This window comes from Bacillus sp. FSL R12-0074 (assembly GCF_038005725.1).
GTDB classification, from domain to species: Bacteria; Bacillota; Bacilli; order Bacillales; family Bacillaceae_G; genus Bacillus_A; species Bacillus_A mycoides.
The window spans coordinates 2,425,039-2,482,709 of the sequence record NZ_JBBOTR010000001.1; the positions used below are offsets into that span (position 1 = coordinate 2,425,039).

The following is a 57,671-nucleotide window of genomic DNA, read 5'->3' on the forward strand; positions in this document are numbered from 1 at the left end:
TTCAGCCGCTTGAAGGGCGCTCCAAAGGGCTGAGATTCGAGAGTTTTTAAACTCTTGCTTAATTATATGAGAACTCCCTAAGGAGTATCTATGGCATTGTAACACTTAATTGATTAACTTTACAATTATATATTCAGATTTAAATATTAATAAAATCTTTATTTGAATGTAAAAAGCCCTAGAGGGGCTAGGGCTTTTTACGCAATAAATCTTTCTGTTATAAAAAGGACTTACTCAAGATAACACATGAATGTTTCAAAACTGTATCAAAAAAGTGAAAAAAATCGTTATTTCATAACAAGCGAAAAAGAGCACACATATAAGCATGCTCTTTGACAAGAAAGGTAGATTTCTATGGGTGGAGAGTCTCCATACAATAACATATGCTTGTCCAGTTAAAAGGTGAAAAATTTTTAACAAAATCGTTATTCAGTAGCAAATGAAAAGAGCACACTAATAAGTATGCTCCTTGAAAGGTAGATTGCTATGCTTGGAGAGTCTCCATACAATAACATATGCTTGTCTAGTTTAAGTGTGAAAGGCTTTTTAACCAAAAAGCTATTTAAATAAAAAAACCCCGTTTGTCTGCGGGGCTTCTAAGGGTAATCGTCAAGTAATGACGTACTCGACTAATTAACCATATCATGAATTTTTTGGTAAAAACACTGGTAAATGTGTCCAATTAACAGGGGCATCATTTTAACCCAAAAAGCTATTTTAATAGAAAGGGAGCGGAATAGTGCACCTAAAGGATTACGCCGTTTACAAAGGTGAATCGCTTATATGTATCGGAACTATACAGGAATGGGCCCAGCACATGGGACCCTATAACAAAAAAAGAGAGCCTTCTGGCTCTCTTTTTTTGTTATAGGGTCCGCCACCAAAACGATAAACTGCAAGTGCATCAATACATTAGAAATTTTGTGAACATGAAGTACAAGGTCCACCAGTAGGTTGGAATACAACATTATCAACAAAAGCTGTTGCTCCTTCCCCACCTGTAGCAATATTTTGGAAAGCAACACATGCTTCTGTCACACCGGCAGGTATACACACAACAAGAGTATAATGTTGGAAACTAGATTGCGGTTGACTTGGAGCCGGTACAATATTCGGGATATTCGATGGGCCAAGAGTTGCAGGGAGAGGAGGACATCCATGTCCAAGTTCTGGAAAAGATACAGAAGCTATAAGAAATGCACCATCCCTTATATCCGCAGCAAAAGAAAACGTAAAACAACAACCTTCGCCAACATCAACCAATTGATTAATACTTCCACCCGGTTCAATTGACGCAGCTAAGATACTAAGCGTCCCATTTGAAAGAATACGACCACTATGGGCGTTTGGAAAACCTACTTCTGTAACATCCCCAATTTGATTCCAACCTGGAACTAGATCGCCTACTAATGGTGGTTCGTCAAATCCAGGGTTGTCAAGAATATTAGTACATGGACAACACGCTACTGCAGTTGGTCCAGTTGGCCCAGTAGGACCAGTTGATCCGGTTGGTCCTGACGGTCCAGTTGGTCCAGTCGGTCCAGTTGGCCCAGTCGGTCCGCTTTGAATTGGAGGTATAGGGGGGAGAAAACATTCACACGGAATATGAAATTTCTTTTTAAATTCACTCATTTTTACACCATCCTTATCATTCACCCACTTACACTCTATAACTTATGAATTGGTTAACACACAAGTATAAGAAAAAAGCCCTTGAAAATTAAAATAAATAAACAAATAAGCCCTTATGTCACAAATATAAACCCATTCCATAATATATAAGGAACATGGATTCATCCCAAAAAGTTTTCAATATGTAAAAGGGGTCCGCTTCCTGAGTCAATACCGTTGGACCTGTTGGTAAAGTGAATGGGGGAATAGGTGGGGGATATTGAACCAATTAAACTTGATTTAACAGTAGCTCCACGTAAAATAATATTTTCTTCATTCATAAATTCACCTCCTATGATTGCTCGTTATAGAAGGTGAATTTTATTTGCAAAGTTAAAAAAAGCATACGTAGTTTTATAAATTAAAGTTAAATTTTAGTCAGTTACTAAAATATGAGAAAATGATATAATAATACCAATTACACATATAGTCCTACTGGAAGAACCAGCGGATACTGAACTATGAAGAGCATTAACAATATTGCTCTGTAGTTTGGTGTCCGCTTTTTATTTTTTATTAACAAAATAGACAAGGAGTGTTTATATATGAATCAATTAACTTTCTTATCTAAAATCGACCGTGCAGCAACTCAGGGGAAATTAGAAAGACTTCTTGAAGAAGTGCGTATTTATAAACAGTTTGGGGATGGTCCGAGAAGAAATGAAAGTCACTTCTTCATATGAAGTGAGATATCATGGTCCTACAAATAAAATAGGAAATCCATTAGAAGATGTGGCCTTAGCAAATATAAAGCGTAGTGAACGTGAACAATATCTTGAAAATATATCATTCCGAATTAATCAGTTCTTAAGTCGTTTGGGGAATGGTCGTGCAGGGATGATTCAAAGGGATATTATTAATAAGCGTTATTTAGAAGAAGAGGACGTATGTGATTATATGATTTATAACGAGATTGGAATGGCTGAACGCACTTATCGACGTTGGAAATCTAGAGCATTTTATAATTTGGCTTTTGCTCTTAGATTAGAAGTGTACGAGGTGGAAAATCAGAATGGAGGCGATAGTCTATGAACTTTGTTCAACCTATTCGTGATCCAGAGCAAATACAGCAGATTAAAGAATATCTGAAAGAAAACAATGAGCGTAATTATATTTTGTTTGTAATGGGTATTAATACAGGTTTACGGATTAGTGATATTTTAAAGTTAAGAGTTGGTGATTTAAAAGGAAGTCATATTTCAATGAGAGAAAAGAAGACAGACAAACAGAAACGTATTCAATTGACTCCAGCATTAAAAAGAGAACTACGTTGGTACATTGAAGAGAGAGAGGACGATGAGTATTTAATTAAGAGTCGTGAAGGAAAGAATAAACCGATTGGACGCAGCATGGCATATAAGATACTTAGAAGTACAGCAGCAGAGTTTGGATTAGATGAGATAGGAACACATACATTACGTAAGACATTTGGGTATCACATGTATATGCAGACGAAGAATATAGCCTTACTTATGGAGATATTTAATCATTCATCTGAAAGGGTTACGTTAAGATACATAGGTGTCAATCAAGATGCGATGGATAAAGCTATGATTAAATTTAAAATATAGCGACATCCTTTTTTTTGATTTTTATAATTACCCATTTTTTATGTGTTGTGTAACTCAAAAGGGGAAGGCTTATGAAGCTATGAATATCAAGGGCTCTAGCGAAAGGGGCAGTTACACACAATATAAGATATGAGTAATTGGGAGACATCTGATACAAGCTATGAGTTTCTATTAATCTTTCAAAATTGTCTAAGCAGATACTAGATTGCTAGCATAGAATATATCGTTTTCTTCAATTTAAAGAAGATAATCCTATAAAATTTTAGGAGGTACTGATCATTCAATTGATCCAGGACCTGTATGTACTGTAACTCGAACTAGAATATTTGATGCAACAGTTTTAGGAAGAAAATCAAATTCACCTTTGGTTAATTATCAATTTTTTTCGTTTGAATCTCTTGATGAATCAGGAAATGCACTTTGTTTAGGTGAAACTGCAGCTTTTGAAAATCAGGTTGAACAACTCCTTTCTAATCTTCGTGATCGCGGTATTACCGTATCAGGTTTGCATAATCACTGGATAGATGAAAATCCCCGTTTATTTTATATTCACTGGGAATCAATAGATGATCCTATTGCATTTGCGAGAAAAACAAGAGAAGCTATTGATTTCTTAGGTCCAGTATTACCACCAGATTTACCACCACCTGTAGTATCTCCAGAATTTCAAGAATTATGTGATGCATTTACTACAATGTTAGGTGGTGAAGGTGAAATTGAATCAGGGCCCGTATGTTTTGTTATGCGACCTTTAAATTTTGAAGCGACTATCTTAGGAAGAACTACAAATTCACCTCTAGTGCATCATCAACTCTTTTCGTTTGAGTCCCTTGATTCATCGGAAGTTGCACTTTGTTTAGGTGAAACTGCAACGAATCAAGAGCAGACCAATCAATTGATTTCAAATCTTCGTAAAGTTGGTTTTATAGTTTCAGCATTTCACAATCACTGGTTAGAAGATGATCCTCATTTAATATATGTTCACTGGGAAGCGATAGATGATCCTCTTGCATTTGCGAGAAAATCGAAAAATGCGATTGCGTTTTTAGGTTAGTTTTAATAAGGGTTATTAATGAAAAGACTTTGCTATTTTATAATAATTGGCAGAGTCGTGACCGCTTTTTGGCAGTAAATGTGCCGGTTGTTTTGGAATCAACGTGATATATTTGTATTGTGAGCAGTGGCGGAAAATATGGTTCTGGTGCAAAAATAGAATAAAAGATAATAAAGTGCATAAATTCCTAACGGAATCGTATTTTATGCTGCAAGTCCAAACAATTGATGGATGAATTCTTTCTGATTTTGAATAGACTGGTCCCGTAAATCAACCTGTTCTTTTTTTATCATATGCATGGCTTCTACTCCCGAAAGAATAGATGTAGCTGTGTCAAAATATTTTAACCCTAGCATAGAACAAGATCATCGCTTCTTTATAAAGCGATGATCTTGTTCTACTATGTTATTCAAGTACTTTTGTTGTCTAAGTTGCATACCATCAGGTATGCTTTTTTCTTTTTTCAACTGTTCAATTGCTATAGGATAAGCCGGGTTCTTATCGACTGTTATAACACGTGGTTTTGAAACATGAAAAGACCGCAAAGCTTTCTTGAAAAAGCGCTTTGCAGCCTTCTGGTCTCTTGTTTTGTTTAGGGAAAAATCAATTGTGTTTCCTTTCGAATCAACAGCACGGTACAAATACATCCATTGACCTTTTACTTTGATATATGTTTCATCGACTCTCCAAGAGTCATTTGTTTGTTTAAGGTGACGACGGATTCGTTTGTCCAATTCCGGACCATACTGATGAACCCAACGCATAATCGTTGTATGAGAAATGGATAAACCCCGTTCTTCTAGCATTTCCACCAAATCACGAAAACTAAGGTTGTACCGTAGGTACCATCTTACCGTTAACAAAATAATATCAGGCTGATAATGCTTCCATTTGAATACATTTTCCTTTTCCATACCAATCACACACCCTTTCTAAAGTAATAGTAACAGTATGTCCAAGATTTATAGATTCATTGCAATTGTCCTTAAGTTTTTGCACCAGAATCAGCTAGACCATCCACAAGCAACAGCGCCTGGATATGCAATGTATTTTTGTTGGATGATTCGACATCTTGAGAATAACCCATGGAATGATCGTATCATGGAGGAAGAACACAAGTGGTTATTAGAACCAAATGCGAAAATTTGGCCAGAAAAAGAATAGATGAAAATAAAGGTTCTGGACAAAAACGATGTCACTTGCAATTGTTTTTGCTCAGAACCACTAATTTTTTGTCAATGTAGGCAGGCTCTTATAATAGAACGTATCTTGAAATTAAAGTAAATATATATGAACCTACAGTACTCATGAATAAAAGAAGGTAGATGCTCATTATCATGGTACGTTTAATAGAAAAGTATTGCTAAAGATTTTGGCAGTGCTTTTTCTTAATCAGTTTTTTGATGTTTTTCATTCTGCTCACAATTATATAGAAAAATTGAAAGAAGAATGTGTAATGAAGTATCTATCTGTGCAGAAATAATAAAGTTGTTTAATTTACAATAAAGTCATTTAAAAAATAATATAGTTTTTTTAAAATCCTTATTCCACGAACGGAGCAGGTTAGTGGAAGCAATAGTAATTAGGTTTGACTGGGAAAATTGTCGATGATATTAAAAAAGACACCGAAGTGTCTTATGTTTTTCAAATTAAGCATACCGATAAATTGAAATTTAATTACTTAACATTCTGCTTATCTTGGGAGCGAGGTATTTTATCGGTGAGTGTATACAAACCATGTAATGCTTGCTGTTAATAATGCTGACGAAATCAAAGCTGTAAGAACACTATATGTGTGCCAAATAAGTATTGTTGACCAATCGAAAGCACAGCACAGTATACCCAGGGCAATCGTAGCGATCAGGAAAATAACTGTTACGGTTATTCTCTTTTTTGTCATTGGCTGCCGCTCATTCGTTTTCCTTCTGCGTAATCCTAAGAGAAATAGCAAAACGGCCAATAGGCAAAGAATAATTGTGATAGACGACAAAATGATATCCAAAAGCTGTATGCCGCTTATTTCATATGACTGAGTTAGATTGCCTTCTAATATATCTTTAACTTTTAGTACCATGTTTATATTGGTATTTGCGCCGTTGCTCAGCAAGGAGACGGCTGTTCGTTCATTTAGCAGTATTGCTACTTCGGTTCTGAAATTTGGATTGCCCCCAGTGTGTTCTATAATCGTTTGTTCGGCGTTTACGGACCAGCCTGCCGCATAATACATACCGTTGACAGCCGAAACAGACATATCACCCCTATGTGATTTTTCGATAACCGTGTGAAATATTTCGGGTATGTCCTGCACGATACCCATCTGTATGCCCATCCAACGCGCCATATCTTTTGTATTAGAAATGATGTAGCCTGCGGGTTTATTCCCAGCATAATCCGGAGCTTTAAATGGAGTTGTCATAAAAAAGGAAGAACGGTAGCCCTGTGCCAACTGTCCAGTGGCTTGAGCATCTTCTTTATAAACATATGTCTGGTGAAGACCTAACGGCTGAAATACCTGTTCCTTCATAAAGTCTTCATAGCTTTGTCGCGACACAATCTCAATAACCAAACCCAATACGTCATAATTAACGGTTCCATAGTTATACTGTTCACCGGGAGGGAACGCCAATTCAGCATCCACGAGCATTTCCACAGTCTTTTGCAACATATCCGGTGTATTGCCTTGTGGAATATTTTGAGTATGCCTAATATTTGTTAGACCACTGGTATGGTGAAGAAAGTTATTTAGTGTAAGACTTTGCATATCAACAGGTTTCCCTTGATACTTTAACGTAAACCAAGGTAAATATTTTTGGACAGGGTCAGTCATTGAGAGCAGCCCTTGCTCTTCCAACAGCATAATACCCATACCGGTAAAAGCTTTACTGACCGAGGCTAACTCATAGAGTGTATTTTCACTTGCAGACAACCCCTTTTCACGGTCTGCATACCCTGAAGAAAAGTAGAACACTTCATCATCAGCAAGTATTGAGATTGACATTCCCGGCACACCTGATATACGACAGGCATCATCTAGCAACGCTTGTATTGCCGCAGATTGCGAATCTGACAACGCATAACTTTGTGTTGCGAATCCTGAGAATAATATAAATATCGTTAATACAAAAACAATAATCTTTTTCATAAACTCTCCTTTTTGGAAAATTATAAGAGAATAATATAAATAACCTCCTTTTACAACTACGAAACTAAATTTTAATTTATCTTTCTATTCACCTATATAATATCAAGTAATTGTGAAGAGTTACACTTAAACGAACAGATGCGTTAGTTCAATAAGAAGTAAACAACTTTATTATTCATTTTTTAGGTATTATATAAACAGATGGATGTAATTTGAAACAACTTTAAAGAGCCTTGCTACGTAGAATGTAGTAAGGCTCTTAGCTTTTAATAATCAAAATTCAATAACTTTATTATCATTATACACTATCCAATTATTATGTGTATCACAATTGGATGGGTACTTTTTTATTTATTCCATAATAGGGACAAAAGTAAATGCATCGGATAATTATCATAATGGGAGTATACATATGTATCAAATGAAACTTCTATTTAATCATTTAGGATTTAATATTTTCTTAGTTTTGGTAACAGAAATTTATATACTTAAAGTAAAGGGTTTAATTTTAATTAAGGGGGAGGAAAATTTGGAGGTGTATAACTTAGCTGCTTCTGCACAAACAAAAAGTGAAGATCTACCATTCGATATTTCCTGGATGACCGATTGGATTGTAGACTGGTTTGGTTCTTTGTTTAATGGCGGCAGTGATGTAATAAAAGATGGGGGAGATAAAATAGATGGTGCAGTCCATGCGAGTGTGCCTGCATTTTTTGATGTTATTTTCCTTATTCTTTCTGTAGTAATTTTAATATCATTATTAGTTTTTGGGGCTTCTTTATGGTTTAAACATATAAAGTGGAAAAAAAGATCTATATATTTTGGAGTAGGTTCATTTATTCTCATACTATTAATAAGAATTCTACCAGTGTTAATGTTGACAACACGTTCTTTTGATTTTCAAACCTTTATGAGTAATATGGTAGGCTTAATTACTTCTATAATTTTAGGGACAGCTGTATTAATGTTTTTAATATCTTTAGCACTAGGTATGCTTTATAAGAAATTTGAACATCCGAAATATGGGAAATGGAGTTCGAGTTTGAGATATAGTTCAATTTTTATATTTGTAATGACATTAATAGTACCGGCCTTGCTGCGTCATTTATAATCTTTGTTTATATAGGAGAAGGAGGAATAGTGCAGGTAATTTCTATAATTTTTCTGTGTAATTATACTAGCACTCGTTCTCCTCTAGATTTCTGAATTAAGTCTTATACATTAAAAGGAATTTTGTTGTACGAAGTTTTGGCAAAGGGGGAGAGGTACTAGTGACTACTTTTGTTGTCATGGTGAGTATATTCTTAATTCTGTTCGTAATTGGTCCCAAAGCGACTAAGAGAAAAGAAGAAAGAGATAGAATTGAAAAGGAACATAAAGAGAAAATTGAGGCTTTAGAGGAAGAAAAAATTGACTTAGATATTAATGGGACTAAAGTACGGTTACACAAGAAGCCTAAGCTAAAGAACAGTATATATAAAATAAAGAGTAATAGGTAACAAAAAATGAATTACATTTAAAGAGATTTTAGTGAAGGAAGCAAAAAACTAAATAGGATTATATTTAAATACTAAGGGGGATTATTAATGTTTAATAAAACTAAAGAAGTACCAAAATATCAACAAATACATTCAGGAGTATATAAGTTTGAACTACCGTACGTTACAGGGCAATTTATGTCCACGGAATCAAATGAAGATAAGGTACGTGAGGTACAACGATTTCCTGTAGATTTGTGATGTATGGGAATGATAGTCGATCAATAGGAGACCGTTATGCAATATTAAGGAGAGCTTACTTTTCAGCACTATTTATTCCAGATGTACCAGAAAAAATAAAATGGATTGAACATTGTAGTACTAAAAATACAGTGCTGAATAAAGAAGAAATATTAGAAATCGAATTAAAATGGGATAACAACTCGGCTTCTTATAGCTTTGAAGGACAAAGCTTCCTCAATAGTATTTTTGACTGAGATTGTGATATTAAAACAAAGTTTAATTACTTTGAAAAAAGTTACGATGTTTTGAAAAATTATTGTAGCAAGTTTTATGGAACCTTGCGATTAAACTTTTTAAAGAAAACGTGGAAAAGAAGGAAAGAACCATTCAAATTTCAATTTTTAATCAAAAGTAAGACGTTGAATCTGTTTTCATTGAAGGAAGAAACGAGGTTTTAAAGTGGGGAAAGCATTATTTAATGTAATAGGAATAACACTGGGATTCTGTGTATTTATAACTGCGTGTTCAAAATTAGATACTATGCCTTCTAAATCTAATGAATCAAAAAGTGAAGTAGTTGAAAAGGAAATTAGCAAAAAAGAAATAAAAAAAGAGGATACCAATACATATGAATCGTTATTTGCTACAAATGCCCCATTAATGATTCAAGAAGGACCAGGTAAATACGCAAAGGAAATAGCACTCTCATCAGAAGAAAATAATGAACTTAATCAGGAATTGATGAATTTACCAAAGGATTTAAGTGCAGAACAAATATATGTACAATTACTAAATTTACAGGCGCAAAGTTATAAAGAAGCTGTAAGTAAACTGGAAGGAATTATCCCTGAATTGGTGATTAAAGAACAAAATAATGGAAACGTAAATTCTATAAAATCAAAAGATAAATCCCTGAATGTGGAGATCTTGCTTGATGCAAGCGGTAGTATGGCTGGTAAAGTTAATGGTCAAATTAAAATGGAAGCCGCTAAGAAAGCTATTTACAACTATCTTGATAAGATTCCGGATAATGCAAATGTAATATTAAGGATTTATGGACATAAAGGAAGTAATAATGAAAATGATAAAAGTTTATCCTGTGGATCTTCGGAGGTAATGTACCCATTACAGCCTTATAATAAGGAACAATTTAATGCTGCTTTATCTAAGTTTGATCCGAAGGGGTGGACGCCGTTAGCATTGGCTATAGAGTCTGTAAATGATGATTTTAAAGAGTATACCGGTGATAAAAACCTAAATGTAGTATATATTGTGAGTGATGGAGAAGAGACTTGTGGGGGAGATCCAGTTAATGCTGCCAAAAATCTCAATAAATCCAATACTCATGCAGTTGTAAATATTATTGGATTTGATGTGAAAAATAGTGAGCAACAGCAATTAAAGAATACTGCAGAAGCAGGAAAAGGGAATTATGCGACAGTAAGTAATGCCGACGAATTATATCAAACTCTTAATAAAGAGTTTGAAAAACTATATAAAGAATGGGAAAATTGGAAGATTGATCAATACTTCAGCCTGAATACGCAGTGGGCAGATTTATTTATGAATATTAAAAAGGCTCATATGGAAATTAATGATGTAATTAATAAAGAACATTATAATTTAAAGAATAATATTTCTTACTTAAGTGAGAAAGAAATCATTGATAATCATAAAAAGCTCGGTCTTGAAAAACTTATTAAGCTTCGCTTTGAAACACTAACTAGTTATTATAATGATAGAGAAAAGGAGTTAATAAATCTTATAACTGAAAATGAAAAGAAAATGAAACAACAATTGGAGCAATCTAAACCATAATGAAAAGCTGTTAAAATATTAATGGTTGATAATTTATCATTTTAGCTAAAAATGCCCCTTCCAAAAGGAACGTGAAGGGGCATTTCCCAGTGAACTGTAGAGGTTTGGGATCAGTAAAACTTATATGTATCAAGGCTCTCAAGTTATTATTCTCATTGAGAACCACCTCATAGTTATTCATCTACATACAGTCCGCTACACAGTGATAATTATGCAGTCAATACCTACCTAGGGTAAGTAACCCCCTTTGAGGCTCTAAGTCTCATGCCTCCTCAGTGTACTAACAGCTCATTTACATAATTCTCGTTACTGGAAGTGAATAGTTTCAGATTAACATGAACTAAATAATCAGGAGAGCGATCCAGTCCAAACCGAGTTCTGTATGTAACATATATTGATTAAATGTATTGATAAAGAAAGTGAGGCTAACACAAATGAACACTTCCAATCAATTTAACCCTCCTATTCTGTTTATCCCAAAAGAGAAAGAATGTTACGAAAAAAGAATATCTGTCTTGGTCTCCATCAAGATAGATCCTAAGAATTTATCTCTTTGTTCAAGTTTGAGTCATCAGTTTACTGCGACAGGTACGTATTCTGACAAATCAACTAGGGACATTACAAATCTTGTAGAATGGTACTCTAGCAATCTTTCAAGTGCAATAGTTTCAAATAAGGAAGAAACAAAAGGTTTGATTACAGCAATTAATACTGGGGAAGCTCAAATTTTTGCAAGATTAGACGGAATAATGAGTTCGGATAGTTGTCTCACAGTTACTGAACCAGTGGTTCAAATGACAAATTTACAGGGATCCAATGATTGTACGTTAGATATAAATAGAACAGTTTCTACGACTGAGACAACCAGTATGAATTGTCCAAGTAGAACTTTCGGTTTTGGTAAGGAAGTCTTACTGCTTGATAATGATGTTGCTTCCTATGATTTTGCCAAACAACTTTGGTCACTTACTCAATATACTGTTGTGCAGATATCTCCATCAATTATCAAAGGTCAATACACTACAGGTAAACAACTGGCAGCGGATTACTGGTGTGTTTGGATCGGAATTCAAGGGAATATTACTGATCTGGACGTCATGGCAATGATGCAACCAGGGGGAATCATTGATGAATTCGTCAAACTTGGCGGAATTTTCATTGTACACGATACAGATACTAATCCAATAATTGTAACATCTCCTGAAGGGTTTGAGTTCATTGGGAGTAAATCTGAGTCACTAACACAATTTTCGAAGCTTGTACAAATACCTTTGTCCTTTGAGTACCTTCGAACATATTTATATATTAACTCTATCAAGAAAGAAGGTGACTCTATGGCTCTTGAAACTAACTGTCAGACTTGTACTCCTCCTGAAGGTTCCACATCGATTCTTACTGTGGATATACCAGGTGGTCTAGCTATTAATCTATTGGGGATTCATATCGAAGCTTGTCCAATCTGCGTTACAGTATTCACTGATGGATCCGATACACTTACATCTCAACAACAAGATATCGCAAATAATCTCATCAAAGTCGTTCAGAATTTGGTTCCAACTATTCCTGGCGCTTAAAGGGAAATAGTTTGTAATTTAATACAGGGCTTGACCAAAAAAAACGGTCGAGTCTTTTTTTTTTTTCAAAACGTGGCGGTACCCCTAATAGTGTGTGCTCCTCCTCAGTTTAATCTTGTAGGAAATTGAAAAGTGTATTCTTCAGTTTTCTTTGCTCAACAGACATTATCTTTGCGAGAACGCCAAATAAATAACCTTTGAAGTCTTTTCTAATCTTGTTCATCTTCAGGACAAATACAGATTGTTTGAGCGCTGAGATTGCCACCTCAGTTGTATCAACTAAGTCAGGTGCATACTTGCTTGCAGCCAATTTAACTTTACCCCATACCGAAAAACAAAGGGTATTGGTATACTTTCCTGTTTAAAATATTGTTCGTATAGGAAGTGAATAAGCTTCCTATACGAACCACATTACATATTAATAATTTAGAGGGTTTTAAAAATAAAGAGGTGGTTTTTAAATGTATAATGAGTCAATATATTATCCTTATATAAATTATGATCAATACTTCGATCGTCAATTCTCTGGTCCTCAGATTCCAGGTATACCTGGAATGCCAGGTTTTCCGGGTGTACCAGGCTTTCCGGGTGTACCAAGTTTTCCAGGACAGCAAAGCTCACAAGCTCCAACATCTCCCCCCCCATCATTTATTCCTCAACAATCAACAGCTTCACCATTTGCTGTTGATCCAGGAGCAATTTCATTATGTTTATTTCGAAATACTTATATATGGCTTAGTAATGGTGAACAATTTTGGTATTTCCCAATTTTTGTAGGACCAAGGTCTGTTGCTGGTTTCAGATGGAACGGTAGGTTTTGGGTTATTTTTGGAATTGATACGAGAAGGATTATTTCATTTACATGTTTTTAAAAATTATAGAGTAACGATAGAGGTTTAATTATATAAACAAAAGAGGTATTTGAATGAAAAAATTTCAATCATTTGATGGTACAATAACTATGATTAACGATTTTGTAACAGGGTCAAACGAAGATATAGGATGTAATAAATTAATGTCCGTAAATAATGGTTATGGGAATCTAATAAATTTTGTAGTGAAACCAAATACGTATTTTATCGACTATGCAACGGTAGTAGTAGGAGATAAAGTAACTGGGTTTTACGATGCCAACGCTCCTGCTCCTCTTATTTTCCCACCACAATTTCAAGCGACTGTTATGGCAAAATATACACCGCATCAAAATGTAAAAGTAGACTATTTTAATGAACAGTTGGAGAGTAGTGATGGAAAATTAAAATTAAATATTTCTCCTTCTACTCAAATTTTATTAACAAATGGTCAATTCTTTACAGGTAATCTTGTAAATCGAAATTTAATAGCTATTTATAGTTTTACAACAATGAGTATACCAGCTCAAACTACACCATATAAAATCATTGTTTTGTGTCAAAAGTGATTTCTATTCTAAAGGGTCTCTCGGTTTATCAAACTACACTCCATTGTAGAATCAAAAATTTTAGCCATCTTATTGACCAGGATCATAGGCATGTCAAGAGACGTTTTGCTAAATCGGTAGGATTTCACAATCTTCGTCATGCTTCACGTACGATAAAAGGTATCGAGACCATTCATGCCCTATATAAACAACGGCGAAGTCTTCAAAGAGACTCCGCCTTTTCAACGTACAATAGACTTCAACAATTATTAGCTAATTCTTAAACCTTGATCCTTATTTACCATCGGATTGAACAAGATTGTTTCCCCTAAGTTGATGGACATGTATGGTGATCCTACATCCATGAACTTAAGAAAAGCAAATACCTCAAAACAAAAAACACACTCGTTCTGATTAGGAACGAGTGTGTTTAGGTTATCTGAAAGGTACAAACTTCCATGAGCTAGGTTTTTGTGTTTTTCCCCCTAGTACAATCCAACTTTTCTCTGCATTTATATTCTTATAATTTAATGGATAGTCATCTGTAAAAATATTATATTCTGTAGGTTTATCCGGGTTAATTTGAATTTTAAAGTCAGCTAAACTATCAGACTTTTGAGCAAGGTGAATCCAACTAGAATAATTAGACCAATTTAAATATTGAAATTGATCGTAATTTGAGTGCTTCATGCGAAGATATATACTTTCCCCGTGGTGTAGCTTTGCATCATTTTCTTTGTAGAATTCAAATTCTATAGGTGTACCAGATAAAGCATTGCCCTTATTATTTGCAAGTAAAACATAATCGTAACGATTTGCTACATACCATTCAAATGTTAGACCTTGATAAGGAGATTCACTTGGTACGATATAATAGTTTTTCACTGCTTCTATGACGTTTCCTTCTATATCATAGATTAATGCGGTCTCTATACTTGGAGCTTTCACATTTTCAGTAAAAGTTTTAAACCAAAGATTTAAGAAACCTGCTGTATTGCGCTGAGCTTCTCCTAAGCTTCGCTGCACAGCTGGGGTAACCATTTCTTGCCACAATTGTGCCTTACCACTATTATAATACTTAAATGTTTTATCATTAGTAATATTTTGGATTTCAGGTTTAGCTACTCGGGCTGCATAATCAATCCATTCTTCAGGTGTGGATAGAGAGTCGTTATAATTCCCTCCAGTATTGACTGCAAATTGATTTTGAATGGTTGTAACATAATTTTCAAAGTAGCTATGATATTTTATAGCTCTCGTATCAATTGCGGTAAAATTTGCTGCATGCATAGGTTGGGTAGCATCTGTAAAGTAGTGCGTGGCTACTCCTAAGTAATAGAAAGCTTTTTCATAGTCTTTATTTCGTAAATGTTCTCCAGATTCATAAAAGTATTTCTTACCTTGTGTAAGAGCCGTTGGATTTGTTTCTCCTCTATAATTTTCTTTAGTATCAGGATCATAAAAATGAGATTTCCATCCGCCTTTAAAAACGCCGCCTATTCCTGTTCCACCATCGTTAAACTCTGCATTATAATCTGCATCATATAATCCTTTAGAAAATATATCCTTATATTGCGGATAATTTAAAAAGTCCACAGCCTGCTTATTTGCTTCAATATTAGATTCTGTTTTCATAATTTCAATAGCTTGTTTTGCAATCCATAAATGTGTACTTTTATCAGAATGATACGGAGCTTCTGCAGACCATCGAGCGGTAATAGGATCATTGTCAGTTAAATCAATTTGATCGAGATGAGCATAACTACTTTGAGGAGCTACTCCTAAAATAGTTAAAGTCATTCCAGCTATACATAGTGTTGATGTGATTTTTTTCATTTTTTATTCCTTTCTAAATATGAAGATATAAGTATTATAAATACATCAATATCATGAAGATAGAGGAACCTAATATGTAATATTGCATATTAATAAATTTATATGAGTATATATAACATGAAAATCACTATAACGAACATGCAGGTTTCCTTTTTTATTTGTTATTTTTATCAGTAAAGTAGACCACATATCAGCTTCAGATACTTGTTTTATGATACAAGTAATCAAACAAAAGGAGGGCCATACAACATAATTACACCATTATTAACAGGGCACTCTTTTAAGTACAGGAGATTATTAGCAGGTGGAGAAAATGTTGAAGATGTACAGGCAGATAAACATATTCCATATGAAAAAAAATGAATTGCAGCAAACTCTAGAAAAGTACGATTCGAAGGAGTTTGAGTTATAAAAAGAAAATAGATAAATTGACAAGAGAAAAGCACTTTGTGTATATCACAGGTGTTTTTTATTTTCATTTTGATATAGGGCTTGAATTAAATTCCCATGTTTTTTTGCAGCCATTCAATAATGAATATGTACATATTCATTATTGAAATTAGTAATAATAAAATGTATTATTGAAAAGCACTATTTATAATTCAAGTAATCAAGGCGATGTATCCGTAATAATTTGAACATTCAGAAATTATAATATTATCATAAAAATGAGGTGAGGTTAATAGAAACAGTACATATTAAATGGTATGGAATGTATAGTTTAAATGATTTTTATAATAGAGAAGAAGCTTTTAAGAAGGGAATATTTGCAATCTCTAGAGTATATGCTAAGAATGAAACATTGATCTATATAGGAAAAACCAAAAGAAGCTTTATACAAAAGATAAGGGAACTTAATAAAGATTGGATTTTTGATGAAAGCGAATTAAAGATTACATTAGGAATAATAGAGTCTCCTAGTGGTGAAAGTTACTCTGAAAAAAAGGTAAAAGAGATAAAATCCCTTTTGATTTTACGACATACCCCAGTAGAAAACAACAGATCTTTATTGTACCATAGAGGGCAGTTTAATTTGAAAATTATAAATAAGGGAAGAAGGGGCTTAATTGTTAAAAAGATTTCTACAGGAGATCTAATGTGGACGTAATTGGAATCACCTTTGAATAAAATTGAAGGTTTCTTACGAACAGATGCTTATCAATTTTTAATGTATTAAAATATTTTTGAATAACATATGTCAGATGCTTGAAACAACACAAATTTTATTATGATATGAAATCTTGTATGGGAATTGTAATTCATTTCCATTACTTAATGAAAATATTAAGAATTATAAGGATAATGCATAAAGATTAGAAGAGAAAATAAACTCGGAGGTTTAAAAAATGGGACAAGGAAGCAGGTTTCAAGAAAAACAACAAAATCGTCGTAAAAAGGTGATTTTTAATATTGCATTTACTTTGGTATTAGTGACAGTTGGTATAGTGACATACCAGTTGTTTTCCCCTTCTGATACATCAAAGAAAGCAATTGCTCAAGAAAAGAAAGCAACAAAGATAGAAGAGAAGAAACATAAAGAGAAAGAAGCAGCGCAGTTAGAAGAGAAGAAACGTGAAGAGAAAGAAGCAGCGCAGTTAGAAGAGAAGGAACGTGAGGAGAGAGAAGCAGCACTGTTAGAAGAGAAGAAACGTGAAGAGAGAGAAGCAGCACTGTTAGAAGAGAAACAAAAAGCAGAAAAATCGGTAAAAACGAGCGAAAATGAAAATAAAGAGGGAGAAAAAACGGCATCTCAAGAAAAGGGTTCTCAAACTAATTCTTCTTGGAAGGCAATTGGTACAGAGCAAGGAGCAAAACCTGCAATGCAATTTAAAGAAGGAACAGTAGATTGGAATGAGATGAAAAAAGCAATTTCTTATGCTGTTGATGTTCCAGAGGGTCAATTGATTTTTGATTTTATTGGAAATAATGGTGAAAATAAAGCCTACGGTAATGTACGAGATAAGCAAAGTAATAAAAAATATAAGGTTGATATTGATTGGGTAGAGAATCAGGGCTGGAAACCAGTATCTGTTCAAGTAGTAAAATAAACTTGGTTCTATATGATGTTTGAATTATTTGACACTCCCACCCCTAAAGGGGCAAGCTGACTAACATCAGTGGTGTTCTTGCTACCAAAGGAGAAGTCCATTTCTGGTATCGCTGACGTGCAAGGTTGCGGTGTGTCATCACTACTCTCACGACAGACCGTATAGGTTCGGGAGCTACGGTACTATCACCATACCGTACAGGTTCGTGTTCAGATGTTTAGCGTCTTGTTCTTGACGACACATATCATTTTACCGGTAGCATGAATTCGGCGTCATCTCAAACAAATGAATAACTCATGGAGAGTGGACGAAACATACATAAAAATAAAAGGACAATGGATGTATTTATATCGTGCCGTTGATTCTGAAGGAAACACGATTGACTTTTATTTGAGTAAATCTAGAAATCATAAGGCTGCAAAGCGCTTTTTCAAGAAAGCTTTGCAGTCTTTTCATGTTTCAAAGCCTCGTGTTATAACAGTCGATAAGAATCCTGCTTATCCAATTGCTATCGAACAGTTGAAAAAAGAAAAAAGCATACCTGATGGTATGCAACTTAGACAACAAAAGTACTTGAATAACATAGTAGAACAAGATCATCGCTTTATAAAAAAGCGAATCCGTTCTATGTTGGGATTTAAATCATACAAAACATCAGCCGCTATATTGAGTGGTGTTGAAGCCATGCATATGCTCAAAAAAGAACAAATTGATTTGCAGGACCAGTCTGTCCAAAATCGGAATATTTTTATGAGCCGGCTGTTTGGATTAACTGCTTAACAGGTGATTCCGTTAGGAATCCTTGATTCTTTTTTACTTATCATTTTTCACACCAGAACCATACATTCTATCAATAAGAGAAATATGTAATTATGCATATCTTTTTTTATTATTTCGGTAGTATTAAAACTTAATATATAATTAAAAGGTTTTTTAATGAATTGATAAGGAGATGCGAGTATGAAGAAAATCATAGGACTTATAGTATCATTATTTTTATTATTTTCTACTTATGTACCAACGTTTACAGAAGCAGCCGAAGCTTAAAATAAAGTAGGCTGGGTGAGGAAAATAGAGAGCCTGCTCGTAATGAGTAGACCTTTTTTTATAAAGTTTCTTTATGGGAAATCTTTTGTATATTCATTATAGATCATATTCACAATGCCAGTCCTTGATACGTCTGTAAAAACGTATCAAAAAGTGTACTTTTTAATTAAGTAAATGTCCCTTTTTCGGGGAGATGAGCAAAAACACCTAATTTAAAAATTTTTACAACAGAAACAGATAACATGATAAAGTATTGATTACTGTGCATGTAATTATAATAAAAGAGCCTTCCAAAATGGTGCATTTAATAGTTTAGCTTATACGATTTTAGGAAATTAATAGCATATTATACCGCTATTATTTACCTAATTTCCAAGAAATAGAGGTGATTGTAGGTGACTAAACCTTTTGAAAAAAATAGTCGTTATATGGTTGGATTAGACAGTCTAAGGGGCCTAGCTATACTAGGTGTTATTTTGTATCATATTAATTTTAATTGGATGCCTGGAGGATTTTTAGGGGTTACTGTATTTTTTGTACTCTCAGGTTATTTAATTACAGATATTCTAGCGATGGAGTGGAAGAGAAATAAGAGAATTGATTTGAAGAAATTCTGGCTTAGTAGGGCAAGGAGATTGCTTCCAGCAATGTTTGTTATGCTCGTTATAACGTTGGCCTGGATTACGATTTTTCATAGCTCTTTACTTGAGAAAATGCGTGGAGATTCATTAGCGGCGTTATTTTATGTTAGTAACTGGTGGTATATTTATCATAAATTATCGTACTTTGATAATTTTAACCAGCTTTCTCCATTAAATCATTTTTGGTCGTTAGCAGTTGAGGAACAATTCTATGTTGTCTGGCCGTTTATCATTAGTTTAGGGCTTTACCACATAAAAAAACAATCCCGTATGATTTTATTGATTTGTCTGGGGGCTGTTGCTTCAGCTTTAGCGATGGCAATTTTGTATGAACCTGGAGCTGATCCGAGTAGAATTTATTATGGCACAGATACGAGGGCCTTTTCTTTACTTATTGGAGCGGCACTTGCCTTAATTTGGCCAAGCAATAGGCTTGCAAATAAAATTATTCCAAAGGCGCGTCTCATTCTTGATGTAGTGGGAGGAACTGCTCTTATTATTATTTTGCTTATGTTTTGGAAGACGAATCAATATGATCCGTTTCTATACAATGGAGGAATGGTTCTCTTATCAATTGCAACAGCGTTGTTAGTGGCAAATCTTGCTCATCCAGCGAGCCGTATCGCTCAATTTTTACGATTTAGACCTTTACGTTGGATAGGAATAAGGTCGTATGGCATATATCTTTGGCATTATCCAATTCTTACATTGACGACTCCAAAAGTAAATGCTGGAGATTTTTCACTAATAAGAGCAATTCTTCAATTTCTTCTAATTATAATGATTGCGCAAATTTCATGGAAGTATATTGAAAAACCAATCCGACAAGGTGCGCTCCGAAATATTCAGTTTAAGAATTTAAGGCTTCAAAATGTCGCTTTAAGTGTTAAGTTAGCTTTAATTTGTGCAGTATTCGTTTCGTCAATAGCCGTTTTTGGGTTATCAAAAGGTAGTAAGGCTAAGGAGAATCCTCAACTAGATAAGGTGGAAGCAGTACAAACACAACCAGCGAAACATCCAGTTGCAATTCGGGAAAATCCAGCTCAAGAGACGCCCAAAAATCAAGAAGAATCAAAAGAAGTAAATTCTGTGCAACCTAAAAGTTCTCCCAACGTTACAGCGATAGGCGATTCCGTTATGATTGATATTGCTCCATATTTAAAAAATGCTTTTCCTGATATTAGGATTGATGCACAAATTGGTCGCCAGCTGTCAAAAGCGATTCCTGTAGTTGAACAGTTAAAGAATGAAGGGAATTTAGGAAACTATGTCATTATTGGGTTAGGTACAAATGGAGCCTTTACTACGGAGCAACTTGTATCATTAATAGAATTAATTGGAAATGAACGTAAAATGATATTTATTAATACGAGGGTACCACGTCCGTGGGAATCAATCGTGAATGAGAGATTGAAAGTGACAGCATCTAAATATCCGAATGTAACTCTAGTCGATTGGTATGCAGCAAGTGCTGGAAAGAGAGACTACTTTGCACCTGATGGTGTGCATTTAACCAATGTAGGTGCAGAAGCATACGCAGCACTTGTAGTCAAAGCTGTGAGTCAATAATTCGATATGCTTTATAAACTTCTGTTGCAAAGTTAATTGAAATATAAAAGATTTATGTTTGAGAAAGACAAATTTTTTGCAGTCATCAATAATGAATGGTTTCGATGCCTGTTACTATACGTGAGTCATGACGTAAGCTTTGAAATCATGTGGATTTGGAAAAGTGTCTGTCGCTATATATGTCGATGGTCATGTTCTATGAAATTATTAATAGGAAGAAAGAATGTAGCTTCCTAACTTTAAAAATAAGCCCAAGGAATTAATTAATTCTTTGGGCTTATTTTTGAACCAGAATTGGGTATTGTTAGAGAGTAAGAGAGAAGGCGAAAGGAGGTTAGTAGATTAATTTCTTACACCTTTTTATCATTTTAGCCAAGAAGACTCCTTCCTCAAGGAACGCGAAGTGAGTAGGTGGGGGATGAATTGGCTTCGAATAAGGGATGGCAGGAAGCCATCTTAATTGTTCGACATATATAAACTGTTACTTCACTACCTATCGAATGTACGTTTGTTGTATAATAGATACATATCGAAATGGGGGTGAAACGAATGATGATCAATAAAGCATATAAATTTCGTATCTATCCAAATAAAGCACAAACGACCCTAATCAATAAAACGATTGGCTGTTCTCGTTTTGTATTCAATCATTTCCTATCTCTATGGGATAATGCATACAAAGAAACAGGAAAAGGTTTGACATATGGTACATGCTCTGCCAAACTTCCTGCCATGAAGAAAGAGTTTGTTTGGCTAAAAGAAGTGGATAGTATTGCGATTCAGTCGTCTGTTCGCAACCTTGCGGATGCTTATACACGCCTTTTCAAAAAACAAAACAATGCCCCGCGTTTCAAATCTAAGAAGAACAACATACAATCTTATACCACAAAACAAACAAATGAAAACATTGCCGTTGTAGGAAACAAAATAAAATTGCCAAAACTAGGTCTTGTTCGATTTGCCAAAAGTCGTGAAGTAAAAGGACGTATTTTAAATGCTACAGTTAGACGGAACCCTTCTGGCAGATACTTTTTGTCATTGTTAGTTGAAACAGAAGTGCAAGAACTTCCGAAAACAAATTCTTACATTGGAATGGATGTGGGACTAAAAGATTTCGCCATTTTGTCAGATGGAACAATCTATAAAAATCCGAAGTTTTTTCGATCATTAGAAGAGAAGTTGGCAAAAGCACAGCGTGTTCTTTCTAGAAGAATGAAAGGATCTTCTCGCTGGAATAAACAACGAGTAAAAATAGCTAGAATTCATGAATACATGACGAATGCTAGAAAAGATTACTTGGACAAAATCTCGACTGAAATCATCAAAAACCACGATGTTATTGGTATAGAAGATTTGCAAGTATCAAATATGTTAAAGAATCATAAGTTAGCAAAAGCGATTAGTGAGGTATCATGGTCACAGTTTCGAACCATGTTGGAATATAAAGCAAAATGGTACGGTAAACAAATCATTGTCGTATCGAAAACATTTGCTTCAAGCCAATTATGTTCTTGTTGTGGATATCAAAACAAAGACGTTAAAAATCTAAACCTACGTAAATGGGACTGCCCTTCTTGCCTTACACACCATGATAGGGATATTAACGCAAGTATCAATCTAAAGAATGAAGCGATAAGGCTTCTAACCGCAAGGACTGTGGAGATAGCCTAATAAATTAGAGTTCGATAGAACTTTTTACTTAGGAATCCCCCCTCTTCTAAACAAAGTGAAAGTGGGGGTAGTTCAAATCTATAGCATGAACATGTATATTTCATGTTCTTACCTCACTCTTTATTGCTTTGTATTCGCTGTTTAAACTTTTTCGGTAAACAATTATTTTCTTTTTTAAACAACTTATAAAACTGTGACATGTTTGCAATTCCAACTTCGCATCCGACATCTGTAATACTAAGGTCACTTGTTATTAATAAACTTTCAGCTTGTTTGATACGCTTATAATTCACATAATCTAAAAAGGAAATACCCATAATTCTTTTAAAGTATTTTATGAAATAATGATAGCTTAAATTTATTAATGCACATGCTTTGGTTACGGTTATCTTTTCTCCTAAATGATCTTCTACATAATCAAGTACTGGTTTTAAACGAGCGAAGTCGTCTTGTTCACTATAAGTTAATATGTTATGTGTGTCGTTTCTTACTAGTAAGAAAAGTAATTTCTTAATGGCAGCACTAATTGCGATTTCATATCCGTTCATTTTCATTTTTGATTCTGTAAAGATTTCTATAATAAGAGCATAAGCCTCATGTTTCACAACTTCATTTTGTTCAAAAATATAGTTTAACTCATTTAAGGATTTTGTTTGTTCTGAAAAGCAATGTAAATATTGTATAATGCTTCGGTCAAAGTGTTGTTTTAAATTTACTTGAAACACAACGTAGTGTAACGAACCTGCAGAAGGTTTATGTGACCGATGCAACTCAGATTTCCCTAAAATAAAAACATCTCCAGGGCCAAGAACAATATATTTATCCTTATTTTGTATACCTAAATATCCTTCTATAATTGCTAGAAACTCAATCTCTTCATGATAATGCCAAGGGGCACTCTTAATTTGATCACAATAAGAAGTTTCCATAACAATGTCCCATACCTTTAAAAATAGTAATGGATTTTGATAAATAACCTTTTCTTCAATTGCTTTAGCAAGCTTATTACAAACTCCTTCCGTCATAGACGTTTACACCTCCTTATTAGCAATATAACACCTTTATTAAAATGCGATAAGTAAGTTTCCTTATTTCTTATAGAAAAAGGCAACTTTTGATAAAAACATAACGATATATAGCATATTTTTTCAGTGAAAAAATTTCTATAATAATTTCAAATCGAGCAAAAGGAGGATATGATAGTGAATATTTTAAAAGTAGGTGTTATTGGCTGTGGAAGCATCGCGCAGTATCGTCATTTACCAGAATATGAAGCAAACCCATATGTACAGGTTGTAGCTGTTTGTGACAGTAATAAAAAACGCGTAAAGGAAATTGCCAATAAGTATGGTGTAAATATGTACACTGACTATAATGAGCTTATCAATTGTGAAGAGTTAGATGCAGTTAGTGTCTGTACACCAAATAATTTACATGCATCAATTTCTATCGCTGTTTTACAATCAGGTATCCATGTACTATGTGAAAAGCCAATGGCGACGTCAAAAAAAGATGCAGAAATGATGATTGAAGCTGCTGAAAAAAGTGGTAAAAAGTTAATGATTGGTCATAACCAGCGTTTTGTTGCTTCTCACCAAAAGGCAAAACAATTGATTGAAAATGGAGAAATCGGAAAAATATATAGCTTCCGTACAGCATTTGGTCATAGTGGTCCTGAAAATTGGAGTGTAGATGGAAAAGAGAGCTGGTTCTTTAAAAAAGATGAAGCGTTTCTTGGTGCAATGGGTGATTTGGGTGTACATAAGGCGGATTTAATTCGGTATATTCTTAATGAAGAAATGACAGAAGTTGGTGCCTTTGTTGAGACGAGTGCAAAAACATTTTCGAATGTAGATGATTGTGCAGTATGTATGTTGAAAACCGAAAGTGGCATTATCGGATCACTTGCAGCAAGTTGGTCTTACGTTAGCAAAGAAGATAATTCAACAATTATTTACGGTGAAAAGGCCACTCTTCGCTTAGAAGATGATCCAACTTACTCACTCATTCTTCAATATAAAAATGGTGAAGTTGTAAAATATGAGCTTGATAAAATTCAATCGAATGCTGCAGTTGGTCAAAGTAATTCACATGTGATTGAGCAGTTTGTAGAGTCTATCCTTTCTGATAAAGAGCCGTTAATTAATGGTGTAGAAGGAATGAAATCGCTAGAAGTCATTTTAGCAGCCATACAATCTAGTGAAACAAAACAAATTGTTACAATTCCATTTTGAGAAAAGGTGAAGACATGAAGAAACTAAGCATTGGAATAATAGGGGCCGGAGGAATTGCACAAGGTCGCCATATCCCTGCATTTGTAAAGTTACATGAATATTGTACGATTACGGCTATACATGATAGAAACATAGAACGCGCAAAACAAATCGCTGAAGCATATAACATTCCTTATGTATTTGAAACGTATGAAGAAGTCTTTAAAGAAGTTGATGCTGTTTGTATTTGTACACCAAATAAGTTTCATGCTGAGATTTCTATCGTAGCATTACAAGCAGGGAAACATGTATTATGCGAAAAACCGATGGCTTTAACAGCGGCAGAATGCGAAAAAATGATAGAATCTGCAAAAAACAACGGTAAAAAACTTACTATCGCTTATCATTATCGTTATATGAAAGAGTCGCAAGTTGCAAAACAAATGATGATAGGTGAGATTGGCACACCTCTAGTTGTTCGTGTAAAAGCACTCCGTCGCCGAAAAGTACCAGGCTGGGGCGTTTTCACAAATAAAGAATTACAAGGCGGAGGAAGTTTAATAGATTACGGTTGTCATCTTCTTGATTTAGCACTTTGGTTAATTGGAAATCCAAAACAAACGGAAGTCATTGGCAGTGTCTATAATGCCGTTAGTAAGCTACCAAATCAAGTAAACATGTGGGGGAAATATGATTATAAAACATTTCAAGTTGATGATCATGTTACCGCATACATAAAGTTTGAAAATGGGGCATCATTGTTATTTGAAACTTCTTGGGCAGCAAATATTAAAAATGATGAAGAATATTTGAGTATCTCCGGAGTAAACGGTGGAATAAATGTTTTTCCAATTGAATTATATACAACAAAACATAATATGATATTAAATAGTGAACCTGTTTGGATAGCAAATAACGGCGACCCTGGAATTTTGCAAGCAGAAAACTTTGTAAAAGCTTGCTTATACGATGAAGAATTAATTGTAAAGTCTGAGGAATCGCTGCAAGTATCGCAAATTATTGATGCAATTTACGAAAGTAGTAACACACACGAAGAAGGGACGGGAAGATAAATGAAATTAGGAGTATTTACAACACTTTTCTCTCACATGGAATTTGAAGAAATGCTAGATTATGTACAAGCAGCCGGTTTGCATGCAATAGAAATTGGTACAGGCTGTTATCCTGGAGGTTCGCACTGTAACCTAGATGTATTATTAGAAAGTGAACAGGCCAGAAGCGCATATATAGAACATGTACAAAAAGGAGACTTAATCATTAGCGCTTTTAGTTGTCACGGAAATCCGTTATCCCCAGATGCTGCTTTTGCAACAGAATCTCATGAAACATTGTTAAAAACCATTCAACTAGCTTCACTACTAGGCGTACTTGTTGTGAATTGTTTTTCAGGTGTAGCAGGTGACCATGAAAGCGCAAAATACCCGAATTGGCCTGTTGCACCATGGCCAAATGAATACAATGATATTTTAAAATGGCAATGGGAAGAAAAGCTCATTCCTTATTGGAAACAAGTTGGTGAATTTGCAAAAGAACATGGTGTGAAAATTGGTTTAGAACTTCACGGTGGTTTCTTAGTACATACCCCATATACATTACTAAAACTACGTGAAGAGACATGCAATGCGATAGGTGCTAACTTAGACCCTAGTCATTTATGGTGGCAAGGAATTGACCCTGTCGCTGCTATTAAGTTATTAATGAAAGAAAATGCAATTTATCACTTTCATGCAAAAGACACTTACATCGATCAAGAGAATGTAAATATGTATGGTTTAACAGACATGCAGCCCTACGATAAAGTGGAAACAAGAGCCTGGACGTTCCGTTCTGTTGGTTGTGGCCATAGCTTAGAAGAATGGTCGCAAATGATGAGTGCACTTCGTACATATGGATATGATTATGTTGTAAGTATTGAACACGAAGATCCACTCATGTCTGTTCAAGAAGGATTTAAACGTGCTACAAAAAATCTTCAATCTATTTTAATTGAAGAAAATCCTACACAGATGTGGTGGGTGTAACTTCGTTTGAAAAAGAAATGAGTAACATTTTTTTTCAGAGAAGCCATTCGTAAAAGAATATTAGCTTCTCTTTTTTTAGAAACTCGGAATGTTATGTTGAAATAAACTGATAGATGGTGAAAGTAAACTAAAGTTTCCCTACAGTTAGAAGATCCACATTTACATCGAGAACATGAAGAAGATAAATTATCGATTTTAGATATTTCGGCTACATTAGATATAGGAACAAAGGTAAATGTAGAAATACAGCTGAATAACAATCATGATATGATTAAACGCAGTTTGTATTATTGGGGAAGGTTGTACACTTCTCAATTGCAAAAGGGCATGCCATATAGTTCACTTCATAAAACGATTACAATTAACCTGTTAAACTTTGCGATGTTTCCTGAATATGAAGCATTTCATACAACAGGCATCCTTTGGAATCAGGAACAACAAAAGCTATTAAGTGATGATATAGAAGTTCATATAGTAGAGATTCCAAAGTTGATGCAGCAATGGCGCGAAGAGAAAGTCAATCCGTGGGAAGATTCGTTTGTTCGTTGGTTATTATTATTACCTGCGAATGAAGATGAACATCTTACACAAACATTGGAGGATATTGCCATGAACCGAGATCCGATTTTACAAAAAGCAATGAATAAATGGGAACGTATGAGTCAAGATTCTTCTTTCCGTCAAGCATATGAAGCAAGAGAAAAGGCCTTAATGGATGAGGCAGCAAAATTTGCTCATGCAGAACAACAAGGAATTAAAAAGGGAATTGAACAAGGGGTTGAGCAAGGAAAGATGCAACTCATTCGAGGCATGCATAAAAATGGTGTGTCTGTAGAAGACATTGCAAAGCTTACGGGATTACCAGAAATAGAAATACAGCGATTTTTGCAGAGCTAGTTCTTAGAGAAAGCATTTTATCCAATAAAATGCTTTCTCTAACTCTGCCTGAAAAGAAGATGAGATGTCTCAATCTTCTTTTTCTATTTTTAGGGGATACGGAAACCTCACTATCAAGTTAATGAAAACGAAATACTCCAAAACCGAAAAAAATGGGAGTATCTCATTTTTTTCGGTTTCTGACAGAAGACTCCTTCCTCAAAAATATAAAGGTGTGAAACACCAATTTTAGGTGGGAGATGAATATCAGTAGGCGTAAGCCTACGTTTTTTTTTATACTGTAGATATCCTATAAAAAGGTGAGGTGCACCCTATGTTAGTAAGTAAAGCATATAAATTTCATATCTACCTAAATAAGAAACAAGAAATATTAATTGCTAAAACCATTGGTTGCAATCGCTTTGTATTCAAAACATGAAATTAATTAGCTAAATTCTTCTCTAAATAAAAGACCACTGATTTATTAAACCGGTGGTCTTATGTTTATATATTATTCATTTGTATAAGTGTCATATTTTTCTAGCTTCAATTGGAAGTAAATAAGATAAAAGATGCAAATCAAACAATAAATAAATTGAAAAGCCTGAATCCTACAATTACGATTTTAAATAATGAAATAAAAAAAGAGTATCAAATGGATGAATTCAACCCATACTTATAAATATAATCTTCCTTCGATTACTACAAACGAGTTAACAGTAAAAAGCCGATTACCCCTTAGCGTACGAAATTCGCGTTTTGTTTGTGATACCCCATTAGTAATAATGATTTATTTTTTATTTGTATTATTATATATATAAGATCACTTGTCTTGGAAACAAGTGATCTTTTTATTAGATAAATAACTACTTGCCAACAGCAGATAGTTGTTATCCTATTCATATGTTCAGTAAATACTATAACATAATTTTTTTGTTATAATGACAACATAGTTCTATGTTGTTTTATTTGGATCTATTTTTATCATTTGAATTTGAAAGATATGACTGTAATATTTCATATCAGAAAATTCAAAGTAAAAACAAAAAATGAAATGCGCAAACTTTTAATATCCTAAAACATCTACTTCAGCTGCTGAAGCATACCCATTTATGCCGTTTGTTACTTCTAGTTTTACATATTTCGCAGAAATAGGTTCGAATGTTGCAAATTTTTTCCCTCTATTATTGTCCCATGTTCCAGACGTTACTTTTTTATAGTTAGAACCATCCATGCTTGTATAAATATTGTAGTTTAAAATAATACCATTCTCTGACCAATCTTGTCTTGGAAGATATGCTACTTGGGTGATGGTTCGTATTTGTTGACCGAGATCTAGCGTTAAATTGTATGGATATTGATTTGGTGCGTTCCATTGACTATGCCAAATTGTATTTGGATTGTCATCGATCGCGTTACTTGCTGGATCACGCCATGATTCCTCACTATTTGCACTTACCTTCATTATTTTTTTTGACAATATAGCTAGTGGTTTAACGGGCTTAGAATCAGTTGCTTCCCAGATAGGTGCAACTAATGTTGGATTATTCAAAGCTTCGATTTTTTGTCGTGTTTCTGGTGATGCTTTCAGTCCCCACTGATCAAAGAAAGGAAGCAAATTTTGTTTTGCTACTAACGATGTATTGTAAATAAACGCTTGGATTTTCTCTTCATCTGTTTTTGGAAGCTGATCATGTGGTATCCCTCGATATAGCTGGTGAAGATACGGATAAAAATCTTCACCATACGCTAAATGCAGTTGCCAAAGCATAACAAGTTTTACAAACAGGTCGTCAATATTTTTATATTCTTTATTCGTTTGTTTTAGATATGCAAAGGCCCTATTATAATCTCCCTCTGATTCTAAACGTGTTGGTTTATTTGGATATACTTTCTTGTCTGCAACTAAAGAATATAGATTAACAGTTACTTCACCCATACTTCTTAAGTCATTCCACGTCCATGGGTATTGTTGTCTTGCATGTCCCGCTTCATGCATTTGTCCCCATCCAAACTCATTTGCATTTAAAGTGCTTTTGATTGCTTCACCAGCAGTCGTAAAAACGGCTCCATCCAAACTTGCATACATGCCCCAACTTTGTGCGTTAGGGTTTTCTACAAAAGCCCAAATACGACGAGTTGGCTGATGTAAAGGATTAAGGTCTGTTTCAGATAACCCTGATATCTTATCTTGTGCCTCAATCATTTTATCGTATTTTTCTAATAGAGGAATAGGGTCTTGATTCACAATATATTTATTGGCACTATTACGAGTTACGGTAAGTACTGCTTTCTTTGACTTTAGTTGAACAGCATGTGCATCTGGATATTTGTTCATCATGGTAATCCAGTCTTCTTTCGTGTGCTTCCCTAATTCAAAGAATGGAACAGGGCTACCACCTTGTGTTACTTTCGCCTTAACTGTTCCTGTATCTTGATAGTTATCAAATCCTAATAAGCCGCCGTTTGGAGAAGAGATGGTATTAGAACCAGGAGAAAGATCAATTTCTTTTCCCCATTCTTTATCATATTGATGGGTCCCAATAATCGCTCTAATCTTTTGTGTTCCTGATACTGTAATTGTAACCTGCTCATTTGGTTTTACATAGATTCCTGTTGGCATATAATTTTTTTGGTTACCTCTTCTTTCTCTATTCGCTTCATCCCAATAACTCCTTGTTGCTGGAAGGTCGAACTCCCTCTGTTCAAATTGAGTTGCAGTTTGTGCAGTTTCAGCATGTACATCTAAATTGTTTGCACTAATAGGTACAAATAACGTGGTTGCTAAAATAGCGGATGTCGCAAACAACTTGATTGGTTTTTGTAATTTACCATTCTTTCTTCTGTTCATATAATTCAGTCCTTTCATTCAGATCTGTTCTAATGTTTATACGAAATACCGATTTTCTCAATAATTCCACAAGTGGATTTATTAAATGAATATTTATTTTGAACAATATTGTTTATATTTTTTGATGAATAAGATAAAAAAGCATAGGAGTCTAAAACTTCCAAGTCTTTTTTGATTTTTCTAGAAGCATATTACTTTCATTTAATTCTTAAGTCATACATAAATCACTCCTCTCAGTAAGATTTTAAGATAAATGTCTTATCTCAAAATCCTACAACTAACATTAGACTTCCATATTAAGTATAATTAAAGAAAAAAATTCCACAATTGAGAAAGAAATAAAGAGTAAAAAATTTACATTCATGTAAAATAAAAGTAAATCTTTAACATTTATGTAAAATATAGTTCACAACCTGTTTTTACACGTATCTCGGCTGAACCCCGAATAGAAAAACTGTTTGAACCAATCAATCGTACAACAGCGATTGTCATTGCTAATGGTATCCTTGCAGCCATGCATTTTGATTCTTCCCTTACTTTATAAACGGATGCCTATATGAGTGGATTTATGAAAAGACTAGGGATATAAAAGTACCAATAGTAGCCCATATATCATTTAATTTTTTTGTATTTTTGGCTACAAGTTTGTAGTGGATTTTTACACATGTGTAAATGTGTAAATGTGTAAATGTGTAAATGCGAACTTATATAAATGTCCACGTGTCCACATGTGCAAATACGGTAGATATTTTTTGAAGAGGGCTATCGTATAGGGGTAAAGCCGATTCTTGAAACACCGATAATTTCATATATCTGTATATACCAAACCGCTTAAAGTGTGTCCAAAATGCATAAGGGTATAAAAATGTATAAAACTGAAATGATAGTGAGCATTCTAAATTATAAAGGAGTGTTCATTATGATAAATAACGAGTTAAACTGGCAGAAAATATTAGAAATAGGAGCTAGTTCTTTGGGTTCTTCAATAGGTACAGCAATAATAAGCGAAATGTTTCCATCAGAAGATAGTGCTCAAGAAGCGGTGAAACAAGCAGTAGAAGAAATTTGTTATAGGGTTAAAAAAATAATTGACCAAGCCTTTTTAGATCACTATGTAGCTAATTGTGACAGTATTGCGAGACGTCTTCAGGGCTATCCAGAGAGCGGTGATGTAAATATTTTACACGGCATATATGACGATGGTTCAGATTTAGTATCAGATTTAGTACGTTTTGAAACGTTTGAAGGTATAACAGCCCTTGTTTACATTTGTACTTTGCATCTAACTGACATAAAATCTCTTAGTGAAATTGACTCTGGGTATAAAGCTACTTTAAGTCGTTGTGGGGATGAGTATGCTGCTTTATGTGAACCACGTGGTGACAAATTAGTTTACTTTACAAATGTAAGTATAGGTGATGCAATGTATGCTAATAGTGGACTTTACGATATGATTACTGCTCCTACTACTTCTAATTCTTATCCTACACTCAAATACAGGTTTAATTTTGTAGATGAATGGGATGAGAATTTAGACACAAAGGTTCATATGTATGATTCTGATCCTATATCACTAACAGATCCACTATGGTACACAGAATCTCCAGGTATCCCACGTTATAGATTAACGGAAGCTGGTAGAAATGCTTCATCTATTCAAAGGGTCTATTTGGGTGCTAAAGATGAGATAATCTCACAGAGAGATGCTTTCTTAAATGACAGGTTAGAAATTACAAATAATATGCGTAAAAATATTCGCAAGGCATGTGATGAGTGGCGAAATCTTTAAATTCATAAGTGAAACCAGAAGTGAATTCCAAAGTTTCTATGCTCCTTAACACCCATTTAGGCATCTATTGAAATGAATGCCTAAATGGGTTCTGGTGCAAAAAATCTATAAAACTTGGACATACTAATACTCTAAAAAGGTGTGTGATTGGTATGGAAAAGAAAAATTGGTTCAAATGGAAGCACTATCAGCCTGATATTATTTTATTAACGGTAAGATGGTACCTACGGTACAACCTAAGTTTTCGTGATTTGGTGGAAATGATGGAGGAACGGGGTTTATCCATTTCCCATACAACGATTATGCGTTGGGTTCATCAGTATGCTCCTGAATTGGACAAATGGATCCGACGTTACCTCAAACAAATAAATGACTCTTGGAGAGTCGATGAAACATATATCAAAGTAAAAGGTCAATGGATGTACCTGTATCGTGCTGTTGATTCGAACGGAAACACAATCGATTTTCGCCTAAGCAAAACAAGAGATCATAAGGCTGCAAGGCGCTTTCTCAAGAAAGCTTTGCGGTCTTTTCATGTTTCAAGGCCACGTGTGATAACAGTCGATAAGAATCCAGCTTATCCGATAGCAATTGAACAGTTAAAAAAAGAAAAAAGCATACCTAGCGGTATGCGACTTAGACAACAAAAGTACTTGAATAACATAGTAGAACAAGATCATCGCTTTATAAAGAAGCGAATCCGTTCTATGCTAGGTCTTAAATCTTTTGACACAGCTACATCCATTCTTTCTGGAGTAGAAGCCATGCATATGATTAAAAAAGAACAGATTGCTTTACGGAACCAGTCTGTCCAAAATCAAAAAGAATTTATCCATCAATTGTTTGGACTTGTAATATAAGATACGATTCCGTTAGGAATATATGTGCTTTATTCTCTTTTGTTTTATTTTTGCACCAGAACCCTTTTCCTTGTGTACCCGTAATGTATTCAGACCAAGGACCGTAATTTGAAGGATAGAAAGCATCAGCAGTCGGTTAAATTTGTACAACGACTGCATTCATACCAGTGTTTTTTACATCGTCTAATAGTCTTATAAATTCTTGTTTCTGCTTTTCAATAGGTAAGCCAGTTTTTGAAGGCCAATCAATATTGAGAACAGATGCTATCCATACAGCGCGTAATTCATGTTTTTTGTAAGTAGTATTTACTTCAGCATAAGTAGAGTGAGGGGAAATGAAAGAGAAAGGAGTAAACAATATGACGATACAGCACATCATTACTAAACGTTTCATAATCATTTATACGCCTCCCTATTATACGATTATTTAAAATAATATATGATGTTAGGTTGGCCCTGCAATTGAGAAAAATAAATATTGAAACATTAATTTAATAGGAAAAATATTTTTAGTGAAATTTACTTTCAGTATAACTAAATCGTTTCATTTCTTCATATGCTTGTTAGTAAAGTGAAACTTTCTTTCATTTGAAAGAAACAATTTATAAGTATAGGAGGATTCAATAATGAAAGTTTTATTCGTTTGTTCTGGAGGAATGTCCAGCGCAATTGTTGTAAACACTTTAAAAAAAGAAGCAGAGAAAAAAGGTATGAACATGGAAGTGCATGCTATTGGAACAAGTGAGGTGGAGGAAGAAGTAAAGAATGGTTGGGATGTTGTAATGGTTGCACCTCAAGTTAGACATCGATTTGACGCTGTAAAAAAATTTACAGAACAAGAATCTATTCCGTGCGGTATTATTCCGCCGCAAGCATACACGCCGCTTGGTGGACCGACTTTATTAAAAACTGTAAATGAATTAATTAGTTAGGGGGAAGCGTTATGAATAAGTTTGTCACGTTTCTTGATAAAAACTTATCTGGACCGATGGCAAGGCTTTCTGAACAGAGGCATTTACAAGCAATCCGTGATGGAGTTATTTCGGCGTTACCATTTATTATCGTAGGGAGTTTCTTTTTAATAGTAGCATTTCCACCATTACCGAAAGATAGTTTCATATCAGTTTGGGCATTGAAAAATCAAACAAGTATATTAATACCATATCGTTTAACGATGTTTATTATGTCTTTATATATAGCATTTGGTATAGGATACAATTTAGCGAAAAGTTATAAGTTAGATGCTTTATCAGGGGCACAGTTAGCAGTATGCTCACTACTTTTAACATTGACGCCCGAATTAATCGATAAAAAAGGATTTATGCTTCCGATGACAAATCTCGGGGGGCATGGATTATTCGTAACGATGATCGTATCTATTTTATCAGTAGAGATTTTAAGATTTTGTAAGACGAAAAATGTAATGATTAAAATGCCAGAACAAGTACCGCCGTCTGTTTCACGTTCGTTTGAAGCACTTATACCTGCTGCATTCGTTATTATTTTAATGAGTTTAGTAACTGTCGTTTTTAGTATTGATTTACATCATGTAGTTGATAAATTAGCGGCACCGTTAGTAAAAGCTGGTGATAGTTACTTCGGTGTAATCATTCCAGTATTTTTAATTACATTTTTTTGGTCATTCGGAATCCATGGTGTGTCGGTTGTTGGAACTGTTGCCCGGCCATTATGGGAAGTATATTTAGGGAAAAATGGTGAAGCAGTTGCTAGTGGCGCAAATCAGTTACCATTCATTTCACCAGAACCATTATACCAATGGTTTATATGGATTGGTGGTTCTGGTGCGACGTTAGGACTTGTATTAGCTATGATTGTATTTGGTCGATCAAAATATTCGAAGGCATTATCAAGAACTTGTATTGTGCCTGGTATTTTTAATATTAATGAACCTGTTATTTTCGGATTACCGATTGTACTAAATCCAATTTTAATTATCCCGTTTATCATTACACCACTCGTAACAGCAACTGTTGCATATTCAGCAACTGCGATGGGATTTGTAACGCCAACACATATTATGCCGCCGTGGACATTACCAGCTCCGATTGGCGCGTATTTAGCCACAGGTGGAGATTGGCGTGCAGTAGTATTAGTTTTTATAAATATAGCAATATCATTCCTTATTTACCTACCATTCTTTAAAATGTACGACAAAAACATGCTTGAAATTGAGAAAAATGGTGATGGGGAATCTGTTAATCCGTAAGTTTTATATTTTATTTTTGAGTGATAGGCATTTTGTCTATCACTTCTTTCACATGAAGTCCAGAGAGGGTGAAATGGAATGAATATAAAATTTAGTTATAAAGGTGTATTTTTATTATTATTTGGAGTGATATGTGCGAATTTACTTTTCGTACCTTTATTAAGAATGCTACATTTATCACAAATGCATAGTATATGGCTCGTTACAAGCATTGCGGCAAGTATTTTGCTTACAGTAGTTGTTTCTTTCATTGATGGATCGTTTGCATCAAAAGCTCAGTTGTTTTTTAGATTCATATTTTTTTCAATCGGTTGTACGTTTGTAACTTACATGATTGTTTTTTAGTAAATAGGAGGTTATGCATGTTATGTATATTGCAGGGGTAATGTCCGGTACTTCGTTAGACGGAATAGATGTAGCACTCGTTCATATAGAAGGAAGCGGTGTAGATTCTAAAGTTGAACTCATCCATTTTACTACAGTTCCATTTAGTAATGATATGAAAAATGAAATCCAACAATCATTATCAATAGAAAATTCAAATGTCCAACTCATATGCAGTTTGAATTTTAAGCTCGGTTTATGTTTTGCCAACGCTGTAAAGGAGGTTTGTAAAAAGGCCAATTTTCCTTTGAACTAATTAGATTTAATAGGTTCTCATGGACAAACGATTTATCATCAACCACAGCAAGATGATAATATGATTCCCTCAACATTGCAAATTGGAGAACCAGCAGTTATAGCATATGAAACGAATACGACGGTTATTTCTAATTTTCGAACGATGGATATGGCAGTAGGGGGACAAGGTGCACCACTTGTACCATATTCAGAGATTATTTTGTATCGTCATCCAACTAAAAATAGACTATTACAAAATATTGGCGGGATTGGTAATGTTACCGTAATACCAAGTCACCTAAGTGATAAGAACGTTATAGCTTTTGATACTGGTCCAGGGAATATGGTAATTGATGAAATGTGTCAAAGGCTATTTCAGTTGCCATATGATCAAAATGGTAGGATTGCAAAACAAGGAGTAGTTGTAGATGAAATTTTGACATATTGTATGAACCATCCATTTTTGAAAATGAATCCACCGAAATCAACTGGTAGAGAACAGTTTGGAGAAGAGTTTGTAAGTGAATTATTGAAGCTGTTTGAAAAGCATGGTAAAGAAAATCTTTTGACGACTGTCACGATGTTTACAGCAAGTTCAATTGTTCATCATTATAAGGAGTTTATTCTGCCGTATCATGAAATCGATGAAGTAATTTTAGGTGGTGGGGGCAGTTATAATCGTACACTTGTTGAAATGATACGAAATGGATTGAAGGAAGAAAAGTGCGCGATATTCATTCAAGAAGATATAGGCTATTCTTCAGAGGCGAAAGAAGCAATCGCCTTTGCGATATTAGCAAACGAAACGCATCATCGTAATCCGAGTAATGTGCCAAGCGCAACAGGTGCAAAGCAATCTGTAGTTTTAGGGAATATAACATTCCCTCCAATAAGATGATGAAAATGAGGCGAACATATGAAGTATATGATTGGAGTAGATGGTGGGGGCACGAAGACAGAAGCAATTGCATTTGATCAAGACGGAAACGAAGTTGTAAGAGGTACGAGTGGGTTTGGAAATATATTAATAGATTATGAAAAAGCAGTTTCGCATATTATGGAGGCGATCGATCAATGCAAGAAAGCTTTAATAGATGGGCACTGCGTTTGTATTTGTTTAGGGTTAGCGGGTATAAGTGGAGCGAATACAAATGAATTAACATTACGATTAATAAAGAAATATGAAACGAAAATTGAAGTTTTTAATGACGCAATGATTGCACATGCAGCTGCTTTAAAAGGGAAGGATGGAATTTTAACGATTGGCGGTACAGGCGCAATTTGTATTGGAAAGAAAGGAGAAGTGTACGAGTATAGTGGTGGATGGGGACATATTTTAGGCGATGAAGGAAGCGGATATTGGATTGCGTTACAAGGTTTAAAGAGAATGGCAAATCAATTTGATCAAGGAGTTAGACTTTGTCCATTAAGCTTAAGGATTCAAGACGAGTTTCGACTTTTAACATCATCTCATATAAAAAGACTAGTATATAGCTCTTCAAAAGATAAAGTTGCAGCAATCGCACCATTAATTATTCAGGAAGCGAGAAATGGGAATGATGATGCACATGAAATTATGATGCAAGCTGGTAAGGAATTAGCGAAAATTACAGTAGATGTTTATAATAAGATGCAATTTAAGCTTTCAACTCCAATTGCAGTAAGTGGCAGCATATTGCGTTTAGTTTCTGAAATATATACTGAATTTAAGAAATGCTGTGAGAAAAGTATGGGAGAAGTTATATTCGTATCACCATCAGAAATGGCAGTGAAAGGAACATATCATTTAATGAAGGGTGTATATTTTATAAAATAGAAGTATGAGAATTTTTGTATGATTTGTAAAAATATGATGTTAAAATATACAAAGGGATGTAAAGCAAGAAAAAGTACAATATACATAGTCATTGAATATTGTATAAGTACTCCCATGTAGAAAGTGAATGATTACATGATTAATAGTATGCAATTTTTGTATTTGGTGGCTTCTTATTTATTTGGAAACATATTGACCGCTTATATAGTAACGAAATGGAAACATAATGTTGATATTCGTGAAGAAGGAAGTGGTAATCCTGGCGCAAGAAATATGGGGCGCGTATATGGAAAAGGGTATTTCATCGCTACATTTTTAGGTGATGCGATCAAAGGGGCAATCGTAGTTTCTATTGCAAAATACCTTTTCGAAGATTCTATATTTGTAATGTTAGCTTTACTGGCTGTTATACTTGGACATATTTACCCAATTTTATTTAAAGGCAAGGGCGGAAAAGGCATTTCAACATTTATTGGAGGGTTAATTGCATTTGATTATTTGATAGCGCTTACTCTTATTGCTGTTTTCATTATATTTTATTTAATCTTTAAAGGATTTACTAAGCCCGGACTAATTACAATCGCTTGTTTACCAGTTTGCATGATTTTGTATTCTTACTCTATTGTTACGACTATTTTAAGTGCACTTATCATTGTACTTATTTTATATGTAAATCGAGAATGAAATGAACTTTTAATAAGTGGAGTTAATCTCCACTTATAATTTTTATTAAATACATAAAGGAGATACAACATGGGGTTAATTTATAAAGTTGCTGATCAAGCTTGGGAATTTGAAAGTATACATAAATTGAATTATAAAACATTTGTAGAAGAAATTCCGCAACATGAAGAAACGAAAGAGCGTGTTCGTATAGATCGTTTCCATGAAGAAAATACATATTTAATTTGTTTAGATGACGATAAGTTAGTAGGTATGGTTACATTGCGAGGAAAACGACCATTCTCGTTAGATTATAAAATTCCAAATCTAGATTTTTATTTGCAAGAACATGGAGAAAATGTATATGAAATTCGTTTACTTTCAGTAGAACGTGAATATCGAAATGGAAGAGCATTGTTAGGTTTAATTCGCTTTTTACATCGTTATTTGCTTCTAAATGGATATGAATTGGCACTCATTTCTGCTACAACACGTGAACTACCTTTATATGAGCAAATGGGATTCAAATCTTTCCATACGTTAGTTGGTATTGAAGAAGCAGCCTTCCAGCCAATGTATGTTACCCCAGCTATGTTTGAAGAGTCGAGTGTTGGGGGTATTATGACGAAAGAATATACGTTTTTACCTGGTCCAGTGGATATTGAAGAAAATGTTCGAAAGGCATTTTCTACTAAGCCTATTTCGCATCGTTTTAAGTCATTTCAAGTGACAATGGAAAATGTAAAAAAACGTTTACTGCAAATGACAAAAGCAAAACGTGTGCAAATAATGTTAGGAACAGGGACGTTAGCGAATGATGCCATTGCTTTACAGTTGAATTCTTTAAAAGGGAAAGGACTAGTTTTAACAAATGGGGAATTTGGAAATAGGTTAGTGGGACATGCAACACGTGCGCAATTACATTATGATACGCATAAAAAAGAAATGGCAGAGCCGTTTCTTTATACAGAATTAGAAAAAATAATGGCAACTGGAAATTATGAATGGCTTTGGTTTGTTCACCATGAAACATCAACTGGAATGTTAAATAATTTAGAAGAACTAAACATTCTTTGTAAAAAATATCAAATGAAACTATGTGTAGATTGTATAAGCTCAATTGGAGCAATACCAATAAATTTGAAGGATGTATATTTTGCAAGTGGTGTTAGCGGAAAAGCGATTAAATCATATACAGGATTATCTTTCGTTTTTCATAATCACATGATAGAGAAAAACGAAGCAATACCTACGTATATGGATATTGGTATGTATGAAATGAATGATAGTATTCCATACTCCCATTCATGGAATTTAATTTATGCATTGCAAGAAGCATTGAAGCGACTTGAAGATGAAGATGCATTTGAAAAAATAAAAGAGGCGTATGCTTATATTGAACAAGCTATTAATACTATGGGTTTAAAGCTTGTTTCACCTAAAGATCATGCCGCTCAAATTGTTCTTACCATTCAATTAAACGAAGGGCAGTGTTCTAAGGCAGTAGGCGATGCATTAGCATTACAAGGATATATTGTTCATTATGAATCAGCATATTTACAAAAGAATAACTGGATTCAAATAGCATGTCTGAATCACTATAAAGAACGTGATATGAAGAGGATGTTAAATTGTTTGCAGATGTGTGTGTTAAAGAAAGTTCTTTTAACGTAAATGCTTGTATATTTATTATATAATTTCTACAAGGCTATGAGTCACACTTGCTAAGTGTATAGAAGTGCATTTTTTGACAAGAGTTTAAAAGAGAGCGAAAGCTCTCTTTTAAACTTACTTAAATGAATTACCCACAGATTGGAATACCGAGAACTCTCAAAGCTAGTGCTACTTGAAGAGTAATTTCCAATCTAGCAATTTCGATGCCAGCAACTGTGAGTACTAAAAAAGGTTGGCCGTTTACGAACACAATACAACTTTCCATATATACGCCTCCTTTCTAGTGATCTACTACAGTATATGAATGAAACTATAATACGCTATAGTCGGATTTATGAATTTTATAAAAATAATAGATTTACCCTATGTTTACGAAACAAATGGAGTTTCATAGTGTTAATAATTTAATTGTTAGACAAGGAAGCATCTATAATAAGATGCTTTTTTATTATATTTACGTTTCAGCGTGACAATAAATAAAGTTAATCAATGACGAATTGAGAGGGAAATATATTGATAAATATTTGTATGAGGTAAACTAAGAAGGTTTTAGAAAAACGAAAAGGAATTTTTATACTTGTAACATAAAAATTCTAGGGGGATGTTAATATGGAAAAAACTATGATGGTAGAAACAACAAACATGATGATGTCTATGGAAAAAATGATGTGTGAAATGAAGTGTATGAAAATGATGATGAATAACATGATGCAAATGGATGTAGAAATGGATAAGGCAATGATGGTGAAAATGAATGAATGTGATGAAATGATGAAGACTACTATGTCTATGATGAAAGCGATGAAAGAGAAATGTTGTTGAAGTAGCAAAGTATAGCGTAAAATGATGATGATCTTGTAAATTTAAATTAGTAAAGAGCCTGTTTTAGTTGGTAAATTAAAATAGGCTCTTTTAACTATTGTTCAAAAATAAATTGAGTTGACAAAAAAGAACTAAAAGATTATTTTAGTTCTTTTTTCTGTATTAACACTGTTCAAATCATTTGTTTAAAAGCTATAGATGATGGTTAGGCAGTGAGAAAAGACAAGTAAGAGCCTATCTTTCTTCGTTAAATGTGTGCTGAAGTAAATAATGATTCCATTTTTACTTTGCTCTTTTCTCGAATTTCACTGTCCGCATGGCGCATTACAAATTTATGCGCTATAGCGATTGCTAAAACATCATCTAATAAGCCGATCCCAATAATAGCAGCTATATCTGGAATGAAGTCGATTGCTAATACGTAATAAGATAAAGCAGCTAATATTATGAATTTTGCTTTAGTAGGTAACCCTTTTTTTCTCATTGTGTAGTATAAAATAATACTTTCATATACGCTTGATTTCCCGAGGTTTGCTGAGCTTTTTTTGAATTTTTTCCAAAGTGTCTGTTTCTCCATATAAACACTCCTTTTACAAAAACATAGATTTTTTAAAAGGATGGACAAAGAAGCGAAAGAATAATCAATTTTATTGTTTTTTCTTATTGTATATTTCGATATTTATAAGCGAATACCTGTTCAAAATAAAACAATGCTTGTAAAGCGGATACGATTATGGAGATGGATGAAGAGAAAATCTGTTTTGGAAAGCAAATAAGTTTCCGATAGAGGTTTCAATGAATTATTTGCGTTCTGCAACGAAGGCAGAAAAAACTTTTGATTTCTTAATACCAGCTATCTTGACAATAATTATTAGATTGTTTATAGCGTATATGCATCCGAATACAACAATAATATTGAAAGGAATTAAGGATATAAATAATCAATCACTTACATTCATTCCAATTTTAGCTGGTTTTAATATAGCTAATTACCTCGTTCCTTATGATTCTAGTACTTACTGGTTCATTTGCTACAAGTATTTTTGCTGATAGAACGTTTTTTATCCCTAATTTACCAAAACAACCATATCGTTTTGGCGTAGGTGTTTATGAGGGCGTAGTAGCTCATAGTACAGCGACTTCTGAAATATTCAAAAGTATGAATCTCGTACATGAAGAAACGCATTTGTTCAATATGCTGTTGATTGAGATGAAACAATCCAAATCGCTAATATAAAATACATTGCATATGGCGGTGGATCTGCTGCTAATAAACGATTTGTACATGTAGAGTTATGTGAAACAGCAGACCATACAAAGCTCGAGCGTTCATATGAAAAATACGTAGAACTTTTAGCGGAAATCTTAAAAGATAACAAGTTATCTGTAGGAAAAGGATTGTGGATTCACTACGATGTGATTAAATATCTTGGCGGTACAGATCATGAAGATCAACTTGATTATTTAAAATCTCATGGGGGATCAGGAGCTCAATCCCGTGCTGATGTACAACGCGCATACAATAATTCTAGTGTGGATGTTTCTGTACCTGAAAGCCACCTAAACCAACAGAAGTACCAACAGCTGTAACCGATGGTATAGCTTATATTGAAGGCTACAACGTTAATTTACGTAAAGGACCAGACACAAGCTATTCTAAGATTCGTCAACTAAATAAATCAGAAGCTTATGTTGAATGGGGCGAAAAGCCTGGTTGGTAAAACCTTGGTGGAGAGCAATGGATTAAGAACAATCCATCCTATGTGAAGTTTAGTAAGAAAAGTACAGTAGATTCTTCTATTGTAGGAAAGCGTGTTGTTTCTAAAGTTAACATTCTACGTTTCTATGATGCTCGATCTTGGCAGGATAAAGACGTGGATGGTTTTGTAGATGTAGGTGAGGTATTTACAATTTTTAGGAAGTTAAATATGGAAGGTTCAGTACAATTTAAGGTGCACAATAGTATAGGGAAAACATATTATATTACGATCAATGAAGTTTATGTATTTGTAACTGTATTACTACAGTATAGTACACTCATAGGAGGTAGTTATGTGTTTGATAAAAATGAAATACAAAAGATAAATGGGATACTTCAAGCTAATGCATTAAATCCAAATTTAATTGGCCCTACACTTCCCCCAATCCCACCATTTACTTTACCCACAGGTCCAACAGGAGGGACAGGCCCAACGGGAGTAACGGGTCCAACAGGAGTAACGGGTCCAACGGGAGTAACGGGTCCAACGGGAGTAACGGGTCCAACAGGAGAGACAGGCCCAACAGGAGGAACAGAAGGTTGTCTTTGTGATTGCTGTGTTTTACCTATGCAAAGCGTTTTACAACAACTTATTGGAGAAACTGTTATTCTTGGCACTATTGCAGACACACCCAACACGCCCCCGCTTTTCTTTCTATTTACTATCACTTCTGTGAATGATTTTTTAGTTACAGTTACAGATGGCACCACAACCTTTGTGGTCAATATATCTGATGTAACAGGGGTAGGTTTTTTACCACCAGGACCACCTATTACATTACTTCCACCTACCGATGTAGGATGCGAGTGTGAATGTCGTGAACGACCAATTAGACAATTACTGGATGCGTTTATCGGATCTACAGTAAGTCTTTTAGCAAGTAATGGTTCTATTGCAGCAGATTTTAGCGTGGAACAAACAGGACTTGGGATAGTACTAGGGACATTACCTATAAATCCAACTACAACCGTTAGGTTTGCAATTTCAACTTGTAAAATTACAGCTGTGAATATAACCCCTATTACGATGTAGTCTATTTCTTTCAGAAGTATCTGTTGCTACTCGATAAGAAAAGCACAGTTTATTTGTCCACCTTGAAAACGTATTGTTTTCAAAGTGGACAATCTACATTTCTAGGATGCTCCATCTTGGAAATATAAAGATGGAGCTGGTTCTGTAGATGCAGGGATTTATGATTGATGCAAAAGTGAGTGTCAATGGTTCGCCACAGTACAAAGCACACAGCGGTAAAGGGGAAACATACTATGTTATTGTAAATGAAGCCTATTTATTCATCTAACGCACTATACCTTCATGAGTAATTAACCATGCCTCCTTACTCTTTCTATATCCTTCATTTGTAAATTTCTTACTACTATATTATTGGCGTACAATATATGGCTAAATGTATCTAAATGGTTTTCTAAACGCACAAAATTCCCAAATTGAAATGGTAAGGCTATAAAAATTATAATGAAAAATAATAAATATCTCTAATGCACTATTAGGATTTTTCCATTTTATATTGCAAACCATCTTTCTGAAAGATAAGCTCATATGCTAAATCAAAATGAAGGTTATATAATGCTTTCGTATTACATATTAAATTGTAGAACTTAGTTCCTTGATGTACATATTGGTGTCATTTATTTTGAATTGGTGAAACAATGATTTTTAAAATTACGTTAATATCTTCATTAAAGAAGTTATAGGAGGGAATAACTTGGGATCATTATTTGATGTAATAGCAGATATAATTTTATTTTATCCTCGAAATGACATGAAATTAAAACACCATATTGCCAAATTAAGCGAATTTGAGTGGTTTCGAAGGTTACATGAAGATCCGAAATATACAGGTTTAATTTGGAGTAATAGAAAAATTAAGAAGTATATTTTGAATTCGGCAAATATGGAAGCATTAATAAAATCCGAGAAAAAACAAAAAGAATTTGTTCATCTAGTACAGGATGAATATAAAAAAAGAAGATAAGAATTTTTTTATTTTTCATATTTGGCGAAACAAATGGTACAATGAAAGCTAATGTGAAAAATAAGGAAAAGAAGTGGTCTATTTGAAAAACTTTTTAGAATTAGGAATTAGTGAAACTTTTAATCATACATTACGTGAAAATGGAATTACAGAAGCAACACCGATTCAGGAGAAGGCAATTCCTGTTATTATGTCAGGTAAAGATATTATTGGGCAGGCGAAAACAGGAACGGGTAAAACGTTAGCATTCGTGTTACCGATTTTAGAAAAAATCGATCCAGAGTCTAGTGATGTTCAGGCTTTAATTGTTGCACCAACAAGGGAACTAGCACTGCAAATTACAACTGAAATTAAAAAAATGCTTGTTCAAAGAGAAGATATTAATGTACTAGCGATATATGGTGGACAAGATGTAGCACAACAATTGAGAAAATTAAAAGGTAATACACATATTGTTGTAGCGACACCAGGACGATTATTAGATCATATACGACGTGAAACAATTGATTTAAGTAATCTTTCAACGATTGTACTAGATGAAGCAGATCAAATGCTTTATTTCGGATTCTTATATGATATTGAAGATATTTTAGATGAGACACCTGATAGTAAACAAACGATGTTATTCTCAGCAACGATGCCAAAAGATATTAAAAAATTGGCGAAACGTTATATGGAAGAGCCGCAAATGATTCAAGTACAAAGTGAAGAAGTAACGGTAGATACAATTGAGCAGCGTGTCATTGAGACGACAGATCGTGCAAAGCCAGATGCACTTCGTTTTGTTATGGATCGTGATCAGCCATTTTTAGCAGTTATTTTCTGTCGTACAAAGGTTAGAGCAAGTAAGCTTTATGATGATTTAAAGGGACTTGGTTATAATTGTGCTGAACTTCATGGTGATATACCTCAAGCGAAACGTGAAAGAGTCATGAAGAGTTTCCGCGAAGCTAAAATTCAGTACTTAATTGCGACTGATGTAGCAGCTCGTGGACTTGATGTAGATGGTGTAACGCACGTATTTAACTTTGATATCCCTGAAGATGTAGAAAGTTATATTCACCGCATTGGCCGAACAGGACGTGCAGGTGGATCAGGTCTTGCAATTACGTTCGTTGCAGCGAAAGATGAAAAACATTTAGAAGAAATTGAAAAAACGCTTGGTGCACCAATACAAAGAGAAATAATCGAACAACCGATGATAAAAAATGTAGATGAAAATGGAAAACCGGTACAAAAGCCGGCTCCAAAGAAATCAGGTCAATATCGTCAAAGAGATAGCCGTGAAGGTTCAAGAAGTGGTTCAAAAGGTGGACCAAGAAACGATTCAAGAAATAGTTCTAGAAATGATAACAATCGATCATTTAATAAGCCAAGTAATAAGAAAAGTAGTGCAAAACAAGGTCAGCAAAGACGTGGCCGTTAAATAGTTATAATTTTAAAAGAGGCGCAAATAATTGCGGCTCTTTTTTATTTTTATACAATGAAGTCGTTTGAAAGATAATGAGATTTTCTAAAAAACACGAGTCCTGTTATTTAATAATTGGGACATATTCTATAATAATTAATTGAGAAAATATCGTAAATTTGAGATAACTTGGTTATATGAATCGGAATTTAAAATGTAATACAGGATATGTATTACTATAGATATCGTAGAAGGGGGAGGAGAAATATAGTGAATTCATGGGGAAGACCTAGAATGAAAATCCAAAGAACAAAAAGTGAATGGATTTGGGATATCATTGGATATTCATTTTTCTTAGGATCAATAATTTTTTTGATCACCATTTGGGGAGGATTACCTGAGGAAGTACCGGGACATTATAACGCAAATGGGGTTGTAGATCGCTGGGGGTCAAAATGGGAACTTTTGATTCTACCAGGAATCGGGACATTTATAATACTTTTAATGCAGACTTTAGAGAAGTTTCCAGAAGTTAATAACTATCCACAAAGACTTAATGAATCGAATGCTAAGCAGTTTTATTTAAATAGCCGAAAAATGATTAATCAATTAAAAAATGTTTGTTTAGTTATTTTTGCTTTAATCCAATTTGAGACAATTTCAATAGTTTTAGGTTGGGGCGGGGGTTTAGGTAAATTATTTTTACCAATAATAATTATCGGAACAGTTATTCCAATTGTTATAGGAATAATAAGGCAACGGAAAATTAAATAATACGGATTGAATAAACATTCTAATTTATGACTTTATTTCGTTATCGGGCGCTATTATGGGATGCAATTTAGAATTTTAAATGAATTTATTATAAATTTCGTATAGGGAAGTTTGTTTAATCAAAAATTAAACAATTTTATTTTACCTCCATCCTAATTTTAGGACGGGGGTATGCGTGTTTGCGGTTTTAAAATTTAATAACTTTAATGTCTTTCTACAGGGGATACCAAAAATGAAATTTTAAAATTTCATTCACCGTATTAAAAATAAATTTTAAAATTCATAAAGGAAATGTAAAGTAGGTTGTTGTATATGTACGATAACAGGAAACTTTTTACATACTAAACATATACTTTAAATAAACCGACAGTCGGTCCGTAGGAAGGAGTACATGAATGAGGATCGTAAAAGAATATGGGGAACGTAGAAATGAAATTTTAGAAACTGCTGAACGTTTGTTTGTTACAAAAGGGTATACGAAAACTACAGTAAATGACATTTTAAAAGAGATTGGTATAGCAAAGGGGACGTTTTATCATTATTTTAAGTCGAAAGAAGAAGTAATGGATGAAATTATTATGAGGATTATTAAAGCGGATGTTGCTAAAGCGAAAGCAATTGTCTCTAACCCTAATATCCCAGTTTTGGATAAGTTATTTCGAGTTTTAATGGAACAATCACCAAAATCAGGTGATGTAAAAGATAAAATGATTGAACAATTTCATCAGCCAAATAATGCGGAAATGCATCAAAAAAGTATAGTACAATCAATTATTCATTTATCTCCTGTTTTAGCAGAGATTTTAGAACAAGGAATCGCTGAAGGCATATTTTCTACTCCATACCCACAAGAAACGATTGAATTATTACTCTCTTCAGCACAAATCATATTTGATGAGGGTTTATTCCAGTGGAAGCCGGAAGAAATGATGAGGAGGGCTAAAGCTTATATCAAAATGATGGAAGCATCTGTTGGAGCGAAAGAGGGAGCCTTTGATTACATGGTGGAGGTTTTAATCAAACAGAAATAGTAATTTTCTGTTTGGATATTATCGACCGACAGTCGGTCTGAATCGAATGAAAGGTGTGATAAGGATGTCAGCTAGTATAAGGTCTTCGATGAAAGATTTTCACTTAATGGTGAGTGGACAAATTATTACTATTTTAGGTTCAACACTTTTACGTTTTGCCCTGTCATTATATGTGCTAGATATAACAGGGCGTGCTGATATATTCGCAGGATTATATGCGGTAACGAGTATTCCGTTTTTACTAGCTCCTCTCGGCGGAGCGATAGCAGATCGTTTCAATCGCCGTGATTTAATGGTTATTTTTGATTTTATCAACGCTGCGATTGTATTAAGCTTTATAGTTTTGTTATTTACTGGACCTGTATCTATTATATTGATTGGAACAATTATGTTTTTACTAGCAGTCGTTAGTGCAATGTATTCACCTGTTGTAATGGCGAGTATTCCGCAATTAGTTCCAGAGAATAAGTTAGAGCAAGCGAACGGTATCGTAAATGGTGTGCAAGCATTGTCAAATATAGTTGCTCCTGTATTTGGAGGAATATTGTACGGCATAATTGGTTTGAAAATGCTCGTAATAATAAGTTGTCTTGCTTTCTTTTTATCTGCGATTTTAGAAATGTTTATTAAAATACCTTTTATAAAAAGAGCACGAGAAAGCCATATAATACCGACAATTGTAAAGGATATGAAAGAAGGATTTATATATGTTTTAAAACAACCATTTATTTTGAAATCTATGCTTTTAGCTGCATTACTAAATTTAATACTTACACCGCTATTTGTTGTTGGCGCTCCAATTATTATACGAGTAACAATGGAAAGTAGCGACACGTTATACGGAATTGGAATGGGATTGATCGATTTTGCTACTATTTTAGGTGCATTATCGATAGGTTTTTTTGCGAAAAAGCTACAGATGAAAACATTGTATTACTGGATGCTTTTAATAGCTTTATTAGTACTACCAATGGCACTATCAGTTACGCCAGTTATTCTTAATTTAGGATACTATCCACCATTTATCCTCTTTATACTTTCTTCTATTCTAATTGCAATGATCGTGACAATTGTATCCATCTATGTGATTACTGTAGTCCAAAAGAAAACACCAAATGAAAACCTAGGAAAAGTAATGGCAATTATAACAGCGGTATCTCAATGTATGGCACCAATTGGGCAAGTCATTTATGGTTTTATGTTTGAAGGATTCAGTATGAAAATTTATTTACCTATATTAGTTATTTGTTTCATAATGATAATAATAGCGATAGTGACGAAGAAAATATTATGGAATGAAGGGAACTAGCTCTATATGATTAGGAGAATGTTAAAAAGAGATTTCTCTCAAAATAAAATGATAATTACCATTCTATTTATGTTTATCATGTTATCAAGTCTTTTAATCGCAAGTGCTTCAAGTAACGTTATAAATCTATTGAACTCAACGGATCAATTGTTTAAAGTATCAAACGCACCGCACTTCGTACAAATGCATGCCGGAGAAATAAACCAAAAGTCAATTGATTCATTTGTAGCGCAAACTCCTTTTGTAAAAAAACAACAAACAGCAGAGATGGTTCAAATAGGCGGATCTAACATTTTTATAAAGAAGAAAAATCAAGCGGAACATAATAGTGTAATGGACATTAGCTTCGTTAAGCAAAATACTATTTTTGACTTTTTATTAGATTTAAATAATGAATTGATCGATGTTAGGAAAGGGGAAATAGGTGTACCAATTTATTATATGCAAAAATATAATTTGCGTATTGGAGATAAAATTTGGGTTGTTAAAAATAATAATGAGCTAGAATTTACTATTTCGGCATTTGTTCGTGATGTTCAAATGAACCCATCACTTGTTAGTTCAAAACGATTTGTAATAAGCGATGAAGACTTTGAAAGAATAAAGGGGAATTTTGGAGAAAGTGAATATCTTATTGAATTCCAGCTAACAGATTTAAATAAAATAAATGAATTTGAAACTTTATACCAGTCATCAAACTTACCTCAAAAAGGTCCCTCTATTACGTATTCACTCTTTAAAACACTCAATTCATTAACAGATGGAATAATAGCTGCAGTACTTATCATAATAAGTGCATTATTAATGCTAATCGCGATTTTATGTATTAGATTTACGATTATGACTTCAATGGAAGAAGATTATCGGGAAATTGGTGTTATGAAAGCTATCGGCATTCAAAGTAAAGATATTCAAAAACTATATGTAACAAAATATGTTGTTATTTCCGCTATCGGATGTATATGTGGATATATCCTTTCGTTATTTGTTACAAAAATATTTACCTCTAACATCGCACTTTATATGGGGACAGCTAATAAAAGTATTTTATATTATGTTGTGCCATTGATAGTCACAACATTGTTATTTCTAGCCGTTATCCTTTTTTGCCGCATCATTTTGCGGAATTTCAGGAGAATTACAGCAATAGACGCTTTACGATCAAGAGATAAACTAGGAAAAAGAAAGATTAGAAGATTTTTTTCGCTCTATCAAACTAAAATTAAAAATGTAAATATATTTATTGGTATACAAGATGTAGTGAAACGATTTAAGTTATATCGAGTATTAAGTATCGTTTTAATTATTGCAGTGTTCATGATTGTTGTACCAGTTAACTTTTTGTACACGATTCAGTCACCGCAATTTGTTAATTATATGGGAACAGGAAAGAGTGATATACGAATAGATTTACAGCAATCTGAAAATATAGAAAAACGGTTTAATGACGTTATATCGTATGTCGGAAACGATGAAGAGGTAGAAAAATATGCAGCATTTGTAACGAGTACATTTAAAATGGTGAAAGCTGATGGTACACATGAAAACTTAAATGTAGAAGTGGGAGATTTCGCCCAATTTCCAATAGAATATGTTAAAGGTATGGCACCAAAAAATGAAAATGAGATCGCTCTCTCTTATATGAACGCAAATGAATTAAAAAAGAATATAGGGGATGAAATCGTTTTATTTGTAGAAGGAAAAGAGAAAATGCTAACTATTAGTGGTATATATCAAGATGTAACGAATGGAGGAAAAACAGCTAAAGCGAGTTTTTCTTATAATAAAGAAAATATATTATGGTACGTAGTAAATGTAGATATGAAACCCAAAGTGAATCTACAAGAAAAAGTGAAGGAGTATAAACAAAATTTTAATTCTGCAAAAATAACAGATACGGATAATTATTTATCTCAAACTTTAGGAGAGACAATTAAACAATTAAGACTCGTGACACAAGTGGCAATTTTGATTGCTATATTGATATCGGTTTTAATAACTGCGATGTTTTTTAAAATGTTATTGGTAAAAGATTCTTCGCAAATATTAATTATGAAAAGTATCGGCTTTTCCTACAAAGATATTCGTATACAATATGTTACTCGTTCTATTTCTATAGTATTAGTAGGTATTTTAACAGGGACATTTATAGCTGCTACGTTTGGAGAAACACTAATAAGCTGGTTAGGTTCATTTATGGGAGCAGCTCACATAAAGTTTGTTGTTAATCCGATCATTTCTTATGTAATATGTCCAGCTATTTTATTTATATCTGTGACCGTAGCAACACTTTTCAGTAGTTTTACAGTGAAACAAACAAATGATTTAAAGCTAAATGGGGAGTAGGAGGTGTGTAATTTGAAAAAAATTTTAAAAGTAAAACAATTAAATAAAAAATACGCAATGGATGGAAATAAAACTTACCATATGTTAAAAAATATAAATTTAGAGATTTATGAGGGAGAGTTTATATCGGTCATGGGACCTTCTGGTTCAGGGAAATCGACGTTACTATATAATATTAGCGGAATGGATCAAATGTCATCAGGAAGTGTGAAAGTTGATAGTAAAGAAATAACATGTATGAAAGAAGAGGTGTTAGCAAAATTACGACTCAGCGAAATGGGATTTATTTTTCAACAGAGCAATCTTCTTAGAAATTTGAATCTTTTTGATAATATAGTTTTGCCTGCGTATTTAGCAAAATTTGAGAGCAGGAAAATAATAAATAAACGTGCACTTGAATTGATGAAAAAAATGGGAATTAGTCAAATTGCAACTAATAATATAACTGAAGCATCAGGAGGAGAATTACAAAGGGTATCTATTTGTAGAGCACTCATAAATAAACCTAATATTATTTTTGCTGACGAACCAACGGGTGCTTTGAATTTAAAAGCGACAGAAGAGGTAATGGATATTTTAGCAAATATAAACCGTATGGGAACTACAATTTTGCTAGTTACTCATGACGTAAAGGTAGCAGCTAAAACAGAAAGAGTTCTTTTTATGGTGGACGGAGAAATTGTTAGCGAAATACAGATGGGTAAGTATAGAAACGATGATTTGAAGGTGCGAGAAGAGCAGTTGTTAAAATGGTTAACTGTACTTGGATTTTAAAGAGATAATATTTTTGACTCCTATTGAATATAGGAGTTTTTTCTTTGTTTGAAAGTTTAAAAAGAGATATAATAATTTTCTGACTATTGATTATGGAGGGGTATAAATGAAAAGTGAAACGTTACACACTCAAGAAGATATATTAAAAATGCTTGATTCAATATTAAGACCTGCAGAACCGTTTTGGAATGAATTTTATGCGGATAGAGAAAAAGATGTTCCGTTTTTTGAAAATGTTCCAGATGAGAACCTAGTTTCGTATATACAAAAAGAATGGGTTTCCAAAGGGAAAGTGTTGGAGCTTGGATGTGGTCCAGGAAGAAATGCAATTTATTTAGCGACTGAAGGATTTGATGTTACAGCAGTGGATTTATCTATAGAGGGCATTAATTGGGCGAAAGAGAGGACGTTGGAAAAAGGAATAAAAATTCACTTTATTTGTGATTCGATTTTTAATTTAGAGGGTCAAAATGAATTTGATTTTGTATACGATTCGGGCTGTTTGCATCACATTCCACCGCATAGAAGAATAAATTATGTGGATTTAATTAAAAACTCATTGAAATCTGGTGGTTATTTCGGATTAACATGTTTTGCAGCTGGCGATTTAGATGAGCGAAACGGATCAGAAATAACAGATTGGGACGTATATAGAGGATGGAGTCTACAAGGTGGTCTTGCATATTCTGAAGAAAAATTAAGAGAGATATTTAAAGAATTTGAAGTAATTGAAATTAGAAAAATGAAGCAAATTGAACAACCAAATAATATGTTTGGAGAATCATTTCTTTGGACAGCATTATTTAAGAAGAAATAAAACATAGATAATTGACAAACTCATCGTTTTTATAGACAATACACTTATAAGAATGTACGTTCGGTTTTATTGTCCGATGTATGTTTTGCATAAATACATAACAAGGGGATGTCTCTAAATGGGTAACACAAATCAAAAAATCACTACGTTTTTAATGTTTGAGGGCAAAGCTGAGGAAGCGATGAATTTTTACACATCGCTATTTAATCAATCAGAAATTGTAAGTATCTCTCGTTATGATGAGAATGGACCAGGTAAAGAGGGAACTGTAATTCATGCAACTTTTACGCTAAATGGACAAGAGTTCATGTGTATTGATAGTTATGTAAAGCATGATTTTACATTCACTCCAGCTATGTCTCTTTATGTAACTTGTGATACGGAAGAGGAAATCGAAACAGTTTTTAATAAACTAGCACAAGATGGAAAAGTTCTTATGCCGTTAGGTTCATATCCGTTTAGTAAAAAGTTTGGCTGGTTAAATGATAAGTATGGTGTATCTTGGCAGTTAACTCTTGCTGGAGATGAATAATTAAAATAATATGGTGATATTAATGTTATAAAAAATAAAAGGGATGATACAAGATAAATATGTATCATCCCTTTTATTTTTTGTTTTACAACCGTCATCGGTCGTATTTATAACGACTTTAGGGGTGCTTTTTAAGTTTTTTATATAATATAAAACTGCTAATTTAATTTTTAAGCTTATCTAGTAATTGAATTCATTAACTGGAAGAAGTATTCAGGCTTATAAGTCTTATTTAGGTTATACCATGAATGTAACGTATCTGGTGCAAATACATCAATTTTTTTCAATACTTCCATTGCAAATTCCAGAGTAGCTACTCCTGATGCAGTAATCAAATTTTCATCACATACTGCAGGTTCCATCTTATAAAGTTGTTCTCCTTTATAATTAGGACAAACCATTTTAATATATTCTAAATCATTGCTTGTATGTTTTCTAGAATCTAGGTATCCAAAATTCGCTAACCCCTCAGTTGCACCACAAATGGCAGCAACAATAGTGCCGAGTTTTAACGCTTCACCAATTTTTTTTAAGATAGGGTGATGAATGCTTTCCCCCCAAGTAGTCCCTCCAGGTAAAACTAAAAGATCGTTACTCTCAAGAGTACATTCATCCAGGGAAATATCTGGCTTTATGCTCAGTCCTCCCATCGTAGTAATAATTTCATTATTAGCTCCTACTGTAACTACCTTTAAAGGGGCTAACTCTTTTTTGAAATATCTTCCTGAGTTTAGTTCTGCAATTAAATGTCCATATTCCCAGTCTGACATCGTATTAAATACATAAAGATAAACTTTTTTTGTTTGCATACAATAACACTCCAATCACAATTGAGTTTTTCAAAAAATATTAATAAATAAATTTTACAATATTTATCATTTGAATTTAACCTATTTCCTTAAGAATTCTTTAAAAAATAATTTGGATACTTTATTTGAAGGTATGGTTTACGAATTAAACAACCTTCAAAAAATATAATAGTTGAAATTTGTTGGTTTTAGAATGAAGAAATTAGGCTCAATATACCAACTTAATTATTCATAATTGAGTTGTGGTATAATTTACATACAGGGGGAAAGTAGATGACACAACATAAAGAAGAGCAAATGAATGAGGCATTAGCATTATTTTACTTTGCATATAAAACTTTTACAGAAAAACCAGATGAAATAATAAAAGAGTATAGTATACAGCGTGTACATCATAGAATTCTGTTTTTTATCGCTCGTTTTCCAGGGCTTAGTGTAAATGAACTGCTATCACTTTTAGAAATAAGTAAACAAGCTCTTCACGGACCGTTGCGCCAACTGTTAGATAAAGGACTTATTGAGAGTAATGAAGCTGCACATGATCGTCGTGTGAAACAGCTGTCTTTAACAGAAGAAGGAACAGACTTAGAGAAAAAACTGAGCGATGTTCAAAGAGAACAAATGGGAGCTATTTTCTCACGGTTTGGCGAATCATGTGAAGAAAATTGGCATCAAGTTATGAATGAAATGGCAAATAGCCGTTCAGGATTTGATGCATGGACGTCTAAGCGTGAAATACCAGTAGAATAAAAGATAGAAACAGTATCTTGTTTTGTAGTTTGAAAAATCATAAATTTTTATCTGTATATTTGGCAACTATGGATAAAAAATTCACATTGCCAAAAACTTTATATGTGTACGTATTGAAATTTTAAAATTCATATTTCCGAGAGGGGAATTATAATGATAAAACTTGTACTCATTCGTCACGGACAAAGTTTGTGGAATCTTGAAAATCGATTTACAGGATGGACAGATGTGGATTTATCAAAGAATGGATTAAGTGAAGCGAGAGAAGCAGGAACAATATTAAAAAAGAATGGATATACATTTGATGTTGCGTATACCTCGGTACTAAAACGAGCAATTCGTACATTATGGATTGTACTGCATGAAATGGATCTCACTTGGGTCCCTATACATAACTCATGGAAGTTGAATGAACGCCATTATGGTGCACTACAAGGATTGAATAAAGACGAAACTGCAAAAAAATATGGAGATGAACAAGTTCATATTTGGAGAAGAAGTATAGATGTGAGACCGCCTGCACTTACCGAAGATGATCCTCGATATGAGGCGAACAATCCAAGATATAAAACGTTAAAAAAAGATGAATTCCCATTGACTGAATGTTTAGAGGATACGGAGAAAAGAATAGTTGATTATTGGCATTCAGAAATTGCACCGTCATTAAAAAGTGGTGAGAAAGTAATTATTTCATCGCACGGTAATACAATTCGTTCGCTAGTGAAATACTTAGACAACCTTTCAAGTGATGGTGTGGTTTCATTAAATATTCCAACTAGCATTCCGCTTGTTTATGAGTTAGATGAAAAATTACGTCCGATTCGTCATTATTACTTAAGTATGGATGGAGAAGTACCTGAAGGGGAAATTCCGAAACATATTTCTTTTTAACATGAAAATTTGAAACACATGCTTGTCTACATATACAATGTAGATTCATGATAAAGTGAAACTTTAATCAGTGGAGGGGTCTTACTGCCCGTTAATGCGGGATAAAAGACGTGGCCTGCTTCTAATGTATATGCGATGTTGCTAACTTTAGAAGGTTGTCCACGTCTTTTGTCATAAAGAGAGCTGTTTGTGCATGTAATGGTATCGTGAGTAGTTTTGGAATGGAGGGTGATGTGATTGACGATCTCTAACATTCGAATTGGCTTATTTATTTTAGCAATCGTCTTTATTGTTCTTGTTTTCTTTTATTGGAGAAATGAAGAGTTGTACGAGGAGAAGAAACAACGAATTCGAAAAACGTGGTACGGTTTGTTCATAACATCAGTCACAGTTTATTTCACGATAAAAGGAATAGATTTAACCCTCTGGAAAAATCTTTTAATGTTTACTGCGATGGTAATTTTCGTTGATATTGCATTCATTTTGACACCAAATATTTCAGAAATATGGGGCGCAAAATTCAGCGATATTGGAAAGACGGTCCAATCAATTAAAAGGTCATTAATTGCTTCAAAAGCAAGAGGAGAAATATATACGACAATTATTCAAAATGTGAATCCAACAGCCTTTGGCACAATGGAATGGCATACGGAAGAGGAATATACAAAAAGCTTAAACACATTTTTAGATTCATATGGGGAAAAGATTGGTGCGAAAATTGTTGTATTTGAAGCGGTGAAGGAATTAAATACAAACTTTCGTGGTATCCGCTCTCAATTTAGTATTATTGTTCCATTAGAACACATCGAGCAATTGAATGAGCAGAAAGCGGTGCAAGTAGAAAATGTCGGAATTATACCAGCAAAAATAGTTAGTGATGTTTTCATTGTTATTGATGGGAAGAAAAATAACCTTCAAGATCGAGATTTTGAAAATGTATATAATTTAACAATTCATCATAGTTATTTTAGTAAATAAGGACAGAATCTTTTTCTGTCCTTTTCACCTATACATAAAGGGAGAACAAATTCAGACAAGCTTGTATAAAATTGGACAATCATTCCTACACTAGCACGTAGAGGTGATTGTAGTGATAAAAGATTATGACAATGATTTTTTTAAAGAAGATAATGAAGATACAACAGATTTCTCTTTAATAAAAGGAGATACTTTGCAGCAAGTAGAAGAGTTAGAAGAAGAATTAAAAAGAAAATGATACGTGTACACTCTGTCTGCATTTGCTATATAATATAAATAAAAG

The 57,671-nt window shown here is 33.8% G+C and carries 50 protein-coding genes and 15 pseudogenes; 52 read left to right on the plus strand and 13 right to left on the minus strand.

Annotated elements, in window-relative coordinates; all coding sequences use genetic code 11:
• Positions 1 to 912: 912 nt before the first annotated feature.
• Together NSS97_RS12690 and NSS97_RS12695 are read right to left on the minus strand one after the other, a co-directional pair.
• Entirely contained in the window at positions 913 to 1,632 is a 720-nt protein-coding gene (locus NSS97_RS12690) for a collagen-like protein (RefSeq protein ID WP_341112743.1), read from the minus strand.
• A 161-nt stretch (positions 1,633 to 1,793) separates the two neighbouring features.
• Entirely contained in the window at positions 1,794 to 1,952 is a 159-nt protein-coding gene (locus NSS97_RS12695) for a hypothetical protein (protein ID WP_165927679.1), read from the minus strand.
• 264 nt (positions 1,953 to 2,216) lie between these two features.
• On the opposite strand from NSS97_RS12695, the pseudogene NSS97_RS12700 reads away from it, so the two are divergent.
• From NSS97_RS12700 to NSS97_RS30490, 4 genes and pseudogenes are all read left to right on the plus strand, one after another.
• Positions 2,217 to 2,703, plus strand: a pseudogene (locus NSS97_RS12700) (ArpU family phage packaging/lysis transcriptional regulator).
• Positions 2,700 to 3,242: a site-specific integrase gene (locus tag NSS97_RS12705; protein ID WP_044440199.1), complete on the plus strand. Its 543-nt coding sequence runs from the start codon at positions 2,700 to 2,702 to the stop codon at positions 3,240 to 3,242. Before NSS97_RS12700 ends, NSS97_RS12705 begins: the two are co-directional and overlap by 4 nt.
• Positions 3,243 to 3,501: 259 nt before the next feature.
• A pseudogene (locus NSS97_RS30485) lies at positions 3,502 to 3,861 on the plus strand (DUF1259 domain-containing protein); the annotation flags it as partial.
• A 75-nt stretch (positions 3,862 to 3,936) separates the two neighbouring features.
• Positions 3,937 to 4,296: pseudogene (locus NSS97_RS30490) on the plus strand (DUF1259 domain-containing protein); the annotation flags it as partial.
• A gap of 203 nt (positions 4,297 to 4,499) precedes the next feature.
• Here NSS97_RS30490 and NSS97_RS12715 read toward each other — a convergent pair.
• A pseudogene (locus NSS97_RS12715) lies at positions 4,500 to 5,210 on the minus strand (IS6 family transposase).
• A gap of 91 nt (positions 5,211 to 5,301) precedes the next feature.
• Between NSS97_RS12715 and NSS97_RS12720 the strand changes: the two are divergent.
• Positions 5,302 to 5,460: pseudogene (locus NSS97_RS12720) on the plus strand (5-deoxy-glucuronate isomerase); the annotation flags it as partial.
• 550 nt (positions 5,461 to 6,010) lie between these two features.
• On the opposite strand, the gene NSS97_RS12725 reads toward NSS97_RS12720, so the two are convergent.
• Positions 6,011 to 7,438 carry a serine hydrolase gene (locus NSS97_RS12725; protein WP_107887551.1) on the minus strand — a complete coding sequence of 476 codons (1,428 nt, stop codon included), beginning with the start codon at positions 7,436 to 7,438 and terminating at the stop codon, positions 6,011 to 6,013.
• 511 nt (positions 7,439 to 7,949) lie between these two features.
• Between NSS97_RS12725 and NSS97_RS12730 the strand changes: the two genes are divergently transcribed.
• The 6 genes from NSS97_RS12730 (at position 7,950) to NSS97_RS12755 (ending at position 12,551) form a co-directional block, all read left to right on the plus strand.
• Positions 7,950 to 8,549, plus strand: coding sequence for a hypothetical protein (locus tag NSS97_RS12730; RefSeq protein WP_131246302.1), 600 nt, complete (start codon positions 7,950 to 7,952; stop codon positions 8,547 to 8,549).
• 160 nt (positions 8,550 to 8,709) lie between these two features.
• Positions 8,710 to 8,937 (plus strand): hypothetical protein, encoded by a 228-nt coding sequence (locus tag NSS97_RS12735; protein ID WP_000206851.1) that lies wholly within the window; start codon positions 8,710 to 8,712, stop codon positions 8,935 to 8,937.
• A gap of 87 nt (positions 8,938 to 9,024) precedes the next feature.
• Positions 9,025 to 9,177, plus strand: a complete 153-nt coding sequence (locus NSS97_RS12740; protein WP_341112747.1) for a hypothetical protein — start codon at positions 9,025 to 9,027, stop codon at positions 9,175 to 9,177.
• The gene (locus NSS97_RS12745; RefSeq protein ID WP_341112750.1) at positions 9,177 to 9,413 is read left to right on the plus strand and encodes a hypothetical protein; all 237 of its coding nucleotides are present in this window, start codon (positions 9,177 to 9,179) and stop codon (positions 9,411 to 9,413) included. The genes NSS97_RS12740 and NSS97_RS12745 overlap by 1 nt, the downstream gene beginning before the upstream one ends.
• A 205-nt stretch (positions 9,414 to 9,618) precedes the next feature.
• On the plus strand, positions 9,619 to 10,977 hold the full coding sequence (locus tag NSS97_RS12750) for a VWA domain-containing protein (RefSeq protein ID WP_341112751.1): 1,359 nt from the start codon (positions 9,619 to 9,621) through the stop codon (positions 10,975 to 10,977).
• Positions 10,978 to 11,411: 434 nt separating this feature from the next.
• Positions 11,412 to 12,551 carry an Ig-like domain-containing protein gene (locus NSS97_RS12755; protein ID WP_044444596.1) on the plus strand — a complete coding sequence of 380 codons (1,140 nt, stop codon included), beginning with the start codon at positions 11,412 to 11,414 and terminating at the stop codon, positions 12,549 to 12,551.
• A 109-nt stretch (positions 12,552 to 12,660) separates the two neighbouring features.
• Here NSS97_RS12755 and NSS97_RS12760 read toward each other — a convergent pair whose 3' ends face one another.
• Positions 12,661 to 12,861: a hypothetical protein gene (locus NSS97_RS12760; protein ID WP_033708116.1), complete on the minus strand. Its 201-nt coding sequence runs from the start codon at positions 12,859 to 12,861 to the stop codon at positions 12,661 to 12,663.
• A 151-nt stretch (positions 12,862 to 13,012) separates the two neighbouring features.
• On the opposite strand from NSS97_RS12760, the gene NSS97_RS12765 reads away from it, so the two are divergent.
• From NSS97_RS12765 to NSS97_RS12775, 3 genes and pseudogenes are all read left to right on the plus strand, one after another.
• The gene (locus tag NSS97_RS12765; protein ID WP_044444597.1) at positions 13,013 to 13,423 is read left to right on the plus strand and encodes a hypothetical protein; all 411 of its coding nucleotides are present in this window, start codon (positions 13,013 to 13,015) and stop codon (positions 13,421 to 13,423) included.
• 53 nt (positions 13,424 to 13,476) lie between these two features.
• The gene (locus tag NSS97_RS12770; protein WP_107888468.1) at positions 13,477 to 13,971 is read left to right on the plus strand and encodes a hypothetical protein; all 495 of its coding nucleotides are present in this window, start codon (positions 13,477 to 13,479) and stop codon (positions 13,969 to 13,971) included.
• Positions 13,972 to 13,994: 23 nt separating this feature from the next.
• Positions 13,995 to 14,234, plus strand: a pseudogene (locus tag NSS97_RS12775) (DDE-type integrase/transposase/recombinase); the annotation flags it as partial.
• 151 nt (positions 14,235 to 14,385) lie between these two features.
• Here the strand turns inward: NSS97_RS12775 and NSS97_RS12780 are convergent.
• Positions 14,386 to 15,786, minus strand: a complete 1,401-nt coding sequence (locus tag NSS97_RS12780; protein ID WP_341112757.1) for a zinc dependent phospholipase C family protein — start codon at positions 15,784 to 15,786, stop codon at positions 14,386 to 14,388.
• Between the two features lie 673 nt (positions 15,787 to 16,459).
• On the opposite strand from NSS97_RS12780, the gene NSS97_RS12785 reads away from it, so the two are divergent.
• The 5 genes and pseudogenes from NSS97_RS12785 to tnpB all read left to right on the plus strand — a co-directional run bounded on the left by NSS97_RS12785 (position 16,460) and on the right by tnpB (position 22,762).
• A complete protein-coding gene (locus NSS97_RS12785; RefSeq protein WP_341112760.1) occupies positions 16,460 to 16,894 on the plus strand; it encodes a sodium:proton symporter in 435 nt (144 codons plus the stop codon).
• Between the two features lie 238 nt (positions 16,895 to 17,132).
• Complete coding sequence (locus NSS97_RS12790; RefSeq protein ID WP_002127386.1) at positions 17,133 to 17,834, plus strand: YrrS family protein; 702 nt, start codon at positions 17,133 to 17,135, stop codon at positions 17,832 to 17,834.
• A 264-nt stretch (positions 17,835 to 18,098) separates the two neighbouring features.
• A pseudogene (locus NSS97_RS12795) lies at positions 18,099 to 18,614 on the plus strand (IS6 family transposase); the annotation flags it as partial.
• A gap of 662 nt (positions 18,615 to 19,276) precedes the next feature.
• Positions 19,277 to 21,091, plus strand: a complete 1,815-nt coding sequence (locus tag NSS97_RS12800) for an acyltransferase family protein (RefSeq protein ID WP_341112763.1) — start codon at positions 19,277 to 19,279, stop codon at positions 21,089 to 21,091.
• A 549-nt stretch (positions 21,092 to 21,640) separates the two neighbouring features.
• Positions 21,641 to 22,762: an IS200/IS605 family element RNA-guided endonuclease TnpB gene (tnpB, locus tag NSS97_RS12805; RefSeq protein ID WP_107888447.1), complete on the plus strand. Its 1,122-nt coding sequence runs from the start codon at positions 21,641 to 21,643 to the stop codon at positions 22,760 to 22,762.
• 113 nt (positions 22,763 to 22,875) lie between these two features.
• Here tnpB and NSS97_RS12810 read toward each other — a convergent pair whose 3' ends face one another.
• Positions 22,876 to 23,787, minus strand: a complete 912-nt coding sequence (locus NSS97_RS12810) for a helix-turn-helix domain-containing protein (RefSeq protein WP_107888448.1) — start codon at positions 23,785 to 23,787, stop codon at positions 22,876 to 22,878.
• 177 nt (positions 23,788 to 23,964) lie between these two features.
• Here NSS97_RS12810 and NSS97_RS12815 point away from each other — a divergent pair, with 177 nt between their 5' ends.
• The 5 genes and pseudogenes from NSS97_RS12815 to NSS97_RS12835 form a co-directional block, all read left to right on the plus strand.
• On the plus strand, positions 23,965 to 24,996 hold the full coding sequence (locus NSS97_RS12815) for a Gfo/Idh/MocA family oxidoreductase (protein ID WP_107888449.1): 1,032 nt from the start codon (positions 23,965 to 23,967) through the stop codon (positions 24,994 to 24,996).
• A 14-nt stretch (positions 24,997 to 25,010) separates the two neighbouring features.
• Positions 25,011 to 26,048 (plus strand): Gfo/Idh/MocA family protein, encoded by a 1,038-nt coding sequence (locus NSS97_RS12820; RefSeq protein ID WP_165927699.1) that lies wholly within the window; start codon positions 25,011 to 25,013, stop codon positions 26,046 to 26,048.
• Positions 26,049 to 27,017: a sugar phosphate isomerase/epimerase family protein gene (locus NSS97_RS12825; RefSeq protein WP_341112775.1), complete on the plus strand. Its 969-nt coding sequence runs from the start codon at positions 26,049 to 26,051 to the stop codon at positions 27,015 to 27,017.
• A 132-nt stretch (positions 27,018 to 27,149) separates the two neighbouring features.
• A pseudogene (locus NSS97_RS12830) lies at positions 27,150 to 27,914 on the plus strand (Rpn family recombination-promoting nuclease/putative transposase); the annotation flags it as partial.
• A gap of 313 nt (positions 27,915 to 28,227) precedes the next feature.
• Positions 28,228 to 28,323, plus strand: a pseudogene (locus tag NSS97_RS12835) (helix-turn-helix domain-containing protein); the annotation flags it as partial.
• 636 nt (positions 28,324 to 28,959) lie between these two features.
• Here the strand turns inward: NSS97_RS12835 and NSS97_RS12840 are convergent.
• Positions 28,960 to 30,744 carry a M60 family metallopeptidase gene (locus tag NSS97_RS12840; RefSeq protein ID WP_044440169.1) on the minus strand — a complete coding sequence of 595 codons (1,785 nt, stop codon included), beginning with the start codon at positions 30,742 to 30,744 and terminating at the stop codon, positions 28,960 to 28,962.
• Between the two features lie 445 nt (positions 30,745 to 31,189).
• On the opposite strand from NSS97_RS12840, the pseudogene NSS97_RS12845 reads away from it, so the two are divergent.
• The 3 genes and pseudogenes from NSS97_RS12845 to NSS97_RS12855 form a co-directional block, all read left to right on the plus strand.
• Positions 31,190 to 31,395, plus strand: a pseudogene (locus NSS97_RS12845) (lysostaphin resistance A-like protein); the annotation flags it as partial.
• Positions 31,396 to 31,663: 268 nt separating this feature from the next.
• Positions 31,664 to 32,533, plus strand: coding sequence for a hypothetical protein (locus tag NSS97_RS12850; protein WP_341112778.1), 870 nt, complete (start codon positions 31,664 to 31,666; stop codon positions 32,531 to 32,533).
• Positions 32,534 to 32,685: 152 nt separating this feature from the next.
• A complete protein-coding gene (locus NSS97_RS12855; RefSeq protein WP_341112779.1) occupies positions 32,686 to 33,393 on the plus strand; it encodes an IS6 family transposase in 708 nt (235 codons plus the stop codon).
• A gap of 64 nt (positions 33,394 to 33,457) precedes the next feature.
• On the opposite strand, the pseudogene NSS97_RS12860 reads toward NSS97_RS12855, so the two are convergent.
• A pseudogene (locus tag NSS97_RS12860) lies at positions 33,458 to 33,793 on the minus strand (family 10 glycosylhydrolase); the annotation flags it as partial.
• A 226-nt stretch (positions 33,794 to 34,019) separates the two neighbouring features.
• On the opposite strand from NSS97_RS12860, the gene NSS97_RS12865 reads away from it, so the two are divergent.
• The 7 genes and pseudogenes from NSS97_RS12865 (at position 34,020) to NSS97_RS12895 (ending at position 40,394) form a co-directional block, all read left to right on the plus strand.
• Entirely contained in the window at positions 34,020 to 34,325 is a 306-nt protein-coding gene (locus tag NSS97_RS12865) for a PTS sugar transporter subunit IIB (RefSeq protein WP_107888172.1), read from the plus strand.
• An 11-nt stretch (positions 34,326 to 34,336) separates the two neighbouring features.
• Positions 34,337 to 35,620, plus strand: a complete 1,284-nt coding sequence (locus tag NSS97_RS12870; protein ID WP_107888173.1) for a PTS sugar transporter subunit IIC — start codon at positions 34,337 to 34,339, stop codon at positions 35,618 to 35,620.
• A 78-nt stretch (positions 35,621 to 35,698) separates the two neighbouring features.
• Positions 35,699 to 35,965, plus strand: coding sequence for a hypothetical protein (locus tag NSS97_RS12875; RefSeq protein ID WP_001021970.1), 267 nt, complete (start codon positions 35,699 to 35,701; stop codon positions 35,963 to 35,965).
• 22 nt (positions 35,966 to 35,987) lie between these two features.
• Positions 35,988 to 37,139 (plus strand): annotated as a pseudogene (anmK, locus tag NSS97_RS12880) (anhydro-N-acetylmuramic acid kinase AnmK).
• Between the two features lie 18 nt (positions 37,140 to 37,157).
• Positions 37,158 to 38,057, plus strand: coding sequence for a BadF/BadG/BcrA/BcrD ATPase family protein (locus tag NSS97_RS12885; RefSeq protein WP_107888174.1), 900 nt, complete (start codon positions 37,158 to 37,160; stop codon positions 38,055 to 38,057).
• A 135-nt stretch (positions 38,058 to 38,192) separates the two neighbouring features.
• Entirely contained in the window at positions 38,193 to 38,741 is a 549-nt protein-coding gene (gene plsY / locus NSS97_RS12890; protein WP_044439590.1) for a glycerol-3-phosphate 1-O-acyltransferase PlsY, read from the plus strand.
• 69 nt (positions 38,742 to 38,810) lie between these two features.
• A complete protein-coding gene (locus NSS97_RS12895; RefSeq protein WP_107888175.1) occupies positions 38,811 to 40,394 on the plus strand; it encodes an aminotransferase class V-fold PLP-dependent enzyme in 1,584 nt (527 codons plus the stop codon).
• Positions 40,395 to 40,521: 127 nt separating this feature from the next.
• Here the strand turns inward: NSS97_RS12895 and NSS97_RS12900 are convergent, their stop codons facing one another.
• Positions 40,522 to 40,659 (minus strand): DUF3956 domain-containing protein, encoded by a 138-nt coding sequence (locus tag NSS97_RS12900; protein ID WP_002127410.1) that lies wholly within the window; start codon positions 40,657 to 40,659, stop codon positions 40,522 to 40,524.
• A gap of 344 nt (positions 40,660 to 41,003) precedes the next feature.
• Between NSS97_RS12900 and NSS97_RS12905 the strand changes: the two genes are divergently transcribed.
• Complete coding sequence (locus tag NSS97_RS12905) at positions 41,004 to 41,216, plus strand: hypothetical protein (protein ID WP_000416118.1); 213 nt, start codon at positions 41,004 to 41,006, stop codon at positions 41,214 to 41,216.
• Between the two features lie 247 nt (positions 41,217 to 41,463).
• Here NSS97_RS12905 and NSS97_RS12910 read toward each other — a convergent pair whose 3' ends face one another.
• Positions 41,464 to 41,793: a YkvA family protein gene (locus tag NSS97_RS12910; RefSeq protein WP_061689425.1), complete on the minus strand. Its 330-nt coding sequence runs from the start codon at positions 41,791 to 41,793 to the stop codon at positions 41,464 to 41,466.
• 218 nt (positions 41,794 to 42,011) lie between these two features.
• On the opposite strand from NSS97_RS12910, the gene NSS97_RS12915 reads away from it, so the two are divergent.
• From NSS97_RS12915 to NSS97_RS12930, 4 genes and pseudogenes are all read left to right on the plus strand, one after another.
• A complete protein-coding gene (locus NSS97_RS12915) occupies positions 42,012 to 42,266 on the plus strand; it encodes a hypothetical protein (protein ID WP_107888176.1) in 255 nt (84 codons plus the stop codon).
• Positions 42,220 to 43,228: pseudogene (locus NSS97_RS12920) on the plus strand (N-acetylmuramoyl-L-alanine amidase); the annotation flags it as partial. The gene NSS97_RS12915 and the pseudogene NSS97_RS12920, both read left to right, overlap by 47 nt.
• 42 nt (positions 43,229 to 43,270) lie before the next feature.
• Entirely contained in the window at positions 43,271 to 44,008 is a 738-nt protein-coding gene (locus NSS97_RS12925) for an exosporium leader peptide-containing protein (protein WP_313897565.1), read from the plus strand.
• A gap of 66 nt (positions 44,009 to 44,074) precedes the next feature.
• Positions 44,075 to 44,276 (plus strand): annotated as a pseudogene (locus tag NSS97_RS12930) (N-acetylmuramoyl-L-alanine amidase); the annotation flags it as partial.
• Positions 44,277 to 44,498: 222 nt separating this feature from the next.
• Here NSS97_RS12930 and NSS97_RS12935 read toward each other — a convergent pair.
• Positions 44,499 to 44,681, minus strand: a pseudogene (locus NSS97_RS12935) (hypothetical protein); the annotation flags it as partial.
• Between the two features lie 18 nt (positions 44,682 to 44,699).
• On the opposite strand from NSS97_RS12935, the gene NSS97_RS12940 reads away from it, so the two are divergent.
• The 9 genes from NSS97_RS12940 to NSS97_RS12980 all read left to right on the plus strand — a co-directional run bounded on the left by NSS97_RS12940 (position 44,700) and on the right by NSS97_RS12980 (position 53,960).
• Positions 44,700 to 44,969: a hypothetical protein gene (locus NSS97_RS12940; RefSeq protein ID WP_044439601.1), complete on the plus strand. Its 270-nt coding sequence runs from the start codon at positions 44,700 to 44,702 to the stop codon at positions 44,967 to 44,969.
• Between the two features lie 73 nt (positions 44,970 to 45,042).
• Positions 45,043 to 46,395, plus strand: coding sequence for a DEAD/DEAH box helicase (locus tag NSS97_RS12945; protein ID WP_044439603.1), 1,353 nt, complete (start codon positions 45,043 to 45,045; stop codon positions 46,393 to 46,395).
• Positions 46,396 to 46,671: 276 nt separating this feature from the next.
• A complete protein-coding gene (locus NSS97_RS12950; RefSeq protein WP_060751810.1) occupies positions 46,672 to 47,151 on the plus strand; it encodes a DUF1648 domain-containing protein in 480 nt (159 codons plus the stop codon).
• A 395-nt stretch (positions 47,152 to 47,546) separates the two neighbouring features.
• Entirely contained in the window at positions 47,547 to 48,182 is a 636-nt protein-coding gene (locus NSS97_RS12955) for a TetR family transcriptional regulator (RefSeq protein ID WP_107888178.1), read from the plus strand.
• Between the two features lie 46 nt (positions 48,183 to 48,228).
• Positions 48,229 to 49,491, plus strand: coding sequence for an MFS transporter (locus NSS97_RS12960; RefSeq protein WP_341112799.1), 1,263 nt, complete (start codon positions 48,229 to 48,231; stop codon positions 49,489 to 49,491).
• Between the two features lie 6 nt (positions 49,492 to 49,497).
• Positions 49,498 to 51,837 (plus strand): FtsX-like permease family protein, encoded by a 2,340-nt coding sequence (locus NSS97_RS12965; protein WP_107888179.1) that lies wholly within the window; start codon positions 49,498 to 49,500, stop codon positions 51,835 to 51,837.
• Between the two features lie 12 nt (positions 51,838 to 51,849).
• Positions 51,850 to 52,611: an ABC transporter ATP-binding protein gene (locus tag NSS97_RS12970; RefSeq protein WP_341112802.1), complete on the plus strand. Its 762-nt coding sequence runs from the start codon at positions 51,850 to 51,852 to the stop codon at positions 52,609 to 52,611.
• A gap of 106 nt (positions 52,612 to 52,717) precedes the next feature.
• The gene (locus tag NSS97_RS12975; protein ID WP_088294191.1) at positions 52,718 to 53,428 is read left to right on the plus strand and encodes a class I SAM-dependent methyltransferase; all 711 of its coding nucleotides are present in this window, start codon (positions 52,718 to 52,720) and stop codon (positions 53,426 to 53,428) included.
• Positions 53,429 to 53,546: 118 nt separating this feature from the next.
• Positions 53,547 to 53,960, plus strand: a complete 414-nt coding sequence (locus tag NSS97_RS12980; protein WP_002012925.1) for a VOC family protein — start codon at positions 53,547 to 53,549, stop codon at positions 53,958 to 53,960.
• A 176-nt stretch (positions 53,961 to 54,136) separates the two neighbouring features.
• Here the strand turns inward: NSS97_RS12980 and NSS97_RS12985 are convergent, their stop codons facing one another.
• The gene (locus NSS97_RS12985; RefSeq protein WP_107888181.1) at positions 54,137 to 54,769 is read right to left on the minus strand and encodes a DJ-1/PfpI family protein; all 633 of its coding nucleotides are present in this window, start codon (positions 54,767 to 54,769) and stop codon (positions 54,137 to 54,139) included.
• Positions 54,770 to 55,042: 273 nt separating this feature from the next.
• Between NSS97_RS12985 and NSS97_RS12990 the strand changes: the two genes are divergently transcribed.
• From NSS97_RS12990 to NSS97_RS13005, 4 genes are all read left to right on the plus strand, one after another.
• On the plus strand, positions 55,043 to 55,519 hold the full coding sequence (locus tag NSS97_RS12990) for a MarR family transcriptional regulator (protein ID WP_107888182.1): 477 nt from the start codon (positions 55,043 to 55,045) through the stop codon (positions 55,517 to 55,519).
• A gap of 153 nt (positions 55,520 to 55,672) precedes the next feature.
• Positions 55,673 to 56,410 carry a 2,3-diphosphoglycerate-dependent phosphoglycerate mutase gene (gene gpmA / locus NSS97_RS12995; protein ID WP_341112807.1) on the plus strand — a complete coding sequence of 246 codons (738 nt, stop codon included), beginning with the start codon at positions 55,673 to 55,675 and terminating at the stop codon, positions 56,408 to 56,410.
• Positions 56,411 to 56,647: 237 nt separating this feature from the next.
• Positions 56,648 to 57,388 (plus strand): type II toxin-antitoxin system SpoIISA family toxin, encoded by a 741-nt coding sequence (locus tag NSS97_RS13000; RefSeq protein WP_002032139.1) that lies wholly within the window; start codon positions 56,648 to 56,650, stop codon positions 57,386 to 57,388.
• A 112-nt stretch (positions 57,389 to 57,500) separates the two neighbouring features.
• Entirely contained in the window at positions 57,501 to 57,626 is a 126-nt protein-coding gene (locus NSS97_RS13005) for a hypothetical protein (RefSeq protein ID WP_000588712.1), read from the plus strand.
• Positions 57,627 to 57,671: the final 45 nt, after the last annotated feature.

Excerpts from the sequence above, each read along its gene's own strand:
- gpmA (WP_341112807.1), top strand. The coding sequence starts at position 55,673 with ATGATAAAACTTGTACTCATTCGTCACGGACAAAGTTTGTGGAATCTT.
- NSS97_RS12745 (WP_341112750.1), top strand. The coding sequence starts at position 9,177 with ATGTATGGGAATGATAGTCGATCAATAGGAGACCGTTATGCAATATTA.
- NSS97_RS12820 (WP_165927699.1), top strand. The coding sequence starts at position 25,011 with ATGAAGAAACTAAGCATTGGAATAATAGGGGCCGGAGGAATTGCACAA.
- NSS97_RS12985 (WP_107888181.1), bottom strand. The coding sequence starts at position 54,769 with ATGCAAACAAAAAAAGTTTATCTTTATGTATTTAATACGATGTCAGAC.
- NSS97_RS12770 (WP_107888468.1), top strand. The coding sequence starts at position 13,477 with ATGAAAAAATTTCAATCATTTGATGGTACAATAACTATGATTAACGAT.
- NSS97_RS12950 (WP_060751810.1), top strand. The coding sequence starts at position 46,672 with ATGAAAATCCAAAGAACAAAAAGTGAATGGATTTGGGATATCATTGGA.
- NSS97_RS12915 (WP_107888176.1), top strand. The coding sequence starts at position 42,012 with ATGAATTATTTGCGTTCTGCAACGAAGGCAGAAAAAACTTTTGATTTC.
- plsY (WP_044439590.1), top strand. The coding sequence starts at position 38,193 with ATGATTAATAGTATGCAATTTTTGTATTTGGTGGCTTCTTATTTATTT.
- NSS97_RS12695 (WP_165927679.1), bottom strand. The coding sequence starts at position 1,952 with ATGAATGAAGAAAATATTATTTTACGTGGAGCTACTGTTAAATCAAGT.
- NSS97_RS12870 (WP_107888173.1), top strand. The coding sequence starts at position 34,337 with ATGAATAAGTTTGTCACGTTTCTTGATAAAAACTTATCTGGACCGATG.
- NSS97_RS12790 (WP_002127386.1), top strand. The coding sequence starts at position 17,133 with ATGGGACAAGGAAGCAGGTTTCAAGAAAAACAACAAAATCGTCGTAAA.
- NSS97_RS12780 (WP_341112757.1), bottom strand. The coding sequence starts at position 15,786 with ATGAAAAAAATCACATCAACACTATGTATAGCTGGAATGACTTTAACT.
- NSS97_RS12755 (WP_044444596.1), top strand. The coding sequence starts at position 11,412 with ATGAACACTTCCAATCAATTTAACCCTCCTATTCTGTTTATCCCAAAA.
- NSS97_RS12990 (WP_107888182.1), top strand. The coding sequence starts at position 55,043 with ATGACACAACATAAAGAAGAGCAAATGAATGAGGCATTAGCATTATTT.
- NSS97_RS12885 (WP_107888174.1), top strand. The coding sequence starts at position 37,158 with ATGAAGTATATGATTGGAGTAGATGGTGGGGGCACGAAGACAGAAGCA.
- NSS97_RS12825 (WP_341112775.1), top strand. The coding sequence starts at position 26,049 with ATGAAATTAGGAGTATTTACAACACTTTTCTCTCACATGGAATTTGAA.
- NSS97_RS12900 (WP_002127410.1), bottom strand. The coding sequence starts at position 40,659 with ATGGAAAGTTGTATTGTGTTCGTAAACGGCCAACCTTTTTTAGTACTC.
- NSS97_RS12865 (WP_107888172.1), top strand. The coding sequence starts at position 34,020 with ATGAAAGTTTTATTCGTTTGTTCTGGAGGAATGTCCAGCGCAATTGTT.
- NSS97_RS12980 (WP_002012925.1), top strand. The coding sequence starts at position 53,547 with ATGGGTAACACAAATCAAAAAATCACTACGTTTTTAATGTTTGAGGGC.
- NSS97_RS12965 (WP_107888179.1), top strand. The coding sequence starts at position 49,498 with ATGATTAGGAGAATGTTAAAAAGAGATTTCTCTCAAAATAAAATGATA.
- tnpB (WP_107888447.1), top strand. The coding sequence starts at position 21,641 with ATGATGATCAATAAAGCATATAAATTTCGTATCTATCCAAATAAAGCA.
- NSS97_RS12705 (WP_044440199.1), top strand. The coding sequence starts at position 2,700 with ATGAACTTTGTTCAACCTATTCGTGATCCAGAGCAAATACAGCAGATT.
- NSS97_RS12910 (WP_061689425.1), bottom strand. The coding sequence starts at position 41,793 with ATGGAGAAACAGACACTTTGGAAAAAATTCAAAAAAAGCTCAGCAAAC.
- NSS97_RS12875 (WP_001021970.1), top strand. The coding sequence starts at position 35,699 with ATGAATATAAAATTTAGTTATAAAGGTGTATTTTTATTATTATTTGGA.
- NSS97_RS12975 (WP_088294191.1), top strand. The coding sequence starts at position 52,718 with ATGAAAAGTGAAACGTTACACACTCAAGAAGATATATTAAAAATGCTT.
- NSS97_RS12850 (WP_341112778.1), top strand. The coding sequence starts at position 31,664 with ATGATAAATAACGAGTTAAACTGGCAGAAAATATTAGAAATAGGAGCT.
- NSS97_RS12810 (WP_107888448.1), bottom strand. The coding sequence starts at position 23,787 with ATGACGGAAGGAGTTTGTAATAAGCTTGCTAAAGCAATTGAAGAAAAG.
- NSS97_RS12955 (WP_107888178.1), top strand. The coding sequence starts at position 47,547 with ATGAGGATCGTAAAAGAATATGGGGAACGTAGAAATGAAATTTTAGAA.
- NSS97_RS12960 (WP_341112799.1), top strand. The coding sequence starts at position 48,229 with ATGAAAGGTGTGATAAGGATGTCAGCTAGTATAAGGTCTTCGATGAAA.
- NSS97_RS12690 (WP_341112743.1), bottom strand. The coding sequence starts at position 1,632 with ATGAGTGAATTTAAAAAGAAATTTCATATTCCGTGTGAATGTTTTCTC.
- NSS97_RS12855 (WP_341112779.1), top strand. The coding sequence starts at position 32,686 with ATGGAAAAGAAAAATTGGTTCAAATGGAAGCACTATCAGCCTGATATT.
- NSS97_RS12725 (WP_107887551.1), bottom strand. The coding sequence starts at position 7,438 with ATGAAAAAGATTATTGTTTTTGTATTAACGATATTTATATTATTCTCA.
- NSS97_RS12765 (WP_044444597.1), top strand. The coding sequence starts at position 13,013 with ATGTATAATGAGTCAATATATTATCCTTATATAAATTATGATCAATAC.
- NSS97_RS12740 (WP_341112747.1), top strand. The coding sequence starts at position 9,025 with ATGTTTAATAAAACTAAAGAAGTACCAAAATATCAACAAATACATTCA.
- NSS97_RS12905 (WP_000416118.1), top strand. The coding sequence starts at position 41,004 with ATGGAAAAAACTATGATGGTAGAAACAACAAACATGATGATGTCTATG.
- NSS97_RS12840 (WP_044440169.1), bottom strand. The coding sequence starts at position 30,744 with ATGAACAGAAGAAAGAATGGTAAATTACAAAAACCAATCAAGTTGTTT.
- NSS97_RS12895 (WP_107888175.1), top strand. The coding sequence starts at position 38,811 with ATGGGGTTAATTTATAAAGTTGCTGATCAAGCTTGGGAATTTGAAAGT.